The 57,671-nt window shown below is 40.2% G+C and carries 52 protein-coding genes (1 of these 52 cut by a window edge); 30 read left to right on the forward strand and 22 right to left on the reverse strand.

Going from position 1 to position 57,671, the window contains the following annotated elements; all coding sequences use genetic code 11:
- Positions 1-166: 166 nt before the first annotated feature.
- The 5 genes from DWW23_RS16700 to DWW23_RS16720 are packed head-to-tail and all read right to left on the reverse strand — an operon-like array spanning position 167 to position 7,683.
- Positions 167-2,032, reverse strand: a complete 1,866-nt coding sequence (locus DWW23_RS16700) for a helix-turn-helix domain-containing protein (RefSeq protein WP_122354409.1) — start codon at positions 2,030-2,032, stop codon at positions 167-169.
- 8 nt (positions 2,033-2,040) lie between these two features.
- Entirely contained in the window at positions 2,041-2,268 is a 228-nt protein-coding gene (locus DWW23_RS16705; protein WP_122354410.1) for a 4Fe-4S dicluster domain-containing protein, read from the reverse strand.
- Between the two features lie 44 nt (positions 2,269-2,312).
- On the reverse strand, positions 2,313-3,854 hold the full coding sequence (locus tag DWW23_RS16710) for a DUF6850 family outer membrane beta-barrel protein (RefSeq protein ID WP_122354411.1): 1,542 nt from the start codon (positions 3,852-3,854) through the stop codon (positions 2,313-2,315).
- Positions 3,855-3,858: 4 nt separating this feature from the next.
- A complete protein-coding gene (locus DWW23_RS16715; RefSeq protein ID WP_122354412.1) occupies positions 3,859-5,028 on the reverse strand; it encodes a DUF4876 domain-containing protein in 1,170 nt (389 codons plus the stop codon).
- Between the two features lie 30 nt (positions 5,029-5,058).
- A complete protein-coding gene (locus tag DWW23_RS16720) occupies positions 5,059-7,683 on the reverse strand; it encodes a TonB-dependent siderophore receptor (RefSeq protein ID WP_122354413.1) in 2,625 nt (874 codons plus the stop codon).
- A gap of 977 nt (positions 7,684-8,660) precedes the next feature.
- On the opposite strand from DWW23_RS16720, the gene DWW23_RS26765 reads away from it, so the two are divergent.
- From DWW23_RS26765 to DWW23_RS16815, 20 genes are all read left to right on the forward strand, one after another.
- Positions 8,661-8,951 carry a helix-turn-helix transcriptional regulator gene (locus DWW23_RS26765; protein ID WP_229801055.1) on the forward strand — a complete coding sequence of 97 codons (291 nt, stop codon included), beginning with the start codon at positions 8,661-8,663 and terminating at the stop codon, positions 8,949-8,951.
- 195 nt (positions 8,952-9,146) lie between these two features.
- A complete protein-coding gene (locus DWW23_RS16730) occupies positions 9,147-9,551 on the forward strand; it encodes a LytTR family DNA-binding domain-containing protein (RefSeq protein ID WP_122354415.1) in 405 nt (134 codons plus the stop codon).
- Positions 9,552-9,578: 27 nt separating this feature from the next.
- Positions 9,579-10,466 carry a helix-turn-helix domain-containing protein gene (locus tag DWW23_RS16735; protein ID WP_122354416.1) on the forward strand — a complete coding sequence of 296 codons (888 nt, stop codon included), beginning with the start codon at positions 9,579-9,581 and terminating at the stop codon, positions 10,464-10,466.
- Between the two features lie 184 nt (positions 10,467-10,650).
- Positions 10,651-11,172 (forward strand): DUF4255 domain-containing protein, encoded by a 522-nt coding sequence (locus DWW23_RS16740; protein WP_233564375.1) that lies wholly within the window; start codon positions 10,651-10,653, stop codon positions 11,170-11,172.
- A 29-nt stretch (positions 11,173-11,201) separates the two neighbouring features.
- Entirely contained in the window at positions 11,202-11,870 is a 669-nt protein-coding gene (locus DWW23_RS16745; protein ID WP_122354418.1) for a hypothetical protein, read from the forward strand.
- Between the two features lie 35 nt (positions 11,871-11,905).
- Positions 11,906-13,339 (forward strand): phage tail sheath subtilisin-like domain-containing protein, encoded by a 1,434-nt coding sequence (locus tag DWW23_RS16750; RefSeq protein ID WP_122354419.1) that lies wholly within the window; start codon positions 11,906-11,908, stop codon positions 13,337-13,339.
- Between the two features lie 12 nt (positions 13,340-13,351).
- Positions 13,352-15,274 carry a phage tail sheath C-terminal domain-containing protein gene (locus tag DWW23_RS16755; protein WP_122354420.1) on the forward strand — a complete coding sequence of 641 codons (1,923 nt, stop codon included), beginning with the start codon at positions 13,352-13,354 and terminating at the stop codon, positions 15,272-15,274.
- A gap of 40 nt (positions 15,275-15,314) precedes the next feature.
- Positions 15,315-15,767, forward strand: coding sequence for a phage tail protein (locus DWW23_RS16760; protein WP_122354421.1), 453 nt, complete (start codon positions 15,315-15,317; stop codon positions 15,765-15,767).
- A 14-nt stretch (positions 15,768-15,781) separates the two neighbouring features.
- Positions 15,782-16,252: a phage tail protein gene (locus tag DWW23_RS16765; RefSeq protein ID WP_122354422.1), complete on the forward strand. Its 471-nt coding sequence runs from the start codon at positions 15,782-15,784 to the stop codon at positions 16,250-16,252.
- A gap of 3 nt (positions 16,253-16,255) precedes the next feature.
- The gene (locus DWW23_RS26560; protein ID WP_183671638.1) at positions 16,256-16,420 is read left to right on the forward strand and encodes a hypothetical protein; all 165 of its coding nucleotides are present in this window, start codon (positions 16,256-16,258) and stop codon (positions 16,418-16,420) included.
- 6 nt (positions 16,421-16,426) lie between these two features.
- The gene (locus DWW23_RS16770; RefSeq protein ID WP_122354423.1) at positions 16,427-17,083 is read left to right on the forward strand and encodes a hypothetical protein; all 657 of its coding nucleotides are present in this window, start codon (positions 16,427-16,429) and stop codon (positions 17,081-17,083) included.
- A gap of 2 nt (positions 17,084-17,085) precedes the next feature.
- Positions 17,086-18,864 (forward strand): type VI secretion system tip protein VgrG, encoded by a 1,779-nt coding sequence (vgrG, locus tag DWW23_RS16775; protein WP_122354424.1) that lies wholly within the window; start codon positions 17,086-17,088, stop codon positions 18,862-18,864.
- Positions 18,865-18,883: 19 nt separating this feature from the next.
- Positions 18,884-19,186, forward strand: coding sequence for a PAAR domain-containing protein (locus DWW23_RS16780; RefSeq protein WP_122354425.1), 303 nt, complete (start codon positions 18,884-18,886; stop codon positions 19,184-19,186).
- A 79-nt stretch (positions 19,187-19,265) separates the two neighbouring features.
- On the forward strand, positions 19,266-19,586 hold the full coding sequence (locus tag DWW23_RS16785) for a GPW/gp25 family protein (RefSeq protein ID WP_233564372.1): 321 nt from the start codon (positions 19,266-19,268) through the stop codon (positions 19,584-19,586).
- Between the two features lie 6 nt (positions 19,587-19,592).
- Positions 19,593-22,985, forward strand: coding sequence for a baseplate J/gp47 family protein (locus DWW23_RS16790; protein ID WP_122354427.1), 3,393 nt, complete (start codon positions 19,593-19,595; stop codon positions 22,983-22,985).
- Positions 22,986-22,991: 6 nt separating this feature from the next.
- A complete protein-coding gene (locus tag DWW23_RS16795; RefSeq protein WP_122354428.1) occupies positions 22,992-23,513 on the forward strand; it encodes a hypothetical protein in 522 nt (173 codons plus the stop codon).
- Between the two features lie 8 nt (positions 23,514-23,521).
- The gene (locus tag DWW23_RS16800; RefSeq protein ID WP_122354429.1) at positions 23,522-26,011 is read left to right on the forward strand and encodes a hypothetical protein; all 2,490 of its coding nucleotides are present in this window, start codon (positions 23,522-23,524) and stop codon (positions 26,009-26,011) included.
- Positions 25,995-27,545: a contractile injection system tape measure protein gene (locus DWW23_RS26770; RefSeq protein WP_222941151.1), complete on the forward strand. Its 1,551-nt coding sequence runs from the start codon at positions 25,995-25,997 to the stop codon at positions 27,543-27,545. Before DWW23_RS16800 ends, DWW23_RS26770 begins: the two co-directional genes overlap by 17 nt.
- Before the next feature lie 14 nt (positions 27,546-27,559).
- Entirely contained in the window at positions 27,560-28,069 is a 510-nt protein-coding gene (locus DWW23_RS16810) for a DUF4157 domain-containing protein (RefSeq protein WP_122354520.1), read from the forward strand.
- An 18-nt stretch (positions 28,070-28,087) separates the two neighbouring features.
- A complete protein-coding gene (locus DWW23_RS16815; RefSeq protein WP_122354430.1) occupies positions 28,088-29,407 on the forward strand; it encodes an ATP-binding protein in 1,320 nt (439 codons plus the stop codon).
- 88 nt (positions 29,408-29,495) lie between these two features.
- Here DWW23_RS16815 and DWW23_RS16820 read toward each other — a convergent pair whose 3' ends face one another.
- Complete coding sequence (locus tag DWW23_RS16820; protein WP_122354431.1) at positions 29,496-30,242, reverse strand: NigD-like protein; 747 nt, start codon at positions 30,240-30,242, stop codon at positions 29,496-29,498.
- A 276-nt stretch (positions 30,243-30,518) separates the two neighbouring features.
- Between DWW23_RS16820 and DWW23_RS26565 the strand changes: the two genes are divergently transcribed.
- The 5 genes from DWW23_RS26565 (at position 30,519) to DWW23_RS16840 (ending at position 34,160) form a co-directional block, all read left to right on the forward strand.
- The gene (locus DWW23_RS26565) at positions 30,519-30,677 is read left to right on the forward strand and encodes a hypothetical protein (RefSeq protein WP_187576725.1); all 159 of its coding nucleotides are present in this window, start codon (positions 30,519-30,521) and stop codon (positions 30,675-30,677) included.
- A gap of 544 nt (positions 30,678-31,221) precedes the next feature.
- On the forward strand, positions 31,222-31,611 hold the full coding sequence (locus tag DWW23_RS16825) for a hypothetical protein (RefSeq protein WP_122354432.1): 390 nt from the start codon (positions 31,222-31,224) through the stop codon (positions 31,609-31,611).
- A 111-nt stretch (positions 31,612-31,722) separates the two neighbouring features.
- Positions 31,723-32,169: a LapA family protein gene (locus DWW23_RS16830; protein ID WP_122354433.1), complete on the forward strand. Its 447-nt coding sequence runs from the start codon at positions 31,723-31,725 to the stop codon at positions 32,167-32,169.
- A 6-nt stretch (positions 32,170-32,175) separates the two neighbouring features.
- A complete protein-coding gene (locus DWW23_RS16835) occupies positions 32,176-33,390 on the forward strand; it encodes a sodium ion-translocating decarboxylase subunit beta (protein ID WP_122354434.1) in 1,215 nt (404 codons plus the stop codon).
- 89 nt (positions 33,391-33,479) lie between these two features.
- Positions 33,480-34,160, forward strand: a complete 681-nt coding sequence (locus DWW23_RS16840; protein WP_122354435.1) for an SGNH/GDSL hydrolase family protein — start codon at positions 33,480-33,482, stop codon at positions 34,158-34,160.
- 92 nt (positions 34,161-34,252) lie between these two features.
- Here the strand turns inward: DWW23_RS16840 and DWW23_RS16845 are convergent, their stop codons facing one another.
- Together DWW23_RS16845 and gyrA are read right to left on the reverse strand one after the other, a co-directional pair.
- A complete protein-coding gene (locus DWW23_RS16845) occupies positions 34,253-35,473 on the reverse strand; it encodes a lipopolysaccharide assembly protein LapB (RefSeq protein WP_122354436.1) in 1,221 nt (406 codons plus the stop codon).
- Positions 35,474-35,513: 40 nt separating this feature from the next.
- The gene (gene gyrA, locus DWW23_RS16850) at positions 35,514-38,093 is read right to left on the reverse strand and encodes a DNA gyrase subunit A (RefSeq protein ID WP_122354437.1); all 2,580 of its coding nucleotides are present in this window, start codon (positions 38,091-38,093) and stop codon (positions 35,514-35,516) included.
- A 221-nt stretch (positions 38,094-38,314) separates the two neighbouring features.
- Here gyrA and DWW23_RS16855 point away from each other — a divergent pair, with 221 nt between their 5' ends.
- From DWW23_RS16855 to DWW23_RS16865, 3 genes are all read left to right on the forward strand, one after another.
- Complete coding sequence (locus DWW23_RS16855) at positions 38,315-40,876, forward strand: ATP-dependent Clp protease ATP-binding subunit (RefSeq protein ID WP_122354438.1); 2,562 nt, start codon at positions 38,315-38,317, stop codon at positions 40,874-40,876.
- Positions 40,877-40,986: 110 nt separating this feature from the next.
- Complete coding sequence (gene htpG / locus DWW23_RS16860; RefSeq protein WP_122354439.1) at positions 40,987-43,038, forward strand: molecular chaperone HtpG; 2,052 nt, start codon at positions 40,987-40,989, stop codon at positions 43,036-43,038.
- Between the two features lie 589 nt (positions 43,039-43,627).
- Positions 43,628-44,998 carry a PL29 family lyase N-terminal domain-containing protein gene (locus tag DWW23_RS16865; protein WP_122354440.1) on the forward strand — a complete coding sequence of 457 codons (1,371 nt, stop codon included), beginning with the start codon at positions 43,628-43,630 and terminating at the stop codon, positions 44,996-44,998.
- A 79-nt stretch (positions 44,999-45,077) separates the two neighbouring features.
- On the opposite strand, the gene DWW23_RS16870 is transcribed toward DWW23_RS16865, so the two are convergent.
- From DWW23_RS16870 to rpmB, 14 genes are all read right to left on the reverse strand, one after another.
- Positions 45,078-45,458, reverse strand: a complete 381-nt coding sequence (locus DWW23_RS16870; RefSeq protein ID WP_122354441.1) for a RidA family protein — start codon at positions 45,456-45,458, stop codon at positions 45,078-45,080.
- A 13-nt stretch (positions 45,459-45,471) separates the two neighbouring features.
- A complete protein-coding gene (rlmB, locus tag DWW23_RS16875) occupies positions 45,472-46,224 on the reverse strand; it encodes a 23S rRNA (guanosine(2251)-2'-O)-methyltransferase RlmB (protein WP_122354442.1) in 753 nt (250 codons plus the stop codon).
- Positions 46,225-46,279: 55 nt separating this feature from the next.
- Positions 46,280-46,705, reverse strand: coding sequence for a hypothetical protein (locus DWW23_RS16880; RefSeq protein ID WP_122354443.1), 426 nt, complete (start codon positions 46,703-46,705; stop codon positions 46,280-46,282).
- A 62-nt stretch (positions 46,706-46,767) separates the two neighbouring features.
- Positions 46,768-47,115 carry a DUF1622 domain-containing protein gene (locus DWW23_RS16885; RefSeq protein WP_122354444.1) on the reverse strand — a complete coding sequence of 116 codons (348 nt, stop codon included), beginning with the start codon at positions 47,113-47,115 and terminating at the stop codon, positions 46,768-46,770.
- A 59-nt stretch (positions 47,116-47,174) separates the two neighbouring features.
- On the reverse strand, positions 47,175-47,960 hold the full coding sequence (locus DWW23_RS16890) for a hypothetical protein (RefSeq protein WP_122354445.1): 786 nt from the start codon (positions 47,958-47,960) through the stop codon (positions 47,175-47,177).
- Positions 47,961-48,027: 67 nt separating this feature from the next.
- Complete coding sequence (gene recN / locus DWW23_RS16895; protein ID WP_122354446.1) at positions 48,028-49,692, reverse strand: DNA repair protein RecN; 1,665 nt, start codon at positions 49,690-49,692, stop codon at positions 48,028-48,030.
- 9 nt (positions 49,693-49,701) lie between these two features.
- Entirely contained in the window at positions 49,702-50,619 is a 918-nt protein-coding gene (locus tag DWW23_RS16900) for a DUF4835 family protein (RefSeq protein ID WP_122354447.1), read from the reverse strand.
- On the reverse strand, positions 50,616-51,818 hold the full coding sequence (gene coaBC, locus DWW23_RS16905; RefSeq protein WP_122354448.1) for a bifunctional phosphopantothenoylcysteine decarboxylase/phosphopantothenate--cysteine ligase CoaBC: 1,203 nt from the start codon (positions 51,816-51,818) through the stop codon (positions 50,616-50,618). The genes DWW23_RS16900 and coaBC overlap by 4 nt, the downstream gene beginning before the upstream one ends.
- 8 nt (positions 51,819-51,826) lie before the next feature.
- Entirely contained in the window at positions 51,827-52,978 is a 1,152-nt protein-coding gene (locus DWW23_RS16910) for an iron-containing alcohol dehydrogenase (RefSeq protein WP_122354449.1), read from the reverse strand.
- Positions 52,979-52,983: 5 nt separating this feature from the next.
- Positions 52,984-53,757, reverse strand: coding sequence for a 3'-5' exonuclease (locus DWW23_RS16915; protein ID WP_122354450.1), 774 nt, complete (start codon positions 53,755-53,757; stop codon positions 52,984-52,986).
- Between the two features lie 10 nt (positions 53,758-53,767).
- Positions 53,768-54,892, reverse strand: coding sequence for a DNA polymerase III subunit beta (gene dnaN / locus DWW23_RS16920; RefSeq protein WP_122354451.1), 1,125 nt, complete (start codon positions 54,890-54,892; stop codon positions 53,768-53,770).
- Between the two features lie 236 nt (positions 54,893-55,128).
- Positions 55,129-55,281, reverse strand: coding sequence for a DUF4295 domain-containing protein (locus DWW23_RS16925; protein WP_005638125.1), 153 nt, complete (start codon positions 55,279-55,281; stop codon positions 55,129-55,131).
- Positions 55,282-55,297: 16 nt separating this feature from the next.
- Positions 55,298-55,486, reverse strand: coding sequence for a 50S ribosomal protein L33 (rpmG, locus tag DWW23_RS16930; RefSeq protein WP_007657199.1), 189 nt, complete (start codon positions 55,484-55,486; stop codon positions 55,298-55,300).
- A gap of 18 nt (positions 55,487-55,504) precedes the next feature.
- Positions 55,505-55,744 carry a 50S ribosomal protein L28 gene (gene rpmB / locus DWW23_RS16935; RefSeq protein WP_005638129.1) on the reverse strand — a complete coding sequence of 80 codons (240 nt, stop codon included), beginning with the start codon at positions 55,742-55,744 and terminating at the stop codon, positions 55,505-55,507.
- 261 nt (positions 55,745-56,005) lie between these two features.
- On the opposite strand from rpmB, the gene DWW23_RS16940 reads away from it, so the two are divergent.
- Both DWW23_RS16940 and lpdA read left to right on the forward strand, forming a co-directional pair.
- The gene (locus DWW23_RS16940; RefSeq protein WP_122354452.1) at positions 56,006-56,608 is read left to right on the forward strand and encodes a nitroreductase family protein; all 603 of its coding nucleotides are present in this window, start codon (positions 56,006-56,008) and stop codon (positions 56,606-56,608) included.
- Positions 56,609-56,623: 15 nt separating this feature from the next.
- Positions 56,624-57,671: the 5' portion of a dihydrolipoyl dehydrogenase gene (gene lpdA, locus DWW23_RS16945; protein WP_122354453.1), read on the forward strand. It continues 302 nt past the right edge of the window; 1,048 of the gene's 1,350 nt are visible here — the first part of the coding sequence; it begins with the start codon at positions 56,624-56,626; its stop codon lies off the right edge, out of view.

Genomic DNA, 57,671 nt, shown 5'->3' on the forward strand with positions numbered 1-57,671 from the left:
AGAAATAGGAAAGTGTTGAAGTAGTAATATTTCAACACTTTTTCTTTTTCCACAACTATTATCATACATCTTTCATATTGGAGAGTTTGTACAATAAACGTAAAGGATTGTAGGATTCCTATCTTATTATTTCCCGAAATAAAGGGAGTGGAGAATGAAATATAAATTATTGGGGTGGATTTTGTTTCAGGTACTCGTTGGGAGTAAGATTGGTCTTTCGTTTAAAATTACGATAGAATGAATCGGTAGATACAAAACCGGCTTTCTCTGCCAGTACGGATAATTTCTGACCGGAATGGATACGTTCCAGCAAATAATCGATACGGAAATCGTTGATCCATTGATTGAAGTTTTTGCCTGAACAGGTATTGATACATGATGACAAATAGGTCCGGTTGGTATCCAGTATCTTTGCCAGTGAATCAAGCGATATCTCTTTATCGAGGTATAGTTTCCCTGATTTTACTTTCTTTTGAGCTGTACGGAAGAGTATTTCTTGCTGGCTGAGTGGTTTTGCGTTTTCTGGCGATACCGATGTCTGACGTCGTTGTTCTTCTTTCTCCTGTTCTATAAGAATGGCCACGCGCTTTTTCCGCTGGCGGTAAATGTGATAAACAGTTCCCATAAGAGCAATAAAAAGAATTATGCAGGTACCAAAAGCGACCAGTAGACGTTGAGTGTCCATCAATTCAACTTTCTGCATTTCGAGTTTGTGTATCAAATCACTAATTTGCAGACGGTCTATAAGATTTTTGTCATCACGTTCTTTCTCGGCTTTCGTAATGATTTGCTGGATAGAGTCCCGGTATATCAGAAGGTCTACAGCTTTTTTATATTGTTTAGTGGCTCTGCAAAAAGAACTGTAACGAGCAAGGGCTTTTACCTGTATTTCTTGTTGAGCTGGATTGTTAATGGCCTTTTTCATTAAAGGTTCTACTAAGGCAAATGATTTACCGGCTTGTTGATAGTCACCGTTCTTTTGATATAAGGTGGCGAGAGAGGAGTAAGGCGATAAAAAATAAAAAGGAAGAGAGGCTTTGATATCTTTAAAGCGTCCCGTTTGTTTTTGATATTGTACCATTGCTTTATCTAAAAAGAAGAGGGCTGAATCTATGTGACTTTCTGCAAGATAAGTGTCTGCCATATTACAATTAAGAATTATGCTATTGCCTATATTTTTAGTGTTCAAATCTATTTTTGTTAGATAAAGGCGTGCACTATCGGGCTTTTGGAGTTCTAAATAACATGTTGACAATATGGGATAAATAGAAGGGATAAACGTGGCTGCAGAATCTATGTTTACTTTATTTGCATAGCTTATGATTTTTGTGTATTGGTTCGATTTATAGAAAAGGTAGATTAATGAAGAAAAACATTTATTACTTAAATCAGAGAGATTATTATTCATTGCTAATTGATAAGCTTCTTCATATAAAGAAATAGCTTTCTCTTGATCTCCTAATATTGAAAAATAATTAGCGATCGTATGAAGATCTTCAATAACAAGTAATGGTTCATTAGCAGTACGATGTTCTGCCAATAATTCAAACCAAATAGGTAGATATTGCTCGTGCAATCCTCTTTTATTCAGGAATGATGCTTTTATTTTCTTTATTTTCCATTCTTCATCTTTTGAAAACGAATAATCAGCCTCCAGTTCTTCACATAACTGGATACCCTTTATCTCAGCACCAGGTAATCTCTGTTCTACTAATTTTTTGTATAGTTCTAGTAATTGTAATAATATTTTCTTTTTTTCTTTTTTAGCAGCAAGTGGTAAGCTTTCAAACAAAAGACTCTTTTGTTTTAACAATCCATCTATTTCTTCTTCTTCCCTACATGCTATCTGATACAAAATTGTAACTTGCTGATGAGAAGGTAATTTATGTACAGTTAACAATAAAGAATCGAATGGTAAAGAAAGAATAGGAGTAACTTCCAATTCTTTTTTTAATAAATCGGCTCTATCCTGATTTTCATTCTTGCAACTTGTATATAAGAGAATGAGAAGAAATAGATAGTATACTTTCATTTTCTGAGTTAAGTCAATACAATAGCTTCATAGGCACAAGCACTAGAACAATCACCACACCAATCACAACTAAATTGATCGGTAATTATGATTCTCTTATTTTTAAGCTCTAGTAATCTTTTTTTACAAGCATATATACATTCACCACAGACTGTACACTTTTTATAATCGATAGTCCATTGGGTTCTTGGCGCATCCTCTGAGGATTCTGTTATTTTCCCTTCATTGTTTTTCATTATACTAATGTTTTAAAATTGTTAGACAAAATTACATATTCTATTTAAAATAGCAAACCGATACGGACTTCTATTTTTTGAAAATTTTCACGAATGGCATATTGAGGAATGCACTCAAAATTAAAGCCTGCACGGATAAACCATGAAAAAGGAGCAGACCGTGTATAAGTAATGGAAGCATTCATTCCCCAACGTGCCATCGTTTCATAATCGAATACTTGTTGTAATCTGTTGCGATTTTGCCATAATGGAATTTCAGGAGCATTTTCTCCTGATTGTAGTTGTTTTTCATCGAGGATTGATCCTCCTCCTTTTCCATATTGTCCCCCCAAAGAGAGATCGAGCAACGCATTAGGTAATAAAAAATTCCGAACAAATGTGGCATGAACTGTAAACCGATGGATTGGTTGTGTGAATTTAGCCGGATAAAATAGCAATGCACTTTCTGCTTGATAATAGCTGATCCCTGAAAAAATAGAGAAACGAGGATGCCATGCGTCACGTAATTGATCATACTCATAAGTCAGTGCATACCTGCTTGTACGCCGAGTAGAACGAAGCAATTTTCCATCCGATTGCCAGGTATCCGATTCAGTCTGGTGCTGCAACGGATCATAGTTATTCACATGGCCAAAGGTTGCCTGCCATACCCATTCATGTCGGAAAAGGGGAGAAACTCTTTGAAGTTTTCCTTTATAGTCTATTTGCCAGATGTTTGATTCTCCTTCTTTGCGATTTTGTATACGGTTGCTCTCAATGGCTTGATTGATAACACTTCCGTCCACTTCTTGAAATAGTTTAAAAGGACCACGATTGAATCCTAACTGCAAAGAACCACCTACTTCCCGACCAATATAATACCAGTTTACATTTTCACCTACAGATAAGGTTTTAAAGTATCCGAGTGGATAAGCTGCCAGGACTGGATAAGCTGTATGGCTTCCCATATTTTGATAATTCACAGTTTCCTTTCGACGTGTGTAAAGAAAAGAAGCTCCCAACTGTAAATCTCTATACATATATCCCATTCCCGGAGTGAATTGCCATTCCATCCATTGATTCTTATTGCGCGGGTCAATGTCTTTGGCTGTAAGTTGTACCTGATAAGCTGCTTTTGCTCCTAGTAACCAATGTTGGTGAACCGGTAGAGAGAAACCTGCTGCCAATTGATATTGTTCCGAACGTTGTTTTCCACTTATAGAGTCACATAAGTTTATGGCCTGCCAATGATCACCGGTCATTCCATTCCAATTTTGTTCCCCATTTTGATATTGTGTATAACCGATCTTGCCATAAAGAGAAACTTTATTCACCGTCTGGAACGATTCGCTATACACTGAATAAATACTAGTTGAAGCCGGTATACTGACATTTCCCAGATTCCCATTATGATAACTATAGCCTGCTTCCGCCACAGAAAAAGAACGGAAGCGATTGAATGATAGTCCTACTGGATTGTTGGCTGCTAACCAGTTATTATGCTTGTATATTTCCCGGATAGAAGGAATATGCAGCGTGTCGGTTTGAGCAGAAACCATCGTGGATAACGAAAATAAAAATCCGAACAGTACTTCCCGGCTTCTCATAGCACTATTTTGTTTTGAGTGTAGCAGTCGTTACTTCTATATCTTCAGCTGAATTGTTCGTATCCTGATAAACTGTGTGTCCATCAGTCGTACCTGTTTTCTTACGGATAATAGACCTGCCTGAATAGCGATCACCAGGGATATAACATTTACCATTGTCGAGTTCGTTAGGTACTCGCTTGGGAGAATTTGCATCCTTTACACATTCAATGCAGTCGATGACCCATTCTTTGGGAACCATCAGATAACGTTTCTCCTGATTCGAAGCATTTGGGCGTGGTTCGCGGTTCTCCGGGTCTAACACATATTCTTCCGGAGAATCCTGTAGACTGAATACCATAAATGTAGGACCGTTAACGGGGAGTGCATACATAACCAGTAAGGGATTCAGGTTTGCAAGCAATGTCATCGGTTTAACACCGGCTGTAATATTCTGACGCTCAAGACTAACATCCCAAAATCCCCAATCAACACTGGACAGATCGACGGAATTGGCATGCTGAAACTCCCCACCTGTATGATCTACGGCATTTGTTGCTATGGTCGTTTCTTCTCCTGGAGCTAAAGGATACTCTTTTCCACTCCCGGGGAATTGCCAGGTCAGGTCATTTACCGGAATACGTTTCATTTCTGTATATGCCATCCAGGGTGATTCAAGGTTATTACCAGGGTCTACTACGCCGACACACAAACCATCCAGATAAATAGTTTGATCTGAATTATTATACAGAGTTATATACTGGTCAGCTTGATAATTTTCATAATACCCTTTACATCCGCCAAAGTAAATCTCTTTAATCACAAGGGCATTAGTTTTAGCTTGTGATAAAGGAAGTTCTATAATATCCGGTGTTTCTCCCTGATCTGGTAATAGTGCTAATGATTCTATCCTTCCGCTAAAAATTAATCCGGCATTTGTTTGATGGTGTACGGAGGCGGAGTAATAACCAGGTTCTACATCGAGAGAGGCTTGTCCTGTCGAAGAACAATGCAAAGAGTACACGGTTCCCTGATCTTTATTTGTGAGCGTTACTTCCATTTCCTCATAAGGTAATGCAGTATAACCATCAGGAGGTAACAATTGGATATGAACGGAATAAGACTGATCTTCACTTTCCGAGCAGGATGCTAAGGCTAAAATTAAAACGAGTAATAAATAGGATACTTTTTTCATTCGATATTTGTTTTTTATGTAAATAATCAATCAAAACCGAATCGCTATCTCGGCTCCGTAATACAAACCGGGATTTTGAATCGTATATTGTTGCGTACTACAGGTATATTTTTTCGGATTCGATTGCGTAAAATTGTTGGCGCAAAAAGCAACCGACACATAACGACCTATCTCTTTTGTTACCCGAAGATTCAACAAAAAATAAGGGCCGAATGAATCCGTCAAAAATGCAGTTGGCGTGCCTGTAGTCAGTACCAAATCTGCAAAACGTTTGTCATTTGCCATTTCTGGAGTGAAAAGGTGCTGTATGCCTTCACTATCCATATAATATACCGGATTGATACGTTTCTGGTGTTCAGTATCTGTCATTGGATCTCCATCTATACGGTTTCCGTTATCGTCGATCAGATAAATGGGATTATTGTAATTACTTTCCATACCCCGGCGTTGTTTATCCATCCATACGGCTTGTAATGTCAAAGTGGTAATCAGTCCTATACGGGGGAGCTGAGTGATGAACTGGAAACGGGTACTGAATTGTTGCCATACTTTGAGATTGGCAGCGAAACTATTTGTTTCGTAAATGCCGACATACGGATATGGTTTACCGTTTACTTCTATCTGAGGATATCTGGCAGAAAGTGCAGTGTTTTTTTCATGTAAGTTCAGATAACTTCCACTGATAAATAACGAAGTATGTAAAAGATCCCAATGCCCCATGTCGAATGTATATTCTATACCTTGTTTCAACTGTTCAATACCATTATCCGGAGAGGTATAGGTTGCAAAGGTTGTATAAGTAGTATAGGGGAGAGGCTGTCCGTTATTTATCACACCATCGGACGTTAATTCGGGATGCTCGCCTTTGCTGAATAACGGATCATAACGACGGTATGTAAAAGGTTCAACTTGTTCCGATGTACTGAATCCGTTCCGGAGGTGTTCCCGGAACCATACGATATCGGCTTCAACTTGTCCTATTTGCAGGTTAAGTCCTAGTTCTAATTTTTGGTTCACAGGCAAGCGCAGCTTCGGGTTGAACGTACGGTCTGTTGCAAAAGTATGCATCACAGTCAGGCGTTCACCATTTTCCATATCGTTATAGGTAAAGCAATTTTTGTCGGTATAGGACTTATCCGGATACAGGTAAGTTAATATCGGCATCTTATGCATTAGTCCCCAGCCTGCCCGTATACTAAGATGTTTCAACATTGCATCTTTGTTTTGCTCCACCAGAATTTGTTTGAGGTTTATTCGTGGATCGACTGCCGGTGTATAATGGAGTGCCTTTGTTTGGAGTTGGGTGATACGTAAGCCAGCCTGTAATTCCGTTCGCATTTTTCCCATGTGAAAAGAGACTTTGTCTTCTGCAAAAGTTGTATAATGGTTTACAAAAGGAATACTACGGAAAGAACGGCTGCGCACCTGGATCATTTCTAACGGTGGCTGAAGGGGATCGAATACTATACCTTCGCCACGATTGCCTTCTGTACTTATTTCCATTCCTAAAAGAAAGTGATTATATACATTATTATATAACGTATTTCTAAGATTGGCCGTTAGTGACATGTCGGCATATATCGGTTTACCTTCTACCGAAAGATGACTGAAATAATTAGGAGCTAAAAATATTCCTGCCTGTTCACCTGGCTGACGGGTATAAGTAGTGACTTGTTGTGTACCGGAATAATATGTGCTTGATTCATTTTTCTGATAGCCATAAGTTAGTCCGGTACGATATTCCAGATTTGATATCCAGGATTTGTTCAAATTCCACTGACCGTTTGCTGAGAACGAAAGCCCCCGGTTAAAGGCTTTCTGAAATTCACCATCGACCGAATTACGTCCATAGCCTCCTTTATCTCGCATCCAATATCCTCGTAGGTTGAAACGAAGTGATGCCGTAGGGAAATCTTTTGAATGAGCAATTTGAATACCTAACCGTTGAAAAGCCTGTTCCGGTATGCGGGGATCTTGTGCAGAAAGAGCATAATCAGCCCCAAGATGGAGAATGCCGCCATGATTACCGATAGCCATACCTTTACTTATAGAAGCCAGTTTTTCAGTAGCCGTAAAACGTAATCCTACTGTATAGGGTTGTAATCCGGCTTTTGAGTTGACCAATACAACACCACTGGTCGCATCTCCATAACGGGCGGAAGGTATTCCACGTATAACTTCTACCGACTCGATGGAAGCAGGCGACAGTGAACGTATATCGAATCCCGAAAGAACAGAACTGTTAAAGAGACTACTTTGGCCTTCGAGTCCCATTTGCTGCATATTCATATTATTATTCATTCGTATGCCATCCACCAATATGGCAGTTCCCAAAGCATTCGTTGCATTTTCGTATGTAGCACTGCGGATTGTAAAAACGGCAGGTGTGTTCAGGTCAGGGTTGCGGGTAAGTACACCTGGTAATAATTGCGACAGATCAGACAAATCGGTAGCCTGAATATGACGAATGGCATCCTGACCGATCACGGAACTGGTGCCTGGCGTATTTGGTTGGGTGGCAGTAACTATCACTTCCCGAAGACGGATATTAGAGAGGGTATCGGTGGGTATTGTTTTTTCCTGTCCGTTAATGAATAAAGAACATAAAAGAAAGAATATTGCACACCATGTTTTTACCTGACTATATTTGTTCATTCTTGTTGTAAAACTGATAACTGACCGGTATAGTATGTTTTGAGGGGGCAAAATAAGCTATTTTATTTTGTACATTCACCGTCTGAAGTAAAAAAAATTAAAGAATCCTGTATTTATCAACTTTAGTAAGTACATTTGCATTCAACAAATTCATGATGCCATTACTACTATTTAAGATATTAGTTATTTGTACCTCTTTACTATCCTGGGTTGTTTTAAGCATTGCCGGGATTTCTTTGTTTCAGTACAATAAGTATAACAAGAAGATCGCTCTTTCGATTGCCATCGTTTCACTACTTTGGTTTGTTTCTACCTATAATAGTTGGTATGAAGGAGTTTTTCTCTTTAGGAAGATTGCTCTTATGCCCAGTCTGAACAGTTGGGCACTTACATTACTTACTCCCTTGTTTTATCTGTATTTTTGTACTCAGAATAGTGATAAATCATTGAATACACGGCTGTGGATACGACATTTACTTCTTCCGGGAATACTGGCGGGTATATATATTGGAATGATACTTTTCAATCCGGTACCTGATATGCTGATTTATAATTGGTCAGAATTCGAACTTAATTGCCCGGCCTGGTGGATTTCCTTCCGTATCGGTTGTTACTTGCTTTTGATCATACAACTGTTTGTTTATGTACCGAGACTCTTTGATATGAGTAAGGAAATAAGCGATAAAAACATGTATCAAATAAGATTCTTTAAAAGAGAATTATTATATATTTTAAGTTTTTACATTATCTCTGTTGTGAGTATGCTTACTCCCTGTTATATTTGTAATATTCTATATAATTTGTCTGTAACTCTGACGGCTGGATATTTTTTGAGACAATCGGTCTTTTATAGAACTATAAAATACAAAATAGCATTTTCGTTGCAGCCTCACTCAAACACAAGACAAGAAGAGAAAACAGATATTATTATCCTCTCTCCACCGGAAGAAGAACAATTAGCCAAGCATTTAAAAAGGATGTTGAATAATCCTGATCTGACACTCAAAATGCTCGCTCGTGAAGTAGGAAAGAATGCAACGATATTAAGCCGTTACTTCAATCAACAATTAGGGGTCCGCTTTTCAGATTATGTGACAGCCCGCCGTTTGGATGAAGCGGAAGTCTTACTAAAGGATACGGATATAACTGTAATTGAGATTTCGGAGCTGGTAGGCTTTCAGACTTCGTCCACATTTTATCAGGCTTTCAATGCCCGACACAATCTCCCTCCTTCTCAATGGAGAAAGAAAATGAATGTAGAACTTTGAGGTTTGTATTCTGAAATCGTTTATTATTATTCTGAAATCATAAAATTCAAGACTCTATTTATTGCATTAAATTGCTGTTAAACAGTATAATATGATTATGTTAAAATAAGAATCCTTTCGTTGTTAACACATATTGTTTCTAAGCTACATTTGCATATGTAACCTAGGTCGTAAGGCCTATAAAAATGAAACAATATGAATACACCTAATTTGGAAGAACAGACCATTCAGGAAGCTGCTGTCGATACATTGAGCAACGCGGATCAAATTGTATCGGATAGTATATTTATTAAAATACAGGAACATTTCCGTAGAATATTATTTAAAGATATTCTTTATATAGAAGCATCTGGCAGTTATTGCAATGTCTATTTGCAAGGCGGTTCTAAGGTCACGGTTGCATATACGTTAACCGACACTATGCAGCATTTGTCAAATAGCCTTTTCATTCGCGTACACCGTTCTTTCATTGTTAACATAAAACATATCACAGCTTATATCGGTAATATATTTTATGTGGGTGAGCATGTGATACCCATCGGTAGACAATATAAAAAAGAGGCATTATCCCATCTTAATATCTTAGGAATGATCAGTTAATTATAGTAATAATTCATGATGCAATAAATGAAATCATCTATATTGACTCTGCTTGTTTTGCTATTATTTTCTCCTGATTATATATATTCGGTAGAGTCCGATATAATGTCAGGGAATCTTGATAGTCTGCGTTATCGTTTATCTCAAAGCGATAGCACAAAGAACACACCGCAACAATTAGAAATTATACAGAGTTGTATCCATTTTAATAACAATGAGATTAGTAAAGGACTTCACCATGCTTCAAAAGCATTAAAATATGCCCGTAAAGCTGGAGATATAGACATTGAATTACTATCCTTGCAGATGCTTTGTAATGGATACAGCCTGCAAAAAAATGAAAAGGAACTTTCTTATTATACACGTCAATTAAAAGAGGAACAAAAACAGACAATTATAAGGTTACAGGATACAGTCAAGTGTTATCGGATTTATTGTATTATTTTATTAATATACTCCATTTTATTATCAGGTTTTATATACTATCATTATTATCGTCTAAGAGAGAGTAAACGATCCGTTGTTATTACAGGATCTGATCCTTCTCATGTTGACGAAGAAGACAAAGATGAATTTGAACCTGTTTATACATCTATAATTCAGTATGTTGTTACAGAAAAGCATTATCTGGACAAAGTTATCGATATAGCAGAAGTAGGGAAACATTGCCACATAAATAAGGAGCTCGTAAATAAAGTACTGAGTGCAAAAGCCAATATGACGCTTTTGGAGCTGGTGAATAACCATCGTTTGGAACATGCCTGTTCTTTATTGGTGGACGATAGTAATAAGACAGTGGATGCCATAGCTGATGAATCCGGTTTTAAAACAACCCGAACGTTCCTGCGTCAGTTTAAGTCACGATATAATATGTTACCCAGTGAATATAGGCGTAGCGATCCACCTCCTCATTGACAGTCCTTCTATAACAAAGGCAGAACAGAAGTGGGGAAGGATGGGGTGACATTACACTTGTCATGTTATTTATTACAAGTTGTCACCTTCGAAACAAGGATTTGTTTGTCTTATACTAAATAAAATGTTTTATTTGCTAGACTATATATTACATCTAAGAAGAAAACATATGATCCATGAAATAATGAACACTCTCAAATTCCGGCTGGAAGAATATATAACCAGTATTTTGGATTTGCCATATAGTCCCGTACTTACAGGCAATCTGTCCATGAGCGGAGAAGATGAGCCAAATAAACTGGTATTATCAGTTATAAATATAGAGCGTGAAACAGCAATGGGCATCACTGCTATGACTCATCAAAGTAATAATGAAAATGTTTCTATAAGAAAGTTTCCTCCCTGGCATCTGAATCTGAAAATATTGATATCTTCAGTTTTTGAAGATAAACTATATCTAGAATCATTAAAAATGTTTTCAATGGCCATCGGTTTTTTGCAATCAAACTCTTCTGTCAATTATTCAGACGGACGATATTTTACAGTTGAAATGGTTACACTTGATACGCAAGAATTAACGAATGTATGGAGTCTGTTCGGCGGACATTATTACCCCTCTATTGTTTGTAAAATACGCATACTGGAATTTGATGGAAATGAAATTTATGCATCTATGCGAAACATAACGGCTTCCGATGTAAAATAAATTTGTTTAATTGAATAATATTCATAATAATGGATACTTTTAAAATAATATTCCGAATTTCTTTAATTCATGACTTTTATAAGGATAGGAAGTGCCGTGGGATAGACATGAACTTAACAGATGAGACCAGACAGTTGTTTAACCGACGTGGCATTCTCTTCCGGGCAATTGGAATTGGGGAATGGGCTTTGATTTCGGTGAATGATCGGTCACCGGATATTTCGGATGAGCTGTCTTTGGTTTTGAAAGTGCGCGATTCTGATTTTTTCTATTATACAGAATCATCTGATGTATTAAAAAATATATCAAGGGGTAAAATAGTTATTCCATTCCAGTTTGCAGGAACAGATAATATGGTTCTGTATTTTCAAGCCCGTAAGGTTTATTGGGTTTATAAATTCATATCTAGGAGGAAGAATGAAGAGCGTAAGCTGGAAATAAAGAGTACGGATAAAAACTTCACGTTTAAGAAAGTGGAATTTATAGAAAAAGAAAATTCCTATTATTGCTGTTCGGAAACTAAAATCAGATTAAAAGAATCATATGATTTTCGTTTAAGTCTGACTGAGAATATTTCTCTAGGTGGCGACTTGCATACAACTGAAACAAAAGTACTGATCAGCGGAATGCCATTCCCGAAGCCGGGACGTATATATACAGATGATATACACTGTATACAAGAAATTATATACATATAACGAATTAAATTAGTAATCATATAAATCATTCTACCATGGGAACATACAAAACGCCAGGCGTTTATATTGTAGAGAAAAATGCATTTCCAAATTCGGTTGTAGAGGTTGAAACCGCAGTTCCGGCTTTTGTCGGATACACAGAGAAAGCAGATGACGGAAGTCAGTCATTATTGAACAAACCTTTTCGGATTTCATCTATGAGTGAATTCGATGCTTATTTTGGAGGGGCAAATAACAACGTAAAGTATACTGTAACATCAAAAGAAGAAGCAAATGCATCAAAAGATGATTTGATCTTTAATAATGGTACTGATAAAAAATATTATGCTGTTACTACCGATAATACATTATTCATGTTGTATTATTGTATGAAAATGTTCTTTGCGAACGGTGGTGGCCCTTGTTTTATTGTTTCTGTAGGAAATTATACAGATAAGGTAGCTGTAGAGACAATCACTGCCGGAATTGACCTCCTGAAAGAGGAAAGAGAGGCAACGATGTTATTGGTTCCGGATGCAATGGCATTGGATGCAAAGGAATATGCTAATATACAGACTGCTATGCTTAGCCATTGTGGAGAAATGCAGAACCGGGTTGCATTGTTGGATTTTAAATATGAAAAGGATGCTGATATAGTAACTTTTCGGGATGGTGTTGGTTCCAGCTATCTGTCGTATGGAGCGGCTTATCATCCCTGGCTCAATACTTCTGTTTTGTCAGAACGTGATGTAACAGACTCTTTTTTGTCAGATGGCAGTTTGGATGAAATACTGAGTGATAGTGGCATTTCTAGAGAGGACCTTGGTAACGATAAATCTGCCTGGCACAATATTCTGTATCAAAATAGTCTTTTATATAAAGCTGTTATTACTGAAATACGCAGACAATTAAATTTATTACCTTCTGCTGCTGCTATGGCAGGTATTTATACAGCAGTTGATAATGCCCGTGGTGTGTGGAAAGCACCAGCTAATATTTCTGTAAATAATGTGATATCCCTGTCTCACACAATAACGAATGATGATCAGGAACTACTGAATGTTCCCTTGAACGGTAAAAGTATCAATGCAATCCGTTTTTTTACAGGGGATGGCATAAAGGTTTGGGGAGCACGTACATTGGACGGAAACTCTTTGGATTGGCGATATATCAATGTACGTCGTACGATGATCTTTTTAGAAGAATCAGTAAGGAATGCAGCCCGTGCTTACGTATTTGAACCGAATGTTGCCTCGACTTGGTTGAATATGAAGGGGATGATTGAAAATTTCCTACGTGGAATATGGAAACGCGGAGGTTTGGCAGGGGCTAGTCCTGAAGATGCTTATAGCGTACATGTTGGTCTGGGCGATACAATGAGTGCTCAGGATATTTTGGATGGAATACTTAGAATAACAGTACTGGTAGCAATCAGTCATCCGGCTGAATTTATTGAAATAACATTCCAGCAACAAATGCAAAAATCATAAAACATTGAAGATATGGAAACAATGAAAACTCCCGGCGTATATATAGTGGAAAAAAGCGCCTTCCCAAATTCGGTTGTTCCTGTTGCAACGGCTGTACCAGCCTTCATAGGACACACTCAAATAGCAATGAATGGGACCAAGTCTCTTCTGAATGTACCTTTCCGTATTACTTCAATGCTGGAATATAATAAATATTTTGGAGGAGGACCTCAGCCGGAATACTTATTGTCTGTTGAAAATCAGAAAGAGATTGAGGGTGCTATAGAAAAACTAGAAAAGAAAGATAATGAACTAGAAAATGTTGATATCACAAAAGCTATAAACACCATACAAAATTTGCAGGAGGAAGCCAATAATCTAATTTCAGCACTTGAAGAGAAGAAACCTGAAGGTGAAACGACAGTCATAGCTGATAGGATTATAGCAACAGTAGTTATATTAGAAGATGATGTTAAAACACTTGAATATGACAATATACCTTCAGATGTGGCTAATATAAAGACTGTAGCAGATAATGTGAAAGAATTAATATCACAACCAGATGTAGCAAAATTAAAGGCCAATGATATTATAATAACCTCTAAGAATATACAGGTAAAAATCAATAATATAGTACCTAAGTTAAAAAATGAAAGAAAACAATTAGTAGAAGCAGTTAATACAGAAATAAAAAAACTTTATAGTGTTAGTGAGTCATTATGGAGCATCTCAGAAGCCCCAACAATACTCAATACATTATATTATAATATCGTTCTGTTTTTTGCTAATGGGGGCGGTGCCTGTTATATCGTATCGGTAGGAGATTATTCGGAAGCTTTCACCTCGGAAGATTGTGAAGCAGGTCTTACTCCTTTAACTAAAGAAATGGAGCCGACTATGTTGATTATTCCTGAAGCTGTAAACTTAAGTTTTGAAGAATGGAAAAAGACAATGGAGTATGCGTTAGGACATTGTGACACTATGAAGAACAGAGTAGCTATATTGGATATTTTTGAAGGATATAAGCCTCAGAATGATCCTTCGGGTGATGTTGTGAAAAATTTTCGTGAAAATATAGGATCCATATCTCTTGATTATGCAGCAGCTTATTATCCTTGGATAAATGCCTCTGTTGTAAGTGAGAGCGATATTGATACTTTTAATTTAACTACAGAAAGTGCAAAACTCTTACTTACCATTATGCAATATGAACTGGGGTACAAGAGTATAAAAAAAATAGAGCAAACAGATAATAAAGAAAATGCAACAGGTGTGGAAAAAGCCGATGAAGTTGAACCGGACTACAAACTGTTGAATACCCTTTTGCAAAGTAGTCCTTTCGGTGCTTTGGTAAGAAAAGAAATTTGTAAGAAAATAAATCGATTACCGGTTGCTGCTGCTATGGCTGGCATTTATACAAAAACGGACAATACCCGTGGCGTATGGAAAGCACCAGCCAATGTATCGATCAATAAGGCTGTATCCCCCACAGTAAATCTAACAAATAATGCTCAGGAAGACTTGAATGTCGATATATACGGACGAAGTATTAATGCGATCCGTTATTTTAAGGGAGAAGGTGTAAAAGTCTGGGGTGCTCGTACTCTGGATGGAAACTCCGGTGACTGGCGTTATATAAATGTACGCCGCACCATGATCTTTCTGGAAGAATCGATAAAGAATGCAGCCCGTGCTTACGTATTTGAGCCGAACGTAGCTTCGACCTGGTTGAATATGAAAGCTATGATTGAAAATTTCCTTTTGGGGGTATGGAAGCAGGGCGGACTGGCTGGGGCATCTCCTGAAGATGCTTATAGCGTACATGTCGGATTAGGTGATACTATGACACCGGAAGATATTCTGGAAGGCATACTCCGTATCACAGTCCTGGTAGCGATCAGTCACCCGGCTGAGTTTATAGAGATCACGTTCCAGCAACAAATGCAGAAATCGTAGTTTATAGTAACAATTAGTTTAACATTAAAAATAAAGTATTATGGCAGGAGAAAAACAAGATAACGTATGGCCGTTACCCGCGTTTTATTTTAAAGTAGAGATTGAAGACATAGGTGAAATTGCTTTTAAGGAAGTATCAGGTATGGATATGGAAGCACAAGTCATAGAGTACCGTCATGGCAACAGCCCGGTATTCTCTAACATTAAGATGCCTGGATTGAAGAAAACCAGCAATGTGAGTCTCAAAAAAGGCGTTTTCAAATCAGACAACAAGTTTTGGGATTGGTTCAATGAGATAAAGATGAATACGATCAAGCGTCGTTCAGTTACTATCAGCCTGTTGGACGAGACAGGTGCCCCAACGATGGTTTGGAAACTTATCAATGCTTTTCCAACCAAGGTAACGGGTGTAAGTCTGAAATCGGATGGAAATGAGGCTGCGATAGAAACGCTGGATCTGGCTCACGAAGGATTGACCATCGAAAACTCGTAAGTCGTATAGGAGTTATGGGAGAACTGTCAGATTTCTTTCCGCCAGCTGTTTCTTTTTATTTCAGCGTGGCTTTTGTCATACCTTTTCGGGCATTGATAGAAATTCCGTTTATGGAAGTAGGAGGGTTGACAACTGAGATGACTACTGAAGAATTAAAGGAAGGTGGGGAAAATAGTTTTTCCTATCAACTTCCTGTAAGGATCAAACATGGGAATCTCATATTAAAGCGCCCGATAGAAAATATGTTGACAGATCTGCTGGAAGCCTGGTCAGCCAGTTCTCTTCATGGGGAACTGGTTACAAATGTTGTTCCGATAGATGTAACTATATCTTTGATAGATGCTTACAAGCTTCCTCACCGGATGTGGTACGTTACAAATGCTTATCCGGTAAAATGTGATAATAACCCGTTCGCATCCAATAAGAATGAGTTGGCTATGGAATCTTTGGAACTAGCTTATAATAAAATACTTAGAATAATCTGATTTATGGCAATAGTAATTAAAGAGATCATAGTACGTACAACAGTTGAAAAGGTCCGGACACGCGAGGAACTTCTTACGCAGGAATGGAAAGAGCAGTTGAAACGGGATATCCTGGAACAGCTTCGTTGGAATAATATTGGTAATAACAGTGGAAAAGGAAAAAGATAAAAGCATATGCAAGGTGGATTGGTAAAAATGTCTTTGACAGCTTACGGGGATGAATCCTTCACAAATAAGCTGGTATCTATAGATGTCCTTGTAAATCCGGACAGCTACAAGATATCGAAAGACGTTAATTTGTCGGATAGCAAACAGCAAAAATCCTCAAACAATGCTCAACATTTTGAAAAATACGGAAAAGAAACTTTATCGTTTTCAATTGTTTTTGATGGTACAGGAGTTCTTCCGGGAACAAATAGTAGCACAGTAAAGGACTTGGTTAATGATTTGGATGTCGTTATATATAACTACAATGGCAATATTCAACGGCCGAATTTTGTGGTAATCAACTGGGGTGATTTACTATTTAAAGGCCAGTTGAGCAGTTATTCGCTTAATTATACATTATTTTCTCCGAATGGTGACCCGCTTCGCGTAAAGATCGACCTGTCATTTGTGAATACACTCAAGATAGATCGGGATCTTGTTAATTCAAATAGTAGGAAGCTATCAGAATTAATTAAAGCAAAAGAAGGAGACAATGTAACCAGTCTCTGTGACAAAAAATATTCTGATGCATTAGTTGCACCATTGGTAGCCAAATTAAATGAATTAAATAGCCTTCGGAAAGATATAGCAGGAACATTATTGAAATTACCAAAAATAATTTAGAGATGGAAAATTCGTTAATAGCAAACAGTGACAAGATTATTTCATATATAATAAAAACAAATGGAAAGGAGATTGATGAATCTTTTGGGCTTTCCTCATTACATGTCTGCCGGATTTTAAACCGGATAGGCAATGCAACATTGCAGTTTGATACGGGAGATAACGATTCGTTCTCTTTTCCTGAATGTGATGCCGATACTTTTAAGCCGGGCAATGATATAGAAATTGAAGCTGGTTATGATAATGAACCCAAACGCGTGATTTTTTCCGGTATGATAATAGGTATGAATGTCCAGATACAGGGGGGGATACGTCCCCAATTGGTAGTTGAGTGCCGTGATTCTATTTTCCCGGCAACTCAAGGGCGTAAAAACCAGTTATTTGAAAAGGTAAAAGATTCCGATATTATAGTACGGCTTGGCAAACAATACGGGCTATCTGTTTCTGTGAATCCGACTCAAATCGAGTATGAATCATTGGTTCAGTATTATTGCAGCGATTGGGATTTTATTCGTTCACGCGCAGAAGCTAACGGATTGGTTATTTGTATTCAGGGAAAGAAGATGATTGTAGAACGACCGAAGGTTAGTGCTTCTCCAGTATTGACAGTCACCAATGGCGTTAATCTGGTTAGTTTCAATGGTACACTTTCCTCTTCTGAGCAATATTCGAAAGTTGTAGCTAATACCTGGAAAATAGCCAGTCAAACAACTATCTCCGAAACGGCTTCGGCTCCTTCGGTTAATTCACAAGGCAATATACCCGTAAAATATTTACAGGATAAAGGAGGGGAAAGTCTATATTGCCAGACCGATGCTCCTATATCGAATAACGAACTGAAAACCTGGGCAGATGCAATGGCTATGAGAAATGCCATGTCCCGATTTCAGGGGGACTTCTCTTTTATAGGGAGTGCCGAAATTGAACCCGGGTCTGTTGTTTTGCTGGAAAATGTAGGAAAACGTTTCAATGGGAGTGTGTATGTCGGTGGTGTAGAACATACGATAGAAAAAGGCCAATGGATCACGCGTGTTCATATGGGGCTTATGCCGGAAAACGTAACAGACTTACCTGATGTTATAGCACCTCCAGGAGCCGGTTTGTTACCTGGTATTGAAGGGTTACATGTCGGAAAAGTGAAAGAAATAAGTAATGATCCGGAAAAGGAATTTCGTGTACGGGTCAATATACCTTTACTAGGGAAAGATATATGGGCACGTTTATGTACTCTGTATGCTACAAATACATCCGGAAGTTTCTTCTTTCCTGAAAAGGGAGATGAAGTTGTGATCGGTTACTTTAATAATGACCCCCGTTTCCCGGTTATTTTGGGAAGTATGTATAGCAGCAAACAAGCGGCTCCCTACCAACCTGAATCATCGAACGATTTGAAATCGATTGTTACACGTGCTCAATTAAAGCTTGAGTTCGACGAAAAGAAAAAAAGTATAAAACTGTATACTCCGGGAAAAAACAGCATCGAGATAAATGATGACGGAAAATGCATACGACTTTGTGATCAACATAAAAATGAGATCATAATGAATGATAGTGGTATCACATTGAATTCATCGAAAGATCTGATGATGAAAGCGAGGGGTAATATTGTTCTGGATGCAGGAATGAAAGCGGATATAAAAGCCAAATCAGATACTTCCATTGAAGGTCTCAATGTAAAGGCAGCAGCTAAGGTTAGCATTTCTGTTTCCGGCAATGCAAAAGCTGAGTTGTCTGCTTCAGGGCAGACGGTTGTTAAAGGCGCAATGGTAATGATAAATTAAAAAAGAAAGGAGTAAAATTATGCCACCGGCTGCAAGAATTACTGATATGCATACATGTCCAATGCAAACACCGGCATTTCCTTCACCTATACCTCATGTGGGAGGTCCGGTAACGGGGCCATGTGTACCAAATGTTTTAATAGGCAAAATGCCAGCCGCCGTCGTGGGGGATATGTGCGTTTGTGTGGGACCACCGGATACAATTATCAAAGGATCTGCTACCGTAATGATCGGTGGAAGACCTGCTGCTCGTATGGGAGATACTACTGCTCATGGAGGACAGATCGTTGCAGGTTGTCCAACAGTTATAATAGGAGGTTAAAAAGATGGAAGATAAATCTTTTTTAGGAAGGGGATGGAGTTTTCCACCAGATTTCCAAAATGATAAAAGAACGACAAGAATGTCGGAGTATGAAGAGGATATCAGGCAGAGTTTGATTATTCTGTTCTCGACCCGGGTTGGAGAACGATTCAACAGAAATTATGGATGTAACTTGGCAGATTTTGTTTTTGAACAGATTACAAGTTCGGTTATAACCCGGATGAAGGATGAAATAGAACGAGCGATCCTGTTATTCGAACCCAGAATATCACTAAAAAAGGTAAACATCAACACATCCCGTGAGCCTGACGGAATTCTGTTGATCGAACTGGATTACCTGATCAGACAAACCAATACGGATGCAAATTTTGTATATCCGTTTTATTTACAAAATAAGTAAGAAAGAATGGTTTTATATAACGGAAGAGATGGTTTAAGCAGGCAGAAACGATCAGACGATGTAAAAGTCGTCTGTCCGTTTCGTATTCTGGAAGATGATTCTTTCAGTTTGCTTACCCGTGCTTTGGAAAATGCCTCCTTTATCCGTTATTTCAACTCGGAAAATACACCTGAAGGATACTGGAAAGCCTTGTATCTAAAACAGTCGATAGTCGTCCTTTCGGAGGTCAGGCAAATAGATACATCTACCCTGGAACAAGAATTTGTTGAAGGAAATTGGGAATATCGTTCATTATTAGTGGAGAATTTACTTAATAAGATCGATGACTGGCGTAAAAGGTTATTATCGTCTGCCCCTTTTGAAAATAAAATATTGTTGGCAATCGATCTGGAAAACCAGATAACAGTAAATTTGAGTTCTGCTTTTTACTGGCTAAAGGATGTTCTTCCGGAAGAGAATGTTTTAGCCGGTTTAACATTTGATTGGGGGAGAAAAGACGTTGATCATTCTGATATTATTATCACACAGAATGAACTGCTTGACCTATTGTTTTATAAAATACTGGAGTCGCTACGCTTTTTGCAGGAAAATGTAAATTTATATACGAAAGATATCGAAAGTAGCGGTCTGGTAGACCCTTCACTTGCTCTCATTCTTTCATTTGCAAGAAATTATAGCGGTATTGCCAGTCGTTTTAATAAGAGATGGGAAGAATTGTCTGGCTTTTATGTAGAAAAAATACTACAAATACGTCCTCGTGCTTTTATTCCTGATAATACCTGGTTGATACTCACACCGAATGAATTATCGGACCGGATATGTATTCCGGCACAAACTGGTTTTATAGCAGGAAAACAAACAGATGATATTCCTTTGATCTACCGAAATGAAAAGGAAAGCTACATCAGCCAAATAGCTCTTCATACTGTATTAGCCTATAGACAAGACAGATTACTTTTAAGAAAGGATCTTTCAAGCTATATAAATCCCGATGATCCTGCTCTTCTTCAACCTCAGAACTTGTTCCTCGATAATGATAAGCAGGCTATAGCGGTATCTATGGGAATGATGATTGAATCGCCCTTATTTCTTTTGTCGGAAGGAGAAAGATTTATCACTCTCTCATTTACGTTGACAAATGAAAGTCGGGAACTGTTCGACTCTACCTATGGAAAACCGAAATATCTGAACGATGCCTTTTGTCTAGAAATCAGTACACAAGAAGGTTGGACACCTATTCCTGAATATGAACTGATCTACCTATCAGATAACGGTTGTCTGAAGTTACATCTTCTGCTATCTGAGGATTTTCCAGCTACAACAGTTTGCACAGATGCTTACGGAAAGGTTACGAATGCACCGGTATTACGACTGTTAATGAATCCGGATGCGGTCTTTTATCCGTATATTTGGGCTACTCAATGTCATATTTCCCGAATGAATATCCGGGTAGATGTTACCGGGATTTCAACACTGGATATACAGAACCTGGCTGGTCCCGTAAGTGCATCGAGTTCCTTTTATCCGTTCGGACCTATGCCTGAACGTGGAGCATGGATGATCTGGGGTAATGAAGAAATGGCTCAAAAGGACTTGATTTCAACCGAATTAACCTGCGAATGGTTGGAACTTCCGGCATCAAATAATGGCTATTCCGATATTTATAGTACATATACACCTCCTCTCGATAATAGTTCCTTTAAAGTACAAACAGCATTTTCGTCACACAATAAGTGGGTAGTACAAGAAGATGCCGACTTAACCGAATTGTTTTCATATAACTTCCCAAAAGGAAAAGTGAATAAAACAAGTACTTTCAGATGGACTATAGAGAAAGGAACCTTTTCTGACGGACTTTTCAGACTTATATTGGCGGAACCGGAGATCGGATTCGGATATACTACTTACAGGCAAATGTTCAGTGATATCATGATCCGGAACAGTCATAAAAAAAAGGGTATTGTCATTCCTCCGCCAATGCCGATAGTTCCGCTTATGGATCAGGTTCGCGCGTCTTATACCGCCGAAGAAGAAATTTTATTTCAATCCGGGGCAAAAGGAGCATCCAGTACGCTGTATCATATTCATCCATTGATGGAAGACTGCCTGAAACAAATCGATACAGACGACGAGATCCTGTTGTTTGAAGGAATATCCAATAGTCGCAATCTGTTGTTTGCTATCAGTGGTGCCGTCGGAGAAACATTGATCCGGTTATTCATCAAGATTAAATCGTTAAAATTGTCGCTCAGTACTGTTCAACAACCTGAAGTCAGATGGTTGATCAAACGTAACAGATGGGATTGGGAGAAACTTTCTCCTCTGGCTCTTTTGGAAGATACGACCTCTGCATTCATGCAAACCGGTCAGATCGAGTTACAATTACCTGATCCGGTTTCGGAAGAGTGGTTGGATGAAGACGGACTCTTTTGGCTTTGCGCAGCTTTCAAAGATCCGAAGCCCGGAGCTAATCTAATAAATCCTATTATTTCCGGTTTTTATACAAATGCCGTTCAGGTGACACTGGATACAGAGCAGGAAGGATTCGATGTAGAAAAGTTACCCGGGTCAATACCGCCCGGAACCATTACAAAACCAGAAAAAGATATTATCGGTATCGATATGATCCGTCAGATCGAACGAGCTAAAGGAGGAAGACCGGAAGAAACCCGGGAAGAGATGATTGTTCGTATAGCCAACCGTATCAATCATCGTAACCGTGCTGTTTCTGCCCGGGATTATGAAGAAATGGCATTGGCACATTTTCCCGAAATCGGGAAAGCCTATTGCTGTCCTGGTAAATCATTACATGGCGGTCAACCGGTTGTGGAACTTACGGTTGTCCCCAATAGATATACGCCCGGTACTTATCCGCTGTGTGAAGGCATGCTATTGAAACAGGTGGAAAATTACCTGCAAAGCAAATCCAGTACATTTGTTAAGCTGAATGTGGATAACCCTTTCTACGAGGAGGTAACGGTGCGTTGCTGGATTGTACTTGCCGAAAGAGTGCCAATACCGTTGGGAGTCCTGGAAGACCAGGTGATACAACAAATAAATAACTGTATCGCTCCCTGGCAGGAAGCTACCGGATTGCCAGTTTTTAATTATGCATTTACATTGGATGATATGCATAATACGATAGGAGATAATCCTTATATTCAGTCGGTAGTCAAGCTTGTTGTTCTGCAACGTACCTCTATCGGAATGGAACTGTATTATCTGAAAGATTATTATTCCGGAAAGACAGAAGGAGATGAATTTATACAACCTACGATTCCCGGAAATATACTTTTCCCCGGTAAGGAACATTTGATAAGGACCACCGATTCTGATAAATGGGATAATCTGGCAGGTATTGGAGAATTAGAAATAAGTAATACATTTATAATACGCTGAAAAAATATGCCCAAGCAAGATAGAAAAACATTAAAGGAATACTTCAGACGGGGAAAAATGCCGGATGAAGGACAGTTTAATGATCTGATTGACTCAATGCTGAATCTGGTAGACGATGAGTATCCGGAACCTGTTCCGCCATTGCCTCCCATACCTCCTGTCCCTCCTGTTCCAACACCGGAGATCAGAATAGAGGTTCCGGCAAACGGCAAATGGCATACACTGACAAACTGGAGTTCTTCTTGTCGGGCTTATTCACTCACAGCAGGATGCGGAAGCCGTAAGTCTGACCGGTACGCATTGATACACGCAGTAGCTATGCATTGCATGGGAAATCATTTCCGTATTAACTATACACGTTCCTGGTATATGTTCTTTTTGAGTAAACTGAAACTCCGCTGGGCTTCCCGGGGAAATGCCTATGCTTTGCAAATACGTACCCGTAGCAATTATGGGGAAAATGTGAATATCTGCTGTAAGATCACCGAACTATGGGGTGAAGACGATATGACCTGGATCATTAAATAAAGAGAACTATGGAAGAAGTGATCCAATCTTTTAAACCCGAAGAGTCGTTGTACACCCTTCTGCAGGAAGAGTCGCTTGAATATGTACAAGGTATGTCCGGCAAAATATGGACGGACTATAACATACATGATCCTGGTGTGACAATTCTTGATTTGCTGAATTATGTTCTTTGGGATTTGGATTATCAGTTATCTTTCAATCTGGAGGATTACCTGACTCCGGAAAATAAGCATTTTGTTCCGAAAGTAAACGGGCTTTTCAGTCCACTGGAGGTTTTTCCTGTTTCCCCGGTTACACCGGATGATTACCGGAAACTGATTTTCGATTCATTCGACGATATCGAGAACGTAGAAGTTATTCCTTTCGAACCAACGGATGTAAAAACTTGCCGGGGAATGTATGACCTGAAAATTCAAATTTGTTTTTGGTCTGATAATAAGATACGGGAAAAGTATCTGAAACAAAAGATCCAATCATTGTTCCACCAGAACCGGAACCTTTGTGAGTCTCTGCACGAAATTTATTTTGTGAATTGGAATACGCTGACCATAACGGGAACGATAGAGATAGAGGCGGAAGTCGATCCGTCGCTGATACTTTCCCGGATTTATACGGAAGCTGCAGATATGTTTACCGGAGGGATCCGTTACCGTAATCTGCAAAGTTTGTTACAGGACGGAGCCTCTCTGGATGAAATACTGGAAGGCCCCAGACTTCACTACCTGACTGTCGATGACGATTCCTTGACTGATTCGATTCAAATTTCCGTTTATTCTCAATTATATAACCGTATCAAAGAAATTGCAGGAGTAAAATCAATCCGTTCTCTTGATTTACCGGAATTAGATGGGGCAGGAATAATGAACAACATCGCTGTCCGATTCCCTAAAAAGAAAGCGGAAGTACTGATCCGTCTGGTATGTGCAGGACAAGAGATCAGTTTCAATTTTGAGAAGGTATCTCGTCAATTGTACCTGTATAAGATGAATCTTTATGGCGACCAACACCGGACAAGCAATCTTGATTTTTATAAGTCACCTGCTGGTTCTTTTCGGGATATTTATACTCTATACAGCGTACAAAATGAGTTTCCGCATTGTTATGGCATCAATAAGTGGGGAGTTGCTCCAGATAAGAGTGATTTACGAAAAGCGCAAGCCCGGCAGTTGAAAGCTTATATGCTTATTTTCGATCTTCTTGTTGCCAAAGGATTAAATGAAGTAGAAAATATACGGCAATGGATGCAGCTTACTTCCGAACTACCGACAGATCGGATACCGGTTCTTAGCAATGATCCGCTTTTGAAGTGGGAAGAATTGACAGATGATATCAAACGGGAGGAAACCGAAAAAGGGAGGTCCCATACCCTGAAATATGAAAAACGGAAGTGGCTGGATGTGATCGACAAGATCTATGGGGAACAAAGTAATCCTACTTTCCTGGATAACTTGAATATCTACGAAGATACGGAGGAAGAAATAACAGCTCGCCGGACAAAATTCTTGTCTTTAGTACCTGAATGGGGATACGGACGTTTTAAAGGCATCAACATTTATGATACGACCAATTCAGGAAGGTCGGGATTAGACCTGTATATTACAACACTGCTCGGGTTTGCCGGAGCAAACGGACACCCGATAGCAAATCTCTTGCCTTGTTACAATTTGAGTATGCTGGGTGATTCCGCCTTTTTCAGTAAACTTGGATGGCTATTGGATTACCGTTTGGTGACACAGAACCGAAAAGATATCCTGGAGGAGAAACGTTTGTGTGATGTGCCTCTAAGAAAACGAGAATGGACTGACGACAAATATGAATGGCTGCGGTTACAGTTCCCTTTGCTTCAGCATGGATTTATTTTTGAATCTTTTCTGCAAAAAGGATTTCAAATAGACAATTATAAGATATTGACGCTCCCGCTGAATGATAGCGGCTCAGTATTTTATTTACTTTTATTCCGTTATGGGATCGGAAAGAACTGGAGTTCACTGGGACGTTTTTCTTCAAAGGAGGAAGCTATACATGCAGCGAATTGCCTCTGTAGTTTTCTTCTGATGTTAAACAGGAGAAGCGAAACGATGTATGTAGTCGAACACTTGCTTTTAGCTCCCATCAATCAGGAAACCGAATTGGAAGAATCAGAAGAAGAAGAGGAAGAATACGATGAAGGAGAAAGTAATGATCAGGCGGTGTTTTCGAAGAGACAGCAGTTACTCTTGGATTTTTCCATGACCATTGTTTTGAATGGGACAACAGCCCGCACTGCTAATCCTTTATTCAGGAAACAAACAGAACAGCTTATTCTTGAAAAGGCTCCGGCCCATCTGGATATAGGTATTTACTGGCTTTCTTTCTGGGATATGACTGTTTTCGAGAAATTATACTATTCATGGCGGGATACGCTGGCTTCGTCTATTGCAGGTGAAGTGAACAAAAAATCAGGAGAGTTAGCTGCTTTCCTATTAAAAATAAAGGAAAAATATGATCACGATAGGTAAGGTAACATTTGATTTTAATATGGAAGATGAATCCTATGCACGTCAGTTATATGGACGATGGGATACTTTTTCCCGTACCTCTTTCGAACAGGTGGTAGATGATGTTTTATCACGGTTCGATTCTTCAGATGAAACGATTGAGATAGAATCGCTTTCATTGGATCTAGGTGTGATCCCTGAAGATGAGTTCGATGATAAGTTTCCCAAAATACTGGCAGAGAAACTAAATGAAACTTTCTCAGACTTTCTTAGGAATCCGGAAAGCCATTCGCAACAAATACGAATTATCCCTGTTTCTAAAAGCCGAATCGAATTATTAGCTTGCTATTTGCAATATGGTTTTTTCCCCTGGTTGGCAAATACGGAAAACCTGAATTTGGAAACGTTACTTTTAGAAGCAATGCAAATGGATAATGATGCCTTAAGGCAGTTGATCCATACGCTGGGAGATAATGAAAAAGTTCGAACACGCCTGATCTGGCAGTTATCGGACAAAATGCTGGAATCGATCGTTGTATTGATAGAACCAGGTGAAAGTGGGTTTATTAACACCTACACGCATGTTCTGGTTGCTTTATACCCCTATACCGGCCATCCGGAGATAAGCCGCCAGAACTTTCGTGATGTAGTCCATAATCTGGTTTTTGCTTATCTGCTTTATCCCAACAGAGGTTATTTCATGCGTAAACAATTCGTCTGGCAGACTATCTATGGGTTAGCCCAACGTTATAATATACAGGTGCTTTCGTTAATAGATATACTTACTAGTCAGGTACAAACATTATCTGAAGGTAAAACATTGTTACCTGGTTTGTTCCTGATACTAAATGAGCTTCGGACGGAAATGAAGTTGGACGGAGGACCACACCTGGATATAAAGAACGGTGACATCGATACGATAAATACTAACAAACAGACAGTTCAGGGCACGGTATCGGATAGCCATAAAGATGATGCTCTGTCAACTTCAACAAATAATCAACTTATTAACAATTTAAAAAACACGGAAATGGGAAATTTTAATGAAAAGACTTTTGAGGTTCAAAATGCAGGTTTGGTTTTAATATCACCTTATTTGCCTATACTTTTTTATAGACTAGGATATTTGGCAGAAGATCGAAGATCATTTGTTAATAAAGAAAAACAGATACGAGCCATATTTTTATTACAATATATGACTTCGGAAAAGCCTGATTACAATGAAGCATCTTTGTTATTGAACAGAGTTCTTGTAAATTACCCCATATCAGAACCACTTCCTCGTAATGTGGAATTAACACAGGCAGAAACTGATATGGCTGATCAAATGTTAACTGCGATTAAGACGAATTGGGATAAAATGAGAAATACATCCGTTAGAGGATTTCAGGATGCATTTCTGAAACGAAAAGGGAAGTTGGAAGAAAGTGAGGATCGCTGGATGCTAAAAGTGGAAGAGCGAGCCTATGATATTTTGCTAGATTCAGTTCCCTGGTCATTTAAGATGTTCAGGTATCCTTTTCAGGAAAAACCAATGCTGGTCGAATGGAGATAAATCCTGAATTAAGTATGAAAGTAGAAAAAATAGAACACCCTCGGAGCACATCTCATGTGCTTCGGGCTGAAGCTGTACAAAGCGCCCAGATGAAAGATAACCGGGAATCGGTTTTGATACAGGCTAAACTGATGGATGCCATTCAACGTCAGGAAGAAGACGAAGAAGAACTGATCCAGGGGGAATTTGAAAACAAAACAGGAATCCCGGATGATGTAAAACAACGCATGGAAGATTCATTCGGGACTGATTTCTCATCTGTCAGGGTTCATCCGGAATCCTCCAAAGCTCCGGAAGTCGGGGCTTTGGCTTACACACAAGGCACTGATATCCATTTTGCTCCCGGTCAATTCAAACCAGAGACATCAACCGGCCAACAGTTGCTGGGCCATGAACTGACTCATGTTATTCAACAGTCCGAGGGACGGGTGCAACCTACTACGGAAATAGGAGGGATGGCCGTCAATGACGATATCTCATTAGAAAATGAAGCTGATCTTTTAGGGGCGAAAGCTAGTATGTAAATCAAAAACCTGTAAAAGATGGAGCAATATATCGAATGGTTCCGCCAGGTACTGGATGTTAGTATCCGGCTTTATTTCCGTCAGGAATGTCCTGTCTCATCGATTTATGAGATCAGATGTCCCGACGGAGGTAAGCTGGAGAAAACACTGGGTATCGACAGCGGACCTCTTTCGTTCGATGAACAAGTGGTTATTATGCTTGCTCTGATTCCTCATTTGTGCCCACAGGCACTTGATATCCTGTTCGTGAACAATAAAAACTTCGATCGCCCTTATACGGAATTCGGAGGGTGGAAAGGTTTGTCTCATGGGGGATTCCTTCCTACCGGCGAAACAGCGGCTTTTATCCTGGCGGGAGAAAACTTCGAAAAGAGAAAAGATGTCTGTAAACTTTTCGATCCTGAACATCGTTTCCGTACTGCCAATATACTCCGGCTGGATGAACAGGGGAAAGGCGAACCGTTCCTGAGTGGCAAACTGGAAGTTTCGGAAGAGGCATTAAGCCGTATATTACAGGAGAAAGATTTTAAACCGGATTATAGTCCGGGATTTCCGGCAAAAAGGATTACAACACAACTGAACTGGGATGATGTGGTTCTCGATTATAATGTAAAGGTAGAGATAGAAGAGATCAACAACTGGATCAGGTGGGAATCGACAATTATGGATGAATGGCAGTTGGGACGTTTTCTGAAGGCAGGTTATCGTTCTCTTTTCTACGGTCCGCCGGGGACAGGCAAAACACTAACGGCTACATTGATTGGTAAACACAACCAGATGGATGTATACCGTATTGATCTCTCTATGATCGTTTCTAAATATATCGGTGAAACTGAGAAAAACCTGGCGTATGTATTCGATCTTGCTGAGAACAGGAACTGGATTCTCTTTTTTGATGAAGCAGATGCCCTTTTCGGTAAACGCACATCGACCAATACCTCCAACGATCGTCATGCTAATCAGGAAGTAGCTTATCTGCTCCAACGCATTGAAGATTTTCCGGGGATTGTGATCCTGGCAACCAATCTGCGTTCAAATATAGATGAAGCCTTCTCGCGTCGTTTTCAGTCGGTTGTTTACTTCCCGATGCCAAGAGAAGAATTACGCATTGAATTATGGAAAAAGATGTTGAGACAGGAATGGTTGGAGGAGAAATTCGATAAAACAGATGCGTTGATCAGGCAATGTGCGGGATATGAGCTATCGGGAGGTTCCATCTCCAACGTAATACGTCGTTGTGCCTTACGTCTGTTGGCAGAAAACAGAACCAAATTGACTAAACCTATATTAATAGAATCCATACAGAAGGAACTATATAAAGAAGGACGCATTCTTTAAATATACAAAAAGGCAGTGCTGAAAATCTCAACACTGCCTCATTCTTCTGGCAGATCAAGTCCGCCACCTCATAATAAATAGATCCGTTTTATTTCAGATTTAATACACTTCTTTCTTCGCCTATTCCTGACTTATTGGCTGGTGTCGACTTGCGTGTGCAATAATCAAATTCTGCCGATTTATCTCCGCTGAACGATTTCCATTTCAATTTCAGTTTAACGGTTTTGCCTTGTGTATCAGGCAGGCTATCCAGTTTGAATGCAACCAAACCGTCACCTTCTGTTCCATATACATCACCGTAAGCATTGTGGCGAAATTCCACTTCATAAGGATTAGCAGGGTCCTGGCTTACTAATAAGTTTACGAAATGCGCTTTGCTGCGATCTCCCCATAATGTTCTGAAACGAAGTGTCAGATAACCATCTTCGGCAATTGTCACCCAGTCTTTAACCATTTCGACAGGGTCGCTGCCATATACGGAATCGTTATCAACTCCCAGATCCGGAGCTATTTGCTTTGTCAGAATACTGTCGATCCAGTTAATATGAACAGCTTTACTGTATCCTTCACTAGGCTCGTTCACTTCACTGAAATTAACCAGCGCTCTAACTTCTTTATCTCCAAAAGGAGAGGAGGTGATGTTTGCTGGCAACAAGGTAGTTGAATCATCCAATTGCAGGAAAAATGAATTGTCACTAACCGGCTTCACCGTCACAAGTGCGTTCGGGATCAAATACCCATAATGATAATCATCATTATCATCTAAACATGACTGAAAAGTCAAAGAAGTAAACAGAACACTTGTGGTCATTAAAAATAATTTCAACGTCTTCATACTTAATATCACTAAATTATTATGTTTATATCAAAGAAGATGAACAAGTGCTTGAAAATGCTGCAAAACAGGTTGATAAAATATATTAATAAATATCTCGAACGTATGATCTCTCGTTGTAAAGACTTGAAATTTAAGGCCGGCAAATGTTTGCTGAGTTATCTGAACGATGAGAATAAAGAAGAAAATAAATAATCAAAAAAAAATTGGGAAGATGATAGGGGTATTTTCTTTTTTTCTGTCTTAGGTATGAAGTTGAATTTAAAAAGGAAAAAAATGGAAACAGCAAAAAGAGAAAATCAAGCGCCCATGTTGTGGTACTGGAGTGTTCCTGAAAATGGTATGGATATGGAAGATTGCGAAAAGATAGCTAAGGAAAATCTGGCTAATCGACAGAGCAACAGATATAAGGAGATGTATATCGCATTTATTTAGGCGACCAGATACAACGTAAAAAGGCATGTAGCGTATCAAATAAGATCCATACATGCCTTTTTAGTATTTATTAGTACATAGTCGCAAAACATATATAATTGACGTCTTGTTATAATATCGAATAAAATATAGTTCTTATATGAGAATAATTTTTCTGTACTGATTGAAACAAGCAGAAAAAAATAACAAAAATTATTCTATACTCAGAACTAAATAAACCTTATCATTGTTATAATGATACACAGAGCTTAAAAGTAAGATTCTGTAATAATTATGTTAGTAGTATTTGTTTTTTCATATAAGTAGAGTTTGTTATTTGTTTGGTCCGTATGTAACTGTGAAGTTATATACGGATTTTTTATTGGTTATACTTTGATTTGTCTTTTTATTACTGTTTTTATAATTACGATTATGTTTAATAGGAGTTGTAGAACTCTCTAACTCTTGCCTATTTATCTGGATTTAACAGGCTCAATAATTTTTCTCAACATTTATTATCTAAAGAATGTTTTATATGAAATAAGTGTTTTATCTTCGCACCGCGATGAAAAAAATATTGCTGATATTATTATTCCTGTTTCTGCTGTTACTGAATATGCAGGTCAAAATTGAAGATGAAAAAGTTTTGTCTCCGGATGAAACTACTTTTATCTGCAACAAGAAACTGCCGCTACAGGACGAACTGAAGAATTTTGATTTGAATCAGTACCATAATACAGCTTATTGTCCTACCAGTCGTATTCAGGTTTTATCTACCAGATGTGAACGTCCGTTCAAAGTAACTACAAAATTTCTGGAATTCTTTTTATTGAAAGAGCAAAATACGCTGAATAGAATCTCCGAATCTTATTTAACAACACAATCTATAAAATTTTCCACTCTTCGTATGCGATCTGCCCATTGGGTCTACGTATTACGGAAAATCATTATTTAGTTTACTATTTCTTTGCGTCTTTATTTTATTAGTCTGTACAGGATTACTGTCAGACAAAGGTTAACTATGCACTTTAAAGTGTATTATATCAGGATTTTAAATTAAATAATTATGTTAAGTCTATTACTTTCTACCCTGGAAATGATGGCCCTGACCTTCATCATAGGTTTTATTGTAGCCGGTGTGATCAAGATTATTGCAGCCTGGGCTGACTCTTTGGAGTTTCATCATTCTAACAGTGATGAAATGGTACAATTCAGTAAGCTGAATAAATTACGTGCCAAAATCGGTGATATCTTAGGATTGGATGTGGTGAATGAAAATGAAGAAGATCCGGTGGATGATGAACGTGAAGAGTTCCGCCGTGGTGTAAACAGTGACCTTCTCCATATAAAACCTTCCGGATATTATCATGGTGTTAGTCATGGTGCTTCTCATTTGGACCTGATGGATTATTATTATCCGCAGGATACTCGTATTATGTATCTGAAGAAAAAGGAACAGATGATAAGAAAAAACAATACAAACAATAAGGAAAATCCTTCTACCGAAAAATAATAAGATATGGAAAATGTTGATTTTTTAAGCTTGTTTCAAGGATTTGGAACAATGGTTGCTGGTGGATGGATACTGGCTATAGCACGTGTTTTTTTGATTTCCCTTGGTGCCCTGCTTGTTTATCTGGGCTGGAAAGGTGTTCTGGAACCAATGGTAATGATTCCTATGGGTTTAGGAATGGTTGCAATCAATTGTGGTACACTGATCATGCCGGAAGGTGGTCTGGGAAATCTTTTTCTGGATCCGATGCTATCTGATACGGATCAATTAATGAATACTATGCAGATTGATTTCCTTCAACCTGTTTATACACTGACGTTCAGTAACGGTTTGATCGCCTGCTTTGTGTTTATGGGGATCGGTACTCTACTGGATGTAGGTTTTCTACTTCAAAAACCGTTTGCCAGTCTTTTCCTTGCACTTTGTGCCGAACTGGGAACTTTTCTGACTGTTCCCATTGCAAGTGCATTCGGTTTATCTTTAAAAGAAAGTGCTTCTGTTGCTATGGTCGGTGGTGCTGACGGTCCGATGGTGTTATTTACCTCATTGATCCTGGCAAAACATTTGTTTGTACCAATCACAGTGGTTGCCTACTTATATTTGGGACTTACCTACGGAGGTTATCCGTATCTGGTAAAACTATTGATTCCACAACGTTTGCGTGCGATTAAAATGACGACTACGAAACCTCCCAAGAACTACGATGCAAAAGTTAAGCTGGCTTTTTCAGTTATTTTATGTGCTGTCCTGTGCTTTTTGTTCCCGGTGGCCTCTCCCCTTTTCTTCTCCTTATTCCTGGGTGTTGCCGTACGTGAATCGGGTATGAAACATATTTATGACTTTGTTAGCGGACCTTTATTGTATGGTTCGACATTCATGTTGGGGTTGTTGTTAGGTGTATTATGCGACGCGAAGTTATTGCTCGATCCTAAAATTCTGAAATTACTGGTGTTAGGTGTCACAGCATTACTTCTTTCCGGTATCGGAGGTATAATCGGAGGATATATAATGTATTTCATTAAACGTGGTAACTATAATCCGGTGATCGGTATTGCTGCAGTAAGTTGTGTTCCTACAACGGCTAAAGTGGCACAAAAGCTGGTCAGTAAAGAGAACCCGGATTCGTTTATCCTGGGTGACGCCTTGGGAGCGAATATTTCAGGTGTTATTACATCTGCGATTATTACAGGTATTTATATAACAATTATTCCTTACTTGTAATTCATCAGCAGAATTAGAGATAAAAAATAGCCGTTCCGTAAATGGGACGGCTATTTTTATAACTTTGTACGGCGTAAAACAATCTTGTTATGAACAAATATCTAATACATTTTCTGATACTTTTTCTGAGTATCTCTTCAGGAATTTTTGCCCAAAAGAAAATATCTATTCTTGGTGATTCCTATTCTACCTTTTATGGGTATGTTATCCCTGCCGGTAATGCGTGCTGGTATGGCGTTCCCGGGGAAAAGAAAGAGAATGATGTAAAACAGGTGAAAGAAACCTGGTGGTATCGTTTTATCGATGAACATGGGTACAAGTTGGAATGCAATAATTCTTATTCCGGAGCAACAATTTGCCATACAGGGTATGATAAGGCTGATTTTTCAGACCGTTCGTTTGTAACCCGTATGGACAGTTTAGGTAATCCTGATATCATTTTTATCTTTGGTGGTACCAATGATAGTTGGGCTGGCTCCCCTATCGGCCATTTTCAATATGAAAACTGGACAAAAGCCGATCTTTATAATTTCCGTCCGGCTTTCTGTTATTTATTGGACCATATTACCCGATCTTATCCGAATGCCCGGGTTTATAATCTGATGAATACAGAGCTTTCTGAAGATATAACAAACAGTATAAATGAGATATGCTCCCATTATGGAATAACCAATATCCGTCTTCGCGATATCGATAAACAATGGGGACATCCTTCTGTAAAAGGAATGAAAAGTATCAGTGAACAGGTTTGGACTGTCGTTTCACAATAAGTATACAGAGAAATAAATACCGGAGAGACATATAGACAAAAAAATAGCCATCTCAATCGAGACGGCTATTTTTGTATGTAATGAGATGATTATTATTTGTTCATTTCTGCTTCGATAGCTTCCAGTTCCGGACCCATGTTCAAATTATAATAGATACCTCTTAAAGCAACCATATATTCTGATTCAGTCGGTTTCATTTCGTGAGCTTTCTGGAAATAAGGAAGAGCCTGTTTGAATAGATCTTTAGCAACAGCTAATTCTTCCTGATATTTCTTGCTATCATTGATCATGTTAGCTTCACCTTGTTTGTTCACACCCTGGTTGTAGTAGATACGTCCCAGACCTGACATTGAATCGATGTTTTCAGGATTAAGTTCCAATGCTTTCTTGAATGCTGCTTCTGCTTTTGCATAATCCTTGAAACCTGTTTCATAAACGATACCCTGAACATGATAAAGTTGTGAGTTGTTCGGATCTTTATCAATAGCTGTTGACAGGTTTTCGATAGCCTTTTCATTCTGACCTGAACGAATATAAGTATCGATCAAACTCATCAGATAGAAGTCTTCATTCGGGAATTTTGACAAACCTTCTTCCAGAGTATTTAAGTAGCTTACAGAATCTCCAGCCTGCTGAAATTCGTAAGCCAGATACTGATAAACATCATTCTGTCTGAAATCTGTGTCTTTAGCACGAGTCAAAGCCTTGATAGCTGTAGGAGAATCACCCAGCTGAGTAGCAGCAACAGCAGCATAGAACTGAACTGTCATGAATGTAGAGTCTTTTTCTGCAGTCTGAGTTCCTTCAAACATCGGCAATTCAGAGATTTCCAGATATTGATTGAAGAAATCATAAGCTTTCTTGTAATCTTTCTGGTCGAAATAGTAAGCACCACCGTTGAAATAATATACATGATCAGCACTCAGAATGCTCTTGATGTCTTTTGTATATTTAGGTTTGATCTTACCTTTTTCGTTAGGCAGTTGATCCAGTTCGTAAGCCTTCTTGAAATAAGGAAGGATAGCGATCAATGCATCATACATAACCGGTTCGTTCGGTTGTTGTCCCAGGATCTGTTTTGTTCTTTCAGAACTAAACTGCTGATCTTCGATAAAACCTGCTACATACCATGCCTGAGCATCGTCTTTTGTTTCAGGATTTTCCAAAGCTCCCTTGATCAAGGTTCTAGCTTCTGTAAAATCAGGAGTTGCCCCTTTTGCTATACCTTGCGCCTCCTTAACGGCTTTCTTCTGAGCGAAAGAGGCTGATGATGCTGCAACACATAATGCAACTGTTAACAATAATCGTTTCATTGTGATAGTAATTTGAGATTAATATTTCTATTTGTTTAAATTATTCATTTGTTGTCTCTTCAGTATCATTTGCGATATCTTCAGATCCTCCAAACCCGGTTAATTCTTCATTATTTTCATTTTGAGCATCCAGTTCAGCGTTTTCTTCATCCACCTCCTGCTCTTCCGGTTCGGACAGTACCTTACATACCGAGGCTATCTCATCGTTACGTTTACCCAAGTTGATCAGGCGTACACCTTGTGTTGCACGTCCGATAACGTTCAAGTCGGTCACTTTCATACGAATAGCGATACCCGACTTGTTGATGATCATGATATCATTTTCTACTGTAACATTTTTGATGGCAACAAGTTTACCTGTTTTCTCCGTAATGTTGAGTGTCTTAACACCTTTACCGCCACGGTTTGTCATACGGTAATCTTCCACAATCGAACGTTTTCCGTAACCCTGTTCGGAAACGACCAGTACGGTATCGGCTTCCTTGTCCTTGATACATACCATTCCGACTACTTCATCGGAAGGATCGTCATCGAGTGTCATACCTCTTACCCCGGATGCTGTACGTCCCATAACACGAACGGCGCTTTCATGGAAACGGATAGCACGTCCGTTACGGTTTGCGATCAGCACTTCGTTATTACCATTTGTCATACAAACTTCGATCAGACCGTCGTCTTCACGCAATGTGATGGCATTTACGCCATTCTGACGCGGACGTGAATATGCTTCAAGCAATGTTTTCTTGATGACACCTTTCTTGGTACAGAACAACAGATAATGTGAATTGATAAATTCGGTATCGGTTGTCAGTTTCTTTACACGGATGAATGCGTTTACTTTATCATCCGGTTCGATATTCAATAAATTCTGGATTGCTCTACCCTTTGCGTTTTTGGCGCCTTCCGGGATTTCATAAACTTTCAGCCAGTAGCACTTACCTTTTGCCGTAAAGATCAGCAAGGTTGCATGCATAGAAGCCGGATAGATATATTCAACGAAGTCTTCGTCACGTGTTACCGATCCTTTCGCTCCTACTCCGCCACGTCCCTGGGCACGGAATTCACTCAGCGGTGTACGCTTGATATATCCCATGTGAGAAATGGTGATGATCATTTCGTCATCAGCGTAGAAATCTTCAGGATTCAGTTCTTCCGAAGCATATACGATATCTGTTTTACGTTCATCGCCGAATTTCTCTTTTACCTCTTCCAGTTCTCCTTTGATAACGTCCATACGAACATCTTCATTTTCAAGAATTTCTTTCAAACGGGCGATTAACTTTTCAATTTCTTCGTATTCTGCACGAAGTTTATCCTGTTCCAGTCCGGTCAACTGGCGAAGTCTCATTTCAACGATGGCACGTGACTGAACATCAGACAGAGAGAAACGCTCCATCAAACGTTCGATAGCCTCATTCGGACTTTTGGATGATTTGATGATAGCGATCACTTCATCGATATTGTCAGAAGCAATGATCAAACCTTCCAGGATATGTGCTCTTTCTTCTGCTTTCTTCAGTTCGAAGCGGGTACGACGGATAACAACTTCATGGCGGTGTTCGATAAAAGCCTTGATCATATCCTTCAGGTTCAACTGCCTCGGACGACCGTTGACCAGGGCGATATTGTTTACACTGAAAGAAGATTGCAGTGCGGTCAGCTTATACAATTTATTCAGTACGACACCTGAGTTGGCATCACGTTTCACATCGACAACGATGCGCATACCATTACGGTCGGACTCATCGTTTACGTTGGAAATACCTTCAATACGTTTGTCATTTACCAGATCAGCTATATACTTGATCAATTCGGCCTTATTAACAAGGTAAGGAATTTCGGTAATAACAATCTTTTCGTGATTGTTTTCAACTTCAATCTCTGCTTTACCACGAAGGATAATACGTCCTCTACCGGTCTCGAAAGCCTCTTTTACACCGGCATATCCGTAGATCGTTGCACCGGTCGGGAAGTCAGGAGCCTTGATATATTGCATCAGTCCTTCTACGTCGATGTCTCCGCGAGCGTCGATATAGGCAATACATCCGTTGAGCACTTCGGTCAAATTGTGTGTCGGCATATTTGTAGCCATACCAACAGCAATACCCGAACCACCATTTACCAGCAGGTTAGGAATACGAGTCGGCAACACAGTCGGCTCTTTCAGCGTATCGTCAAAGTTCAACTGAAAATCTACTGTATCCTTATCGATATCCCGGAGCATTTCCTCGGCAAGTTTACTTAATCTTGCCTCCGTGTAACGCATAGCGGCAGGACTGTCACCGTCCACAGAACCGAAGTTACCTTGTCCATCGACCAATGTATAACGCATAGACCATGTCTGTGCCATACGAACCATTGCGAAATAGACGGACGAGTCACCATGTGGATGATATTTACCTAAAACTTCACCAACAATTCTCGCAGATTTTTTATAAGGTTTGTCGGATGTATTTCCCAATTCATTCATTCCAAACAAAATACGACGATGAACCGGTTTAAAACCATCCCTAACATCCGGAAGGGCACGTGAAACGATAACAGACATTGAATAGTCAATGTATGCCGATTTCATTTCCTCCTCGATGTTAATCTTAATAATTCTGTCTTGATCAACCATTTAGTTTTATATTAATTACACTCAATATCTCATCTTTTAAAAAGTGCACTAAGGTAACGCTTTTCCCCTTATCACGAAAGTTTTTGCACTGAAATTTTATTATTCAGAAATATTGGGGATTTCTTAAGGAATAATGGCATGAAATTTGTTAGATATATATGGAGAGTTTATTAATTTTGCATTCACAGTACATTATTATAATAGATAAGGATTCATATAATATGAAAAATAATTATTCGAAAAGGCTTATTGACGTTATAGAATATAGCCGCGAAGAGGCCGCCAGGCTTCAGAACAGCTATATAGGGCCGGAACACTTAATGCTTGGTATCATCCGCGACGGTGAAGGCAAAGCCATGCAATTGTTGCATGATTTGCATGCCGACGTATCAGATATAAAGAAAAGGATTGAGCAGGAAATCAAAAATACATTTGAAACCGAAGAGTCCGAACTACACGATATAGCTATCAGTAAGACAACAGAGCGTGTGTTACGAATGAGTATGTTGGAATCACGTTTGTTTAAAACAGACGAGACCGGGACGGAACATCTGTTGCTGGCTATTTTGAAGGAAGAGTTCAATGTAGCCGCAAAAGCATTGGGTGAAGCCGGGATAAATTACCGTAACGTATATAACAGCCTGATAGGCGAAACAAGTATGGACCGTATGGAAGAACTGGAAGAGATCGATGAGATCAGCGACGGTTATACAGATGACGAGGACGATGACGACGAGGATTTCTCTTCCCGTAAAGAAGCTCCCCGCTCCTCTTCCGGAGCCGGTGCTGCACAGCCGAAATCGCCGAACGATACGCCTGTACTGGATAACTTCGGTACGGATATGACACGTGCCGCAGCCGAGAACCGTCTCGATCCGATCGTCGGCCGTGAAAAAGAAATTGAACGTCTGGCACAGATATTGAGCCGCCGTAAGAAGAACAATCCAGTGCTGATCGGTGAACCGGGGGTTGGTAAATCTGCTATCGTAGAAGGACTTGCTCTGCGTATCATCCAGCGTAAGGTATCTCGGGTGTTGTTCGACAAGCGTGTGATCAGCCTGGATATGGCCTCTATCGTAGCTGGAACAAAATACCGCGGACAGTTCGAAGAACGTATCAAAGCGATACTGAACGAACTTTCAAAGAACCCGAATATCATCCTGTTTATCGATGAGATCCATACGATCGTAGGTGCAGGGTCGGCTTCCGGCTCTATGGACGCTGCCAATATGCTGAAACCGGCTTTGGCACGTGGTGAAATCCAATGTATCGGTGCAACGACTTTGGATGAGTATCGTAAGAACATCGAGAAAGACGGTGCTTTGGAACGTCGTTTCCAAAAGGTAATTGTCGATCCGACTACCGCTGAAGAAACATTGCAGATATTGAAAAATATCAAACCACGTTACGAAGAACATCACAATGTGATTTATACCGACGAAGCACTGGAAGCTTGCGTTAAGCTGACAGAACGGTATATCAGTGACCGCAATTTCCCGGATAAGGCGATCGATGCCCTGGACGAGGCCGGTTCCCGCGTACATATATCTAATATTACAGTTCCGAAAAGTATCGAAGAACTGGAAGCGAAGATAGAAGATACGAAAACCGAAAAACTGGCAGCTGTGAAGTCGCAAAACTTCGAACTGGCAGCAAGTTTCCGTGATAAAGAACGTCAGTACTTGTTGCAATTGGAGGCCGCAAAATCCAAATGGGAACAGGAATTGCAGGAACACCGCGAAACGGTGGATGAAGACAAAGTTGCCGAAGTTGTAGCCATGATGTCAGGCGTTCCCGTTCAGCGTATTGCTAAAGCTGAGAACCTGAAACTGCTGGAAATGGCAGAGAACCTGAAAAAGCAGGTAGTCGGTCAGGATGATGCTGTCCAGAAAATTGTAAAAGCGATCCAGCGTAACCGTGTCGGTCTGAAAGATCCGAACAAGCCGATCGGTACCTTTATGTTCTTAGGTCCGACAGGTGTGGGTAAAACTCACCTGGCTAAGAAGTTGGCAGAATACCTGTTTGACTCGGCAGATGCTTTGGTTCGTATCGACATGAGTGAATATCTTGAGAAGTTCGCGGTTTCCCGCCTGATCGGTGCACCTCCGGGATACGTAGGTTATGAAGAAGGTGGTCAGTTAACAGAAAAAGTTCGCCGTAAACCCTACTCTGTCGTATTGCTGGATGAGATCGAAAAAGCGCATCCAGATGTATTCAACCTGTTGTTGCAGGTGCTTGACGAAGGTCGCTTGACTGACAGTCTTGGCAGACGGATTGATTTTAAGAACACGATCCTGATCATGACTTCCAACATCGGAACACGCCAGTTGAAAGACTTCGGCCGTGGTGTCGGATTCAGTTCGCAGGCAGCCGGTGAACCGGATAAGGATTTCTCACGCAGCGTAATTCAGAAAGCGTTGAACAAGGCGTTCGCTCCGGAATTTCTGAACCGTGTCGATGACATTATCATGTTCGACCAGCTTGATAAAGATGCGATCCACAAGATCATCGATATTGAGTTACAGGGACTTTACAAACGTGTGTGTGGTCTGGGGTACGAATTGGTGCTTACCGACGAGGCGAAAGACTTCATCGCAACGAAAGGCTACGACGTACAGTTTGGTGCCCGTCCGCTGAAACGCGCCATCCAGAAATATCTGGAAGACGAAATGGCTGAGCTGATCATCCGTGCTTCTGTTGGCGAAGGCGACAAGATCGTTGTAGACTTCAACAAGGAGGAACAGAAAATAGTAACATCCGTAGAAAAGAAGGAACAGGAATAAGTCGTTTCTTCCGGTAATAAAGTCAAAATGTCAGATAGAACCTATCTGGCATTTTTTTTGTTTATATCGTAACGTCAAACGAATTAGTGTAACATAAAAATATAAAGAAAATGGCTAAACAAGGAAACATTGGTGTTACAAGCGAGAACATCTTCCCTATCATTAAGAAGTTTTTGTATAGTGATCACGAAATCTTTCTTCGTGAATTAGTGTCAAATGCTGTCGATGCGACTCAGAAATTAAAAACGCTGGCATCTGTCGGAGAATTTAAAGGTGAGTTAGGAGATTTAACGGTCCATGTAAGTTTCGACGACAAGATCATCAAGATCTCCGATCGTGGTATCGGTATGACGGCCGAAGAGATCGACAAATATATTAACCAGATTGCCTTCTCCGGTGCTGAAGAGTTCGTAGAAAAATACAAGAACGACGCGGCAGCTATCATCGGACATTTCGGTCTTGGTTTCTATTCTTCTTTCATGGTTTCGAAGAAAGTAGAGATCGTTACCAAATCTTACAAGGAAGGCGCCGTACCTATGAAATGGAGTTGCGACGGTACACCTGAATATACACTGGAAGAAACACAGAAAGAGGATCGCGGTACAGATATCATCCTGTATATCGACGATGAAAACAAAGACTTCCTGAATAAAGACAAGATCAGCGGCTTGCTGACGAAATACTGCCGTTTCCTTCCGGTACCTATTGCCTTCGGTAAAAAGCAGGAATGGAAAGACGGTAAATATGTCGATACCGACGAAGATAATATTATTAATGAGATCACACCGGCATGGGTTCGCAAACCGACCGATATGACCGATGAAGATTATAAGAAATTCTATCGTGACCTCTATCCTATGTCGGAAGAACCTTTGTTCTGGATTCATCTGAATGTGGATTATCCGTTCAACCTGACAGGTATTCTGTATTTCCCGCGTATCAAGAGCAATCTCGACCTGCATCGTAATAAGATTCAGCTTTACAGCAACCAGGTATTCGTTACAGACTCTGTGGAAGGCATTGTTCCTGAATTCCTGACATTATTGCATGGCGTACTCGACTCTCCGGATATTCCTTTGAACGTTTCCCGTTCTTATCTGCAGAGCGACCAGAATGTGAAGAAGATTTCCAACCATATCACCAAGAAAGTGGCCGACCGTCTGGAAGAAATATTCAAGAACGACCGTCCTCAGTTTGAAGAGAAATGGGATAGCCTGAAGTTATTTATCCAGTATGGTATGTTAAGCGATGAAAAGTTCTATGATCGCGGCGCTAAGTTTGCTCTTCTGAAAGATGTCGACGGCAAATACTATACATTTGAAGAATACAAAGCATTGGTTGAAACCAACCAGACAGATAAAGACGGCAACCTGATTTATCTGTATACAACGAATGCCAACGACCAGTACAGCTACATCCAGGCTGCTAAAGATAAAGCCTACAGTGTATTGATCATGGACGGCCAGCTGGATGTACATGTTATCAGCCAGTTGGAACAGAAGTTCGATAAGACTCGTTTCGTCCGTGTAGACAGCGATACGATCGATAACCTGATCCGTAAGGAAAATGTAGGCCAGGTAACATTGGATGAAGATCAGAAGAATGCCCTGCAGGAAATGTTTAAGAGCCAGTTGCCGAAGATCGAAAAGACGGACTTTATCGTTACTTTCGAAGCATTGGGTGAAAACTCAAATCCTGTAATGCTTACACAGAGCGAATATATGCGCCGTATGCGTGAAATGTCTGCTATGCAACCGGGTATGTCATTCTATGGCGAAATGCCTGACAACTACAACCTGGTATTGAATACGGATCATGAACTGGTTAAGAAAGTGCTTTCTGAAGAAGAACAGAACTGCGAAGAGAAGTTGAAACCGATCCTGGCAGACCTGAAAGGTTGGAAAGCTCGTCAATCCGATCTTCGTGACGCTCAGGGTAAGAAGAAGGAAGAAGAGATCACTTCCGAAGAAAAAGAAGACATGACAAATACGAACCATAAGATCGATGAGCTGACATCACAGCGTGATGCTATCCTGGCAGAATATGCAGGCAGTAACAAGTTGGTCAGCCAGTTGATCGACTTGGCTTTGCTTGCCAATGGTATGCTGAAAGGCGAAGCGTTAAGCCAGTTTATCAAACGTAGTGTTCAGATGATCGGATAAATAGTCCTGTCTCTCCGGAAGTTTTTATAACTCACGTTTCAGGTTTCAGTCGTCTTAATATATTATATGTGAGTAGATTATACTGAAACGTTATAAAAAAGGAAAAAAGCCTTGCAGTTTTTTCAAAAAACGACAAGGCTTTTTTTGTTATATACTTAAGGCTTTTCTGAAATAACTCCTGTCCTATTTTTTTCCGTTCACTTCCTGTTTTTTATGGATGCCTAACCATTTTAAAGAAGTAGTTATCCACTTGTCAAGACATAGTGACCCATCGGAAAAAAACATATATGTTTCGTCAACAAAGCATATATGTTTTGAAATCAAAAGTCCCTTATTTTATATTTAAAAGAACTGACTTTTTAAATTCTTTTTCACCTGTCAGTCGGATCGTTTGAAAAACAATTGATCGAGGTGGCTGAAACCTGAAACGTCTCCTTGTGTATAAAAAAATAAGAGAATACTATTTCGTAAGAAAAGAAAAACTTTATGTTATTTATTTTATCTTTGATTGTTCCAATTGTAGATCAATAGTCTTACGAGACTGTTTTTTTATATTGTGATGACATGATTATTACAGTAAAGATTATATATGAAAAAGAACTTTATTTTATTTACGAGTATTTTTTTGCTTTCAGCCACTAGCTGCCAAAAGGATCTAAGAGATGATGTGGATGATTTATTAGAAAGAGTTTCCAAATTAGAAAAAATCTGTGAGCAGGCTAATGCCGACATTGTTGACTTGAAGCAAATTGTTTCGTTATTGGAAGCTAACGATTACATTACCAGTGTAAATGAACTGGCTGACAAAAGTGGATATGCCATTAATTTCCTTAAAGGAAACACCATTGTGGTCAAACATGGTACGAATGGTGATTATCCCGTAATTGGTGTAGATGAGTTAGATGGCATTTTCTATTGGACACAAAAGGTTGGGGATAATTCTGCTTCCTGGGTTTTAGATTCGAATGGCAATAAAGTACAGGCAACTGGGGGAAACGGTAAGACTCCTGTTATCGGCGTAAACTCCAGTGGAAACTGGACTGTAGATTATGGAGAAGGTCCTAAAGAACTTTTAGTTAATGGTAAACCGGTTTCTGCTAAGGGTAAAGACGGACAAAACGGGAAAGATGGAGTAAATGGTACCGACGGAAAAGACGGAGCGAATGGAACCAATGGTAAAGATGGCGTTGATGGCTACTCTCCATTTAAAAGTGTAACGGACAAAGGAGACTATATCGAATTAAAACTAACGACAGGTACTATATTAAAGTTGCCCAAAGAAAATTCTAAAGCAATGAAAATTCTCTTTGATGTAAATGAAAATGGTTTGATTGCAGAAAGAATGTGGGCTGATGAGACAAAAGAGATTATGTATAAGGTAGAAAATCCGGATTCACAAACAACAGTTGATTTTGAAGCAACTAACGGATGGAGAGTTGATCATAATCGTAAAAACAGTTCTATTATTTTAATACCTTTAAAAGCCTGGAACGAAGAAGGGCGCATAATTGTCTCTCTTCTAAAGGACAATAAGCTGATATCGCAATTTAGGTATTCGGTAAAAACAATGCTATTTTGGGATAAAAGTTCTATCAATACAATGCCACAAGTGTTAGAGGCTATAGGTGGTAAGGTTCCTGTGACTATCCAAAATATCATATTTCCTCCCCAGTGGTTCTATAAAAATGCTGTTATAAAAATAACTCCGGTTCTTCGTTATTCCGGTGGTGAAGCAAAAGGACTACTTTACACATTCAAAGGAGAGGATGTAGAGGATATAGAAGAAGGGGATGTAATTACATATGAAACAGGTGCTAATGAAGCAATAAGATCTTCTTTTGATTACATACCTGAAATGAATAAATCCGAACTGTATCTGACTTTCGATGTGGTAATAGACGGCAGAACAGTCAAAATAGATGACATGAAGGTAGCCGATGGGGTGATCGCTACTAACTAAATATGTCTTTACTCTATCTTTTATTTATGGGGCACTGTCCATTGTTTTGTATAGTGCCCCATGAAAATTGTACTGATTATTATTCTTTTACAGCTATCACTTCGATCTCTACCAAACCATTCTTAGGCAAAGTCTTTACGGCAACAGCAGAACGGGCAGGGAAAGCACCTTCGAATTGAGAAGCATATACTTCGTTCATCGCAGCGAAATCACCCATATCTGCCAAAAATACGGTTGTTTTTACGACATCGCTGATATTGTATCCGGCTTCAGTCAGGATCGCTTTTACATTCTTGAAAGCCTGGGCAGTCTGTTCCTTTACGGCTCCTTCCACGAAATTACCGGTTGCGGGATCGATTCCTAGTTGTCCGGAAGCGAACAGCATGTTTCCTGCTTGTACAGCCTGGCTGTAAGGGCCTATTGCGGCAGGCGCATTTGTTGTTGCAATAACTTTTTTCATTGTGTTTATCTTTTTAGTTGTTTTGTTCTTCATTCATACGCTGGCGGACAACTTCATAGATCAGGATAGAGCTGGCTACCGATACATTCAGTGAGCCGATCGTTCCGAACTGCGGTATTTTTACCATACTGTCGCAGATACGCAGGTTATCCATCGAAACGCCTTTATCCTCCGCTCCCATTACGATAGCGACCGGACCGTCATATTTAATAGATGTATAGTTTTCGTAAGCCTTCTCGCTGGCTGCATATACTTTTACTCCGCTTGCCTGGAGGAAACGGATGGATTCTTCAATACTTTTCTCTTTGCAGACAGGCAATACATGCAATGCTCCGGCAGATGTCTTGATTGCATCCGCATTTACCGTAACGCTTCCTTTTGCCGGAATAACAATAGCATCCACACCGGCACATTCGCAGGTACGGGCTATCGCACCGAAATTACGGACATCCGTAATACCGTCCAGCAAGACGATAAAAGGATTTTTCCCCTGTTCGTAAACGAATGGTATAATGTCTTCCAGACGCTGATAAGTGACAGCCGGAATAAAGGCGATCACGCCTTGGTGATTCTTCCGTGTCAGGCGGTCCAGACGTTCAGCCGGTACACGCTGTACAGGAATCTCACGTCCTTTCAGCACTTCAAACAGTTCGCGGGAAAGTTCTCCCTGCAACTCGCGCTTTATAAGAATTTTATCTATTTCCTTATCGGCCTGGATAGCCTCGATCACGGCACGTATGCCGAATACCATTTCGTTTTCTTTCATCAAATATATATTAACTGTATGTTGTCAATTGAATGCGAATGCAAATATACAAACATTATTTACTGTTTCGCCGTTCCTTCACGCCTTGAATAAGAAATAATATTCCGGTGATGATAAGGGCTGAAGAGAGGCCTGTATAAAAAACAGAAATAAAGGAATCGGGTAATAACCGGGAATGACGGATTCCTACTCCTAAAATGATCATAAAAAACATCACAACCCAACCTTTAACATCAAAGAAAGAGAAAGGACAATTCTTTTCTCCTTTTTGAGCGATACGTCGGCTATGCTTCTTGAACAAACGTAGGAATACGAAATTGAGGAACAAGAGGAACACAATAACGGCTTCTCCCACCTTAAGCACAGAGTAATGGGCATCATGCATCCACGTGAGAGTCCCGATCCGGAGAATATTGACTCCGGCTATGATCCATACGCAACCTGCTATAAATAATAATATCTGCTTATTGACTCTGAACATCCGTTTACTTTTACTGCAATGCAAAAGTACGATTTTTAACGATATATCCTAATTTCAACAAGCTATGAAGCCTGCTTTTCACTTTCCAGTTCCTTTATTTCCTTATTCAGGAAAACAGAAAGGATAGTCCTTAAAACAACAATACCGCCAAGGATAGCCAGTTCGTCCAAACTGGGTTCCAGGACGGTTTTAAGAATATCGGAAGCTATCAGCAACTCTAATCCCAATAATAAATAAGTTCCTAATTCAGCTCGTAGCCGACGGATATTGACTGTTGAGTATTGGCCGGTAAACCGCTTGAGTTCATTTCCTAGAAAAGATATAAAAGCAACCAGCGCTCCGTAAGTAACGATCAGTAAACTTACCACGCTGATAACCGTAGCCAGAATATTCAGAAAATGTGTGAACATGAGTTTATTCTTTATAATAGGAACAAACTCATGTTCAGGAAAGTTCACTTAATATGTTTTTAGCTTCTGCGATAAACTTCGGAACGTTTACTTTCCTGTCGCTTGTTCTCTTTTTCCTTCTCTTTTTTATCTTTATCGCGTTTGTCATTATCACGCTTGTCATTACGTTTTTCATTACTGCGATAGCTGTCTCCTCGCTTATCGGATCTTTTATCCCGATCATACCGGTCATTTCCCGGTTTCGATGGTTTATTGAAATGCTGGTTATGATTTGGATTGGGACGATTATGATTGTCAGGGCGCCACTGTCCGTTATCATGATGACCGGGACGATCGTATTTACCCCGATACCATTTGCCATCATCAAAACGTCCATTCCATCGTCCGTTTGAATATTCCCATTGATTATGCCAGTAATGATCTTCATAACACCAGCAAACATCGGACGGACGGTAATTCGGATAATGAGGGTTATTATACCAACCCTGATAATCATGGATGCGCTGCGGACGTTCGCGAACAAAGCGAACATACAGGCGGAACTGCGAAGGAGAAAGGACACGCTGTAATTTACGGTCGCGCTCCATACGCAGATTAAAGATCTTCTTTGCAGACTGGTCCCAGTAACGATAATGTTTACGGGCCTCTTTCTCTATCTTCTGACCATATTTATGTACGAGATTATGATAATCAGCTGCCTGTCTTCCATTCAACCGCATGGCCTGCTCCATCCAGAGGCAACTCTGGCAATGGGGTTCATTCCAACCAAAACTGATCCAAAACTGAGCTTGTCCCGGCAAACTACACAACAAAATCAACAAACATATAAAGCTAATCCGTTTCATGACTTTTCGTTTTTAGTTAGTAATTACTTCTATGACCAGCCAAAGAAGAAATGGTTTAACGGCCTGATCAACGTTTGACCTTCAACAATTCTTTTGCGTTGGCGATAGAAGCTCCGGTCAACGATGCGCCACTCAACATACGGGCAACTTCCTTGATTCGTTCTTCCTTGTTGAGTTTCTTGATCCGGGTTATCGTACGTTCGGACGTATCTTCCTTATAGACAAAGAAATGATCTTTTCCTTTGGCGGCAATCTGAGGTAAATGAGTGATAGTGATTACTTGCATCTTTGATCCCAGATCCTGCATAATATCCCCCATTTTATCGGCGATATCACCGGAAACTCCTGTATCTACTTCATCAAAAATAATAGCTGGTAGAGCTGTGAATCCGGCAATCATTGCTTTTATACATAACATAAGGCGGGAAATTTCACCACCGGATGCTGTTTGAGCAACAGGTTGTAGTTCTCCACTCTTATTGGCAGAGAAAAGAAAACGTATATCGTCCATTCCATCGCTTTCCGGTTCCGGTCTGGCAACAAAATCCACAGCAAAACGAACATTCGGCATTCCCAATGGAATAACCATTTCCACTAACTGTTTGGCTATCGCATTCGATGCTATCTTACGCTGTTCGCTTAAAACGGCAGCCTGTTGGAGTAATTCCTGATAAGAAATATCCAATTGTCCTTTCAGAACATCGATCTGTTCGTCAAAAGAATCTATATCGCGTAATTGTTCAGTATATTTATCCTGTATCGCGATCAATTCTTCCACAGTGGCAACCCGGTGTTTTTGTTCCAAAGTATACAAGGTGTTCAGACGTTCATTTACCCATTCCAGGCGCTCCGGGTTGAATTCAACATCTTCTTTCAGAACATCAGTCTCCGAGGCCAGGTCGTTCAGGTCGATATAAGCAGAGCGCAAACGTTCTGCAATCTCTTTGGCTTTAGGATAGTAACGTTCCAACGAATCGACTGTTGAAAGAGCTTCTTTGATAAGCCGGACACTTCCCTGTTCTTCGCCATTCAGTAATTCGGTTATCTTATATAAGGAACTTTTGATGTCTTCGGCATGGGACAAGGTTTCCAATTCCTGTTCCAGTTCTTCCTGTTCTCCGGCAACCAGACGGGCATCGGTCAGTTGCTCCAACTGAAAACGGATATAATCCTCTTCCTGCCGGTTCTGCCCTGCCTTTTCTTCCAACTCTTTCAATTCCCGTTTCAAAGACTGATAACGCCGGTATTCTTTCCGGTACAGAATCAGAAGTATTTCATTCTCCGCCATTACATCGATCACCTTCAACTGGAAACGGTTATCTCCCAACAACAAGTTCTGATGTTGCGAATGGATATCGATCAGGCGGCTACCGAGTTCCTTCATAACAGTAAGAGGTACAGGGGAATCGTTGACAAACGCACGCGATTTACCGGAAGCGAACAATTCCCGGCGAAGGATACAGATTTCCGGATCATATTCGAGGTCGTTCACATGGAAAAACTCTTCCAACTGATACTTGGATACATCGAAAGTTGCTTCCATCACACATTTATCCGAGCCGTTCTTAATACTCTTCCCGTCTGCCCGTTGCCCGAGCACCAACGATAAGGCCCCTAAAATAATAGACTTTCCGGCTCCCGTTTCACCGGTGATAACCGAAAAGCCGTTATTGAACTGAATATCCAGGCTGTCTATTAAGACAAAATTCTGTATAAATAAAGATTTCAGCATAGTTCTTATTTACTTTTTGAGTGGCTCCAGACGTGTAGTCATTGCCGGATACAGATTGGACAGCATTTTATATCCTTCCTGCTTTTCAGTCGTGGTTGCCTTGGAATAAATGGCAACTACTTCATCCAGTTTGGAATCGGCAAACATTTGCAATAAAACAGAAGTCGGCCGGGTTTTCTTCAATTCCTCCAGGACAGGCAATAAAGAAAGGATCGTAGTACGTCCACGGTCTACATTTGCGGCCATTTCATCGAGGCCTTTGCGATGGTAGTTATACCACATATCGCGGTATCCTTCCGATGCATTTTCAGTCAGCGCGGTCGCTATTGCATGGCGGTTACGGTCACTGTCGAAAGCTTTCCAGCCATTCCATGACATTTGTGCCTGGGCCAGTGTAACGACTTGCTGTGCCTGCTGGTAGAAAGCGCTTCCTCCTTTAGGTGAAAAACTATCGAAATCAAGCCCTAAAATGGTGTACAGATAAAATATGACCGTAGCTGTAAGATTATTGCTCAGAGAATTCTCCGTATATTCCAGCGGTTCGAACTCTGTATAATCAAAATCGAGCTGGGTGTCACGGAAGTTCAGCAACGTAGTTATATAACTTGAATTGTAGACCGGGCGACTTGCCTGAACCTGTAATTCCGCCTTGAAGCTGTTATCAGAAGGCATTTCATTGATAATGATATTAAAAGTACAGTCAATCCGTTCGTTGATACCGAAGGTCGCATCCGTCCATTTCCGGTTATTGATAAACTCGATCAAAGCATTCTGCAATGTAGTAAATACCTGCTTGTTAGTACCCTGGATCTTATCACTATTGATTTTGACCTGGGCATTAAACTCATTTGCTTTATCTTGCGCTTTACCGATAAAAGGAATCGTTCCCAACAGGAACAGGAATAACAGTCTTTTAATCATTTTCATTTCAATAATGTTGCCAACTTGTTTACGATATCAGCAGCTACCCCTTGTTTTGATTTCAACGGATAACTGGTCAATTCTCCCTGATGGTCGATAATGGATATCTTATTGGTATCGCAACGGAAACCGGCACCAGCATCACGAAGTGAATTCAACACGATGAAATCGAGATTTTTCCGCTTCAACTTGCTTTCGGCATTTGTGGCTTCATTGTTCGTTTCCAAAGCAAAACCGACCAATACCTGCCCTTCCCGCTTGATTGCCCCCAAAGAAGCAGCAATATCCTTATTCGGGACCAGATGCAACGTCATCTCTTCTTTACTTTCACGCTTGATCTTTTCATCCGCCTGTACCTCCGGACGGTAATCGGCTACTGCCGCACATAAAATACCGGCATCCGCATCCGGAAAAGCTGCTATAGCTGCCTGATACATTTCTTCGGCTGACTCCACATCCACCCGATGTATGTTCGGATGCACAGTCGTCAACGATACCGGACCGGCTATCAATGTTACCTCCGCTCCTTGCTGTGCACAAGCTTCCGCCAATGCAAATCCCATCTTCCCGGAAGAATAGTTACCTATAAAACGTACGGGATCAATCTTTTCGTACGTCGGACCGGCTGTTATTACAATCTTTTTTTTTTCAAGGGCCGTTTGGGGAACAAAAAACTCTTCCAGAACGGCAATGATCTTATCCGGTTCTTCCATCCTGCCTTTACCTACTAGATGGCTTGCCAGTTCGCCTTCAGCAGGTTCAATGATATGGTTTCCGAATGAACGGAGACGGTCCAGGTTCTGCTGTGTCGAAGGGTGGGCGAACATATCCAGGTCCATTGCCGGTGCGATGAAAACGGGTGCCTTACATGACAGATAGGTGGTCACCAACATATTATCGGCTATTCCGTTCGCCATCTTGCCGATCGTCGAAGCCGTTGCCGGAGCGATCAGCATCGCATCAGCCCACAAACCCAGATCGACATGGCTGTGCCAGGAACCGTCACGGTTAGAGAAAAACTCACTGATAACAGGATTACTGCTTAACGCAGAGAGGGTTATGGGGGTAATAAACTCTTTTCCCGCCGGGGTTATCACAACCTGCACTTCAGCTCCTTTTTTGACTAATGCACGGATAATATAGGCTGCCTTATAAGCCGCTATACTTCCTGTTATTCCTAGTATGATATGTTTACCTTTCAGCATCTTTCTCCTTATAAACGCAACATCAGAATGTCGCGTGTTACCTTACTGTCAATATTATGATGTTCACCCAAATGCCAGCCTTGTTTATCCACCGGGGCTGAGAGTGCATCCAGATCGCTTTCTTTAATACCGCATTCGCTCAAGCGGGTTTTCAGCCCCATACGGCGGAAAAAGTCTTCGCAGGCTGTAATTGTTTTACGGGCACGTTCTTCTTCCGTCCCTTCGGTTATGCCGAAAACGACTTCACCCATACGGGCCAGTTTCACCTGTTTTTCCTTGAACATATAAGTCATTACACCCGGCAGAAGAATAGCCAGTGTTTGTGCATGGTCCAAACCGAACTGAGCTGTCAAAGCATATCCCATACGATGAGAAGACCAATCCTGCGGAACACCCTGGCCGATCCATACGTTCAATGCATTGGTCGCTGCCCACATCAGGTTGGCACGGATATCGTAATCATGCGGATGATCCAAAACTTTTATGCCTTCTTCATAGATCACCTTCATCAGACCTTCGGAAAAAGCATCCTGTACTTTGGCATTGACCGGATAAGTCAGATATTGCTCCACGACATGGATGAAAGAATCCACAACACCGTTAGCAACCTGTCTTGCCGGTAGTGAATAAGTCACTTCCGGATCGAGTACGGCAAACTGAGGGAATACCATAGGACTCGCGAAATTCAATTTCTCACGGGTTTCCACACGTGAAATAACAGAACGTTCGTTCATTTCAGAGCCGGTTGCCGATAACGTCAGTACAACGCCTAAAGGTAATGCCTTTTTAATAACACCTCCTTTGGAGAGAATATCCCAAGGTTCGCCTTCATAATAATAAGCCGCTGCAATAAACTTGGTAGCATCGATAACGGAGCCACCTCCTACTGCCAGCAGGAAATCAATATTTTTTTCTTTAACGATCTCCACTGCTTTCATACAGGTTTCATAATGCGGATTGGCTTCGATACCCGGAAATTCGGTTACTTCAAAACCCTTCAGCGCATTTGTTACCTGGTCATAGATACCGTTTTTCTTAATACTGCCGCCTCCATAAACCATCAGCACCTTGCTTCCGGTAGGGATCAAAGCGGATAAACGTGCAATTGTGCCTTTCCCGAACACTACTTTTACAGGATTGGCAAACTCAAAGTTATTCATTGCTGTTATTTCGAATTAAAACCTCTCAATTTGATTTCGGTAAGCACTTTTTTCGTATTCAACGGGAAATCGCCATTCATGATCCAGGAATAATATCCCGGGTCGTTCTTCAACACTTCTTCTACCAGTTTTCCTCTGTATTTACCGAAATTGATGGTTTCCTTACCATCTTCATTGTAAACCATACGGCCTGCAAAATCCACATTATTGGTGAAGCTGGAATATTTGGAAAGAAATTCTATATCATTCTGCAAATCATCCGGATAACGATCAAGTTGTGCTTTTAATATCTCATAAGTCGCCATTGTATCAGCTTCTGCGGTATGGGCATTCTCCAGGCTCTTATCGCAATAAAACTTATAGGCAGCAGAAAGTGTGCGCTGTTCCATCTTATGGAAAATAGTCTGTACATCGACAAACTTGCGCTTGTTCAGATCGATATCCACTCCGGCACGAAGGAATTCTTCAACCAGTAAAGGAATATCGAAGCGGTTGGAATTATATCCGGCCAAATCACAGCCTTCGATCTGTGCAGCCAGCGATTTGGCTATCTCTTTAAAAGTGGGGCAATCTTTTACGTCTTCATCCGTGATGCCGTGGATCGCCGTCGATTCCGGTGGAATGGGCATTTCCGGGTTGATACGTCTCGTCTTACACTCTTCTTTGCCGTTAGGGTGAACCTTTACAAAAGAGATTTCAACGATACGGTCTTTAACAATATTTATACCCGTAGTCTCCAGGTCGAAGAAGACTAACGGGTTTCTCAGATTTAATTGCATTTTTTATTTATTAGTCATTCAACATCATTGGCATAAGCAGCATCAGTTGGTCTTCGTTCTCTTCATTTTCTGCAGGAACGATCAGACCGGCACGTGAGGGGTCTGCCAATTCAAGAATTACTTCTTCCGAATTGATATTACTTAATATTTCAATCAGATAGGTTGCCTTGAAACCGATATTCAGTTCTGTCCCGTCGAACTGGCAAACGATCTTTTCTTCTGCGGAAGTAGAAAAATCTATATCCTGTGCAGATACGACCATTTCACTCTCCTTCAACTGCAACTTAACCAGGCTGCTTGCCGGATTAGAGAAAACAGAAACACGCTTCAAAGCATTCAGGAAGGATACACGGTCAATCGTTACCTTGAACGGATTATCTTGTGGAATTACACTGTTATAATTCGGATAACGACCTTCGATCAGGCGGCAAACCATTTCAAAGTTTGTACAATTCACATAAGCATTGTTGTCGTCGAACTTGATATTAACCATTTCAGTTTCCTTACCCAGCAGATTCTTTAACAGGTTAGCCGGTTTCTTCGGTAATATAAAGGAAGCTCTTTCCGGTGATTTCACCGACAGGTTACGCAAACGCACCAATTTATGTCCGTCTGATGCCACAAATGTCAGGTCATCCGTATGGATATCAAAATAGATACCATTCATAACCGGACGAAGTTCATCGTCTGCCGTAGCAAAAAGAGATCGGCTGATACCATTCAGTAACATCTGTGAATCTACAGTAATGGCGATCGCATTATCGTTCAACGGTTTTTGTTGCGGATAAGTATCCCCTTTCTGACCGATGAAATTGTATTTACCGTTCTGGAAATGAATAAAGATCTCCAGATTCTCGTCGTTGATATCAAAAGTTAGCGGTTGCTCCGGCAGCTCTTTCAGAGGATCGAGCAGGATCTTGGCAGAAACGGCGAAAAGTCCGGTTCCTTTTGCATTCATCACTTCAACAGAAGTAACCAGACGTGTTTCAGCATCCGAAGCTGTTATAGTCAGTTTATTACCATCAAGGTCGAACAGGAAACTGTCGAGGATCGGTAAAGAATTCTTAGACGCAATAACTTTGCTGATAGACTGCAAACGGGATAACAGCGCAGTGCTGGATACATCAAATCTCATGGTTCTTAATTGTTTATATTATTAATTTTATTATTGTACATTATTTAGTGACGCATCGTCAACGCCCATACAAAAGTAAAAAAATATTTGATTCTATCCATTATAATCTCCGTTACTTTTCTCTTGATAGAAAAGTAACCAAAAGATCAAGCCAAAAGTAACATACTAAATATGAAAACAAAAAAGAGGTCCTTCATGACGAAGAACCTCTTTTCTATATCTCTTATTACGAAAGATTATTTCGCGAAATAATCTTTTACTGCTTCGTTAGGAATCATTTCTTCCTGGAAGATGTAAGCACCAGTTTTCGGAGACTTAACCATTTTGATTACTTTTGAATAAGTACGGCCGTCACCTTTCTTAAATGTTGCAACTGCTTTTTTTGCCATCGTTTAAAATCTCCTATTACTTAATTTCTTTGTGTAAAGTCATCTTCTTCAGAATCGGATTGTACTTCATCAGTTCCAATCTCTGAGTTGTATTTTTTCTATTCTTTGTAGTGATGTATCTGGATGTACCCGGCATACCACTTTCTTTGTGTTCAGTACATTCCATGATTACCTGAACTCTGTTACCTTTTGCTTTCTTTGCCATTTTTTCTTTTCCTCCAAATTAAGCGTTTAAATAACCTTTTTCAGCTGCTTTTTTAATTGCTGCATCTAAGCCAAGCTTATTGATAGTACGCAAGCCTGCGGCTGAAATATTCAGGCTAACCCAACAATCTTGTTCTACCCAGTAGAACTTTTTAGTAAACAGGTTAACATCAAACTTACGTTTCGTTCTTCTCTTAGAGTGAGAAACGTTGTTGCCAACCATTGCTTTCTTTCCGGTAATTTGACAAATTTTAGACATTGCTATCTTCTTTTTTTATTAACGCAATAAATTAATTACAACTCCTGCTATCTGTCTTCCCTTCCGAACTAGCATCATGATCAGAACGAAGATTCTAATAGAGTTTCTCTCTTTACAGGGCGCAAAGGTAAATATTATTTTTGATTCTACCATACAAATCTCCGATAAATTTCACCTATACTTACATATATACTCCCGTGCAACAAAAATACAACTTTATTGGTTTTACTAATAATAATAAACATAAATACTTACGTAAAAATGGCTAGAAATTTTAAAGAAGCAGTAGAACACAGGAGAACATACTATCACATCACTAACAGCTCTCCTATTTCAGACAATGAGATTAAAGAGATCATCGCATTTGCAGTGAAAAACGTACCTTCCGCTTTCAACTCGCAATCGTCACGGGTCGTTCTTCTTTTAGGAAAGAACCATAAGAAGTTCTGGGATATCACAAAAGAAGCATTAAAAGCGATTGTTCCGGCAGAAGCATTTGAAAAAACGCTTGCAAAGATCAATACCAGCTTCGATTGCGGGTACGGAACTATTTTATACTTTGAAGATATGGCAGTAGTGGAAAACTTACAGAAAGCTTTTCCGACCTACAAAGATAATTTCCCAATCTGGTCGCAACAAACTTCCGCCATGCACCAGTTCGCTATCTGGACGATGCTGGAAGATGCCGGTCTGGGTGCTTCCCTGCAACATTACAATCCATTGATCGATGAAATGGTGCAAAATGAATGGAAACTCGACCCGAACTGGAAGCTGATCGCACAAATGCCGTTCGGTACACCGACCGAAGGACCGGGAGGAAAAGAATTCGACCCGATGGGAGAACGTTTCCTTACTTTTGAATAATTAAAACGAAAGGTTATGAAATATGACATAGCCATTATCGGAGGAGGACCCGCCGGCTATACAGCCGGTGAACGGGCCGCCGAGAATGGATTAAAAACAATACTCTTTGAAAAGAATGCCATTGGCGGAGTCTGCCTGAACGAAGGTTGTATTCCTACCAAGACATTATTATATTCAGCAAAAATACTGGATAGCATAAAGAGTGCTTCCAAATATGGAATACAGGCAGATGATAACCCGGGGTTCGACCTCGGCAAGATCATCGCACGAAAAAATAAGACCGTAAAGAAACTGACACTGGGTGTGAAAGCCAAATTGAACGGAAACGGTGTAACAATCGTGCAGGGTGAAGCTTTGATCCGGGGAGAAGAAGAGGGATACATCCTGATCCAATGCGGTGAAGAAGTATTTGCGGTAAAAAATATTTTGCTCTGTACCGGTTCGGAAACCGTCATTCCACCGATAAAAGGACTGTCGGATATTGCCTACTGGACATCGAGAGAGGCTCTGGACATAAAAGAGCTGCCCCGTTCGGTCGCCATTATCGGCGGCGGAGTGATCGGCATGGAATTCGCATCCTTTTTTAACAGTATGGGTGTAAAAGTAAAAGTCATTGAGATGATGCCCGAAATACTCGGTGCGATGGATAAGGAAATATCCGCCATGCTCCGAACAGAATACACCAAAAGAGGTGTTGAGTTCTTTCTTGAAACCAAGGTTATTGAAGTCACTTCCGACAGCGTGATCGTTGAAAAAGACGGAAAGACGGAAACGATCGAAGCAGATAAAATACTGGTCAGTGTCGGGCGAAAAGCCAATACAGCGAATCTGGGTCTTGAAACCATTGGCATCGAACTCTTGCGGAACGGCGTAAAAGTAAATGAATACATGCAAACCTCCCACCCCAATGTCTATGCCTGCGGAGACGTCACCGGTTTCTCCATGCTGGCCCATACGGCATACAGGGAAGCGGAAGTTGCCATCAATCATTTGCTGGGACATGACGACCGGATGAGTTATAAAGCGATTCCGGCTGTCGTTTACACCAATCCGGAAGTCGCCA

The sequence above is a fragment of the Parabacteroides sp. AF14-59 genome (genome assembly GCF_003479515.1).
Classification (GTDB): Bacteria; Bacteroidota; Bacteroidia; order Bacteroidales; family Tannerellaceae; genus Parabacteroides; species Parabacteroides faecis.

Coding starts and splice junctions, on each gene's coding strand:
- DWW23_RS16700 (WP_122354409.1), bottom strand. CDS start 2,032: ATGAAAGTATACTATCTATTTCTTCTCATTCTCTTATATACAAGTTGC.
- DWW23_RS16705 (WP_122354410.1), bottom strand. CDS start 2,268: ATGAAAAACAATGAAGGGAAAATAACAGAATCCTCAGAGGATGCGCCA.
- DWW23_RS16710 (WP_122354411.1), bottom strand. CDS start 3,854: ATGAGAAGCCGGGAAGTACTGTTCGGATTTTTATTTTCGTTATCCACG.
- DWW23_RS16715 (WP_122354412.1), bottom strand. CDS start 5,028: ATGAAAAAAGTATCCTATTTATTACTCGTTTTAATTTTAGCCTTAGCA.
- DWW23_RS16720 (WP_122354413.1), bottom strand. CDS start 7,683: ATGAACAAATATAGTCAGGTAAAAACATGGTGTGCAATATTCTTTCTT.
- DWW23_RS26765 (WP_229801055.1), top strand. CDS start 8,661: ATGTTGAATAATCCTGATCTGACACTCAAAATGCTCGCTCGTGAAGTA.
- DWW23_RS16730 (WP_122354415.1), top strand. CDS start 9,147: ATGAATACACCTAATTTGGAAGAACAGACCATTCAGGAAGCTGCTGTC.
- DWW23_RS16735 (WP_122354416.1), top strand. CDS start 9,579: ATGAAATCATCTATATTGACTCTGCTTGTTTTGCTATTATTTTCTCCT.
- DWW23_RS16740 (WP_233564375.1), top strand. CDS start 10,651: ATGAACACTCTCAAATTCCGGCTGGAAGAATATATAACCAGTATTTTG.
- DWW23_RS16745 (WP_122354418.1), top strand. CDS start 11,202: ATGGATACTTTTAAAATAATATTCCGAATTTCTTTAATTCATGACTTT.
- DWW23_RS16750 (WP_122354419.1), top strand. CDS start 11,906: ATGGGAACATACAAAACGCCAGGCGTTTATATTGTAGAGAAAAATGCA.
- DWW23_RS16755 (WP_122354420.1), top strand. CDS start 13,352: ATGGAAACAATGAAAACTCCCGGCGTATATATAGTGGAAAAAAGCGCC.
- DWW23_RS16760 (WP_122354421.1), top strand. CDS start 15,315: ATGGCAGGAGAAAAACAAGATAACGTATGGCCGTTACCCGCGTTTTAT.
- DWW23_RS16765 (WP_122354422.1), top strand. CDS start 15,782: ATGGGAGAACTGTCAGATTTCTTTCCGCCAGCTGTTTCTTTTTATTTC.
- DWW23_RS26560 (WP_183671638.1), top strand. CDS start 16,256: ATGGCAATAGTAATTAAAGAGATCATAGTACGTACAACAGTTGAAAAG.
- DWW23_RS16770 (WP_122354423.1), top strand. CDS start 16,427: ATGCAAGGTGGATTGGTAAAAATGTCTTTGACAGCTTACGGGGATGAA.
- vgrG (WP_122354424.1), top strand. CDS start 17,086: ATGGAAAATTCGTTAATAGCAAACAGTGACAAGATTATTTCATATATA.
- DWW23_RS16780 (WP_122354425.1), top strand. CDS start 18,884: ATGCCACCGGCTGCAAGAATTACTGATATGCATACATGTCCAATGCAA.
- DWW23_RS16785 (WP_233564372.1), top strand. CDS start 19,266: ATGTCGGAGTATGAAGAGGATATCAGGCAGAGTTTGATTATTCTGTTC.
- DWW23_RS16790 (WP_122354427.1), top strand. CDS start 19,593: ATGGTTTTATATAACGGAAGAGATGGTTTAAGCAGGCAGAAACGATCA.
- DWW23_RS16795 (WP_122354428.1), top strand. CDS start 22,992: ATGCCCAAGCAAGATAGAAAAACATTAAAGGAATACTTCAGACGGGGA.
- DWW23_RS16800 (WP_122354429.1), top strand. CDS start 23,522: ATGGAAGAAGTGATCCAATCTTTTAAACCCGAAGAGTCGTTGTACACC.
- DWW23_RS26770 (WP_222941151.1), top strand. CDS start 25,995: ATGATCACGATAGGTAAGGTAACATTTGATTTTAATATGGAAGATGAA.
- DWW23_RS16810 (WP_122354520.1), top strand. CDS start 27,560: ATGAAAGTAGAAAAAATAGAACACCCTCGGAGCACATCTCATGTGCTT.
- DWW23_RS16815 (WP_122354430.1), top strand. CDS start 28,088: ATGGAGCAATATATCGAATGGTTCCGCCAGGTACTGGATGTTAGTATC.
- DWW23_RS16820 (WP_122354431.1), bottom strand. CDS start 30,242: ATGAAGACGTTGAAATTATTTTTAATGACCACAAGTGTTCTGTTTACT.
- DWW23_RS26565 (WP_187576725.1), top strand. CDS start 30,519: ATGGAAACAGCAAAAAGAGAAAATCAAGCGCCCATGTTGTGGTACTGG.
- DWW23_RS16825 (WP_122354432.1), top strand. CDS start 31,222: ATGAAAAAAATATTGCTGATATTATTATTCCTGTTTCTGCTGTTACTG.
- DWW23_RS16830 (WP_122354433.1), top strand. CDS start 31,723: ATGTTAAGTCTATTACTTTCTACCCTGGAAATGATGGCCCTGACCTTC.
- DWW23_RS16835 (WP_122354434.1), top strand. CDS start 32,176: ATGGAAAATGTTGATTTTTTAAGCTTGTTTCAAGGATTTGGAACAATG.
- DWW23_RS16840 (WP_122354435.1), top strand. CDS start 33,480: ATGAACAAATATCTAATACATTTTCTGATACTTTTTCTGAGTATCTCT.
- DWW23_RS16845 (WP_122354436.1), bottom strand. CDS start 35,473: ATGAAACGATTATTGTTAACAGTTGCATTATGTGTTGCAGCATCATCA.
- gyrA (WP_122354437.1), bottom strand. CDS start 38,093: ATGGTTGATCAAGACAGAATTATTAAGATTAACATCGAGGAGGAAATG.
- DWW23_RS16855 (WP_122354438.1), top strand. CDS start 38,315: ATGAAAAATAATTATTCGAAAAGGCTTATTGACGTTATAGAATATAGC.
- htpG (WP_122354439.1), top strand. CDS start 40,987: ATGGCTAAACAAGGAAACATTGGTGTTACAAGCGAGAACATCTTCCCT.
- DWW23_RS16865 (WP_122354440.1), top strand. CDS start 43,628: ATGAAAAAGAACTTTATTTTATTTACGAGTATTTTTTTGCTTTCAGCC.
- DWW23_RS16870 (WP_122354441.1), bottom strand. CDS start 45,458: ATGAAAAAAGTTATTGCAACAACAAATGCGCCTGCCGCAATAGGCCCT.
- rlmB (WP_122354442.1), bottom strand. CDS start 46,224: ATGAAAGAAAACGAAATGGTATTCGGCATACGTGCCGTGATCGAGGCT.
- DWW23_RS16880 (WP_122354443.1), bottom strand. CDS start 46,705: ATGTTCAGAGTCAATAAGCAGATATTATTATTTATAGCAGGTTGCGTA.
- DWW23_RS16885 (WP_122354444.1), bottom strand. CDS start 47,115: ATGTTCACACATTTTCTGAATATTCTGGCTACGGTTATCAGCGTGGTA.
- DWW23_RS16890 (WP_122354445.1), bottom strand. CDS start 47,960: ATGAAACGGATTAGCTTTATATGTTTGTTGATTTTGTTGTGTAGTTTG.
- recN (WP_122354446.1), bottom strand. CDS start 49,692: ATGCTGAAATCTTTATTTATACAGAATTTTGTCTTAATAGACAGCCTG.
- DWW23_RS16900 (WP_122354447.1), bottom strand. CDS start 50,619: ATGAAAATGATTAAAAGACTGTTATTCCTGTTCCTGTTGGGAACGATT.
- coaBC (WP_122354448.1), bottom strand. CDS start 51,818: ATGCTGAAAGGTAAACATATCATACTAGGAATAACAGGAAGTATAGCG.
- DWW23_RS16910 (WP_122354449.1), bottom strand. CDS start 52,978: ATGAATAACTTTGAGTTTGCCAATCCTGTAAAAGTAGTGTTCGGGAAA.
- DWW23_RS16915 (WP_122354450.1), bottom strand. CDS start 53,757: ATGCAATTAAATCTGAGAAACCCGTTAGTCTTCTTCGACCTGGAGACT.
- dnaN (WP_122354451.1), bottom strand. CDS start 54,892: ATGAGATTTGATGTATCCAGCACTGCGCTGTTATCCCGTTTGCAGTCT.
- DWW23_RS16925 (WP_005638125.1), bottom strand. CDS start 55,281: ATGGCAAAAAAAGCAGTTGCAACATTTAAGAAAGGTGACGGCCGTACT.
- rpmG (WP_007657199.1), bottom strand. CDS start 55,486: ATGGCAAAGAAAGCAAAAGGTAACAGAGTTCAGGTAATCATGGAATGT.
- rpmB (WP_005638129.1), bottom strand. CDS start 55,744: ATGTCTAAAATTTGTCAAATTACCGGAAAGAAAGCAATGGTTGGCAAC.
- DWW23_RS16940 (WP_122354452.1), top strand. CDS start 56,006: ATGGCTAGAAATTTTAAAGAAGCAGTAGAACACAGGAGAACATACTAT.